This is a genomic window from Mammaliicoccus sp. D-M19 (assembly GCF_022386695.1).
In the GTDB taxonomy this organism is placed as follows: domain Bacteria; phylum Bacillota; class Bacilli; order Staphylococcales; family Staphylococcaceae; genus Mammaliicoccus; species Mammaliicoccus sciuri.
Window position 1 is genome coordinate 1 of record NZ_JAJNHW010000001.1, and the last position, 57,671, is coordinate 57,671.

The 57,671-nt window shown below is 31.2% G+C and carries 51 protein-coding genes, 3 pseudogenes and 1 riboswitch; of the genes and pseudogenes, 11 read left to right on the forward strand and 43 right to left on the reverse strand.

The window, feature by feature from the left end:
* Positions 1-213: 213 nt before the first annotated feature.
* From glnA to hflX, 4 genes and pseudogenes are all read right to left on the reverse strand, one after another.
* Positions 214-1,554, reverse strand: coding sequence for a type I glutamate--ammonia ligase (gene glnA, locus LQ675_RS00005; protein WP_048542707.1), 1,341 nt, complete (start codon positions 1,552-1,554; stop codon positions 214-216).
* 137 nt (positions 1,555-1,691) lie between these two features.
* Positions 1,692-1,929 (reverse strand): annotated as a pseudogene (locus LQ675_RS00010) (MerR family transcriptional regulator); the annotation flags it as partial.
* An 85-nt stretch (positions 1,930-2,014) separates the two neighbouring features.
* Positions 2,015-3,262, reverse strand: a complete 1,248-nt coding sequence (locus tag LQ675_RS00015) for a methionine gamma-lyase family protein (protein WP_239728097.1) — start codon at positions 3,260-3,262, stop codon at positions 2,015-2,017.
* An 11-nt stretch (positions 3,263-3,273) separates the two neighbouring features.
* Complete coding sequence (gene hflX / locus LQ675_RS00020; RefSeq protein WP_239728095.1) at positions 3,274-4,512, reverse strand: GTPase HflX; 1,239 nt, start codon at positions 4,510-4,512, stop codon at positions 3,274-3,276.
* A 108-nt stretch (positions 4,513-4,620) separates the two neighbouring features.
* Between hflX and LQ675_RS00025 the strand changes: the two genes are divergently transcribed.
* Positions 4,621-5,094, forward strand: a complete 474-nt coding sequence (locus tag LQ675_RS00025) for a glutathione peroxidase (protein ID WP_048542702.1) — start codon at positions 4,621-4,623, stop codon at positions 5,092-5,094.
* A 66-nt stretch (positions 5,095-5,160) separates the two neighbouring features.
* Here LQ675_RS00025 and hfq read toward each other — a convergent pair whose 3' ends face one another.
* The 19 genes from hfq to LQ675_RS00120 form a co-directional block, all read right to left on the reverse strand.
* Positions 5,161-5,391 carry an RNA chaperone Hfq gene (hfq, locus tag LQ675_RS00030; RefSeq protein WP_048542700.1) on the reverse strand — a complete coding sequence of 77 codons (231 nt, stop codon included), beginning with the start codon at positions 5,389-5,391 and terminating at the stop codon, positions 5,161-5,163.
* A gap of 13 nt (positions 5,392-5,404) precedes the next feature.
* Entirely contained in the window at positions 5,405-6,334 is a 930-nt protein-coding gene (gene miaA / locus LQ675_RS00035; RefSeq protein ID WP_048542697.1) for a tRNA (adenosine(37)-N6)-dimethylallyltransferase MiaA, read from the reverse strand.
* Positions 6,327-7,274 carry an alpha/beta fold hydrolase gene (locus tag LQ675_RS00040; protein WP_158258867.1) on the reverse strand — a complete coding sequence of 316 codons (948 nt, stop codon included), beginning with the start codon at positions 7,272-7,274 and terminating at the stop codon, positions 6,327-6,329. Before LQ675_RS00040 ends, miaA begins: the two co-directional genes overlap by 8 nt.
* 136 nt (positions 7,275-7,410) lie before the next feature.
* Positions 7,411-9,087, reverse strand: a complete 1,677-nt coding sequence (locus tag LQ675_RS00045; RefSeq protein WP_058591431.1) for a glycerol-3-phosphate dehydrogenase/oxidase — start codon at positions 9,085-9,087, stop codon at positions 7,411-7,413.
* A gap of 114 nt (positions 9,088-9,201) precedes the next feature.
* Positions 9,202-10,695: a glycerol kinase GlpK gene (gene glpK, locus LQ675_RS00050; protein ID WP_049318999.1), complete on the reverse strand. Its 1,494-nt coding sequence runs from the start codon at positions 10,693-10,695 to the stop codon at positions 9,202-9,204.
* A gap of 26 nt (positions 10,696-10,721) precedes the next feature.
* Positions 10,722-11,540 (reverse strand): MIP/aquaporin family protein, encoded by an 819-nt coding sequence (locus LQ675_RS00055; protein WP_048542691.1) that lies wholly within the window; start codon positions 11,538-11,540, stop codon positions 10,722-10,724.
* Positions 11,541-11,730: 190 nt separating this feature from the next.
* A complete protein-coding gene (locus LQ675_RS00060; RefSeq protein WP_048542689.1) occupies positions 11,731-12,264 on the reverse strand; it encodes a glycerol-3-phosphate responsive antiterminator in 534 nt (177 codons plus the stop codon).
* A 9-nt stretch (positions 12,265-12,273) separates the two neighbouring features.
* Complete coding sequence (gene mutL, locus LQ675_RS00065; RefSeq protein WP_107610399.1) at positions 12,274-14,244, reverse strand: DNA mismatch repair endonuclease MutL; 1,971 nt, start codon at positions 14,242-14,244, stop codon at positions 12,274-12,276.
* 14 nt (positions 14,245-14,258) lie between these two features.
* Positions 14,259-16,784: a DNA mismatch repair protein MutS gene (gene mutS, locus LQ675_RS00070; RefSeq protein ID WP_075577911.1), complete on the reverse strand. Its 2,526-nt coding sequence runs from the start codon at positions 16,782-16,784 to the stop codon at positions 14,259-14,261.
* Between the two features lie 140 nt (positions 16,785-16,924).
* Entirely contained in the window at positions 16,925-17,425 is a 501-nt protein-coding gene (gene thiW, locus LQ675_RS00075; protein WP_048542680.1) for an energy coupling factor transporter S component ThiW, read from the reverse strand.
* Positions 17,426-17,490: 65 nt separating this feature from the next.
* Positions 17,491-17,582: riboswitch (TPP riboswitch) on the reverse strand.
* 8 nt (positions 17,583-17,590) lie between these two features.
* Positions 17,591-18,022, reverse strand: coding sequence for a YlbF/YmcA family competence regulator (locus LQ675_RS00080; RefSeq protein WP_025905606.1), 432 nt, complete (start codon positions 18,020-18,022; stop codon positions 17,591-17,593).
* The gene (gene miaB / locus LQ675_RS00085) at positions 18,023-19,558 is read right to left on the reverse strand and encodes a tRNA (N6-isopentenyl adenosine(37)-C2)-methylthiotransferase MiaB (RefSeq protein ID WP_084754698.1); all 1,536 of its coding nucleotides are present in this window, start codon (positions 19,556-19,558) and stop codon (positions 18,023-18,025) included.
* Between the two features lie 117 nt (positions 19,559-19,675).
* Positions 19,676-20,185, reverse strand: a complete 510-nt coding sequence (locus LQ675_RS00090; protein ID WP_048542675.1) for a GNAT family N-acetyltransferase — start codon at positions 20,183-20,185, stop codon at positions 19,676-19,678.
* 14 nt (positions 20,186-20,199) lie between these two features.
* Positions 20,200-22,044 (reverse strand): ABC transporter ATP-binding protein, encoded by a 1,845-nt coding sequence (locus LQ675_RS00095; protein WP_107610400.1) that lies wholly within the window; start codon positions 22,042-22,044, stop codon positions 20,200-20,202.
* Positions 22,041-23,765 carry an ABC transporter ATP-binding protein gene (locus LQ675_RS00100; RefSeq protein ID WP_075577907.1) on the reverse strand — a complete coding sequence of 575 codons (1,725 nt, stop codon included), beginning with the start codon at positions 23,763-23,765 and terminating at the stop codon, positions 22,041-22,043. The genes LQ675_RS00095 and LQ675_RS00100 overlap by 4 nt, the downstream gene beginning before the upstream one ends.
* 67 nt (positions 23,766-23,832) lie before the next feature.
* Positions 23,833-24,123 carry a thiamine-binding protein gene (locus LQ675_RS00105; RefSeq protein WP_025905601.1) on the reverse strand — a complete coding sequence of 97 codons (291 nt, stop codon included), beginning with the start codon at positions 24,121-24,123 and terminating at the stop codon, positions 23,833-23,835.
* Positions 24,124-24,195: 72 nt separating this feature from the next.
* Entirely contained in the window at positions 24,196-25,062 is an 867-nt protein-coding gene (locus tag LQ675_RS00110; protein ID WP_239728084.1) for a 2-oxoacid:ferredoxin oxidoreductase subunit beta, read from the reverse strand.
* On the reverse strand, positions 25,063-26,820 hold the full coding sequence (locus tag LQ675_RS00115; protein WP_075577906.1) for a 2-oxoacid:acceptor oxidoreductase subunit alpha: 1,758 nt from the start codon (positions 26,818-26,820) through the stop codon (positions 25,063-25,065). It abuts the gene before it with no gap.
* A 105-nt stretch (positions 26,821-26,925) separates the two neighbouring features.
* The gene (locus tag LQ675_RS00120) at positions 26,926-27,717 is read right to left on the reverse strand and encodes a TIGR00282 family metallophosphoesterase (protein WP_037587854.1); all 792 of its coding nucleotides are present in this window, start codon (positions 27,715-27,717) and stop codon (positions 26,926-26,928) included.
* A gap of 159 nt (positions 27,718-27,876) precedes the next feature.
* On the opposite strand from LQ675_RS00120, the gene LQ675_RS00125 reads away from it, so the two are divergent.
* Entirely contained in the window at positions 27,877-28,095 is a 219-nt protein-coding gene (locus LQ675_RS00125; protein ID WP_048542667.1) for a hypothetical protein, read from the forward strand.
* A 178-nt stretch (positions 28,096-28,273) separates the two neighbouring features.
* On the opposite strand, the gene LQ675_RS00130 is transcribed toward LQ675_RS00125, so the two are convergent.
* Complete coding sequence (locus LQ675_RS00130; protein WP_048542665.1) at positions 28,274-30,580, reverse strand: CDP-glycerol glycerophosphotransferase family protein; 2,307 nt, start codon at positions 30,578-30,580, stop codon at positions 28,274-28,276.
* Positions 30,581-30,789: 209 nt separating this feature from the next.
* A complete protein-coding gene (locus tag LQ675_RS00135) occupies positions 30,790-31,302 on the reverse strand; it encodes a Rossmann-fold NAD(P)-binding domain-containing protein (protein WP_239728081.1) in 513 nt (170 codons plus the stop codon).
* Positions 31,303-31,461: 159 nt separating this feature from the next.
* Here LQ675_RS00135 and LQ675_RS00140 point away from each other — a divergent pair, with 159 nt between their 5' ends.
* From LQ675_RS00140 to LQ675_RS00150, 3 genes are read left to right on the forward strand one after another with little or no spacing between them, the layout of a single operon-like run.
* On the forward strand, positions 31,462-31,788 hold the full coding sequence (locus tag LQ675_RS00140; RefSeq protein WP_048542660.1) for a hypothetical protein: 327 nt from the start codon (positions 31,462-31,464) through the stop codon (positions 31,786-31,788).
* The gene (locus LQ675_RS00145; protein ID WP_119649545.1) at positions 31,775-32,185 is read left to right on the forward strand and encodes a YolD-like family protein; all 411 of its coding nucleotides are present in this window, start codon (positions 31,775-31,777) and stop codon (positions 32,183-32,185) included. Before LQ675_RS00140 ends, LQ675_RS00145 begins: the two co-directional genes overlap by 14 nt.
* A gap of 56 nt (positions 32,186-32,241) precedes the next feature.
* The gene (locus LQ675_RS00150; protein ID WP_075577904.1) at positions 32,242-32,769 is read left to right on the forward strand and encodes a GNAT family N-acetyltransferase; all 528 of its coding nucleotides are present in this window, start codon (positions 32,242-32,244) and stop codon (positions 32,767-32,769) included.
* 72 nt (positions 32,770-32,841) lie between these two features.
* On the opposite strand, the gene LQ675_RS00155 is transcribed toward LQ675_RS00150, so the two are convergent.
* The 3 genes from LQ675_RS00155 to LQ675_RS00165 all read right to left on the reverse strand — a co-directional run bounded on the left by LQ675_RS00155 (position 32,842) and on the right by LQ675_RS00165 (position 34,908).
* The gene (locus tag LQ675_RS00155) at positions 32,842-33,576 is read right to left on the reverse strand and encodes a class I SAM-dependent methyltransferase (RefSeq protein ID WP_239728079.1); all 735 of its coding nucleotides are present in this window, start codon (positions 33,574-33,576) and stop codon (positions 32,842-32,844) included.
* Positions 33,577-33,599: 23 nt separating this feature from the next.
* Positions 33,600-34,397, reverse strand: coding sequence for a Cof-type HAD-IIB family hydrolase (locus LQ675_RS00160; RefSeq protein ID WP_239728077.1), 798 nt, complete (start codon positions 34,395-34,397; stop codon positions 33,600-33,602).
* Between the two features lie 76 nt (positions 34,398-34,473).
* On the reverse strand, positions 34,474-34,908 hold the full coding sequence (locus LQ675_RS00165; protein WP_081359343.1) for a helix-turn-helix transcriptional regulator: 435 nt from the start codon (positions 34,906-34,908) through the stop codon (positions 34,474-34,476).
* Between LQ675_RS00165 and LQ675_RS00170 the strand changes: the two are divergent.
* Positions 34,854-35,534 (forward strand): annotated as a pseudogene (locus tag LQ675_RS00170) (DMT family transporter); the annotation flags it as partial. The gene LQ675_RS00165 and the pseudogene LQ675_RS00170 overlap by 55 nt on opposite strands.
* A gap of 56 nt (positions 35,535-35,590) precedes the next feature.
* Here LQ675_RS00170 and LQ675_RS00175 read toward each other — a convergent pair.
* Positions 35,591-36,076 (reverse strand): GNAT family N-acetyltransferase, encoded by a 486-nt coding sequence (locus LQ675_RS00175; RefSeq protein ID WP_048542650.1) that lies wholly within the window; start codon positions 36,074-36,076, stop codon positions 35,591-35,593.
* A gap of 90 nt (positions 36,077-36,166) precedes the next feature.
* Positions 36,167-36,583: pseudogene (locus LQ675_RS00180) on the reverse strand (NmrA family NAD(P)-binding protein); the annotation flags it as partial.
* A 40-nt stretch (positions 36,584-36,623) separates the two neighbouring features.
* Between LQ675_RS00180 and LQ675_RS00185 the strand changes: the two are divergent.
* The 4 genes from LQ675_RS00185 to LQ675_RS00200 are packed head-to-tail and all read left to right on the forward strand — an operon-like array spanning position 36,624 to position 39,521.
* On the forward strand, positions 36,624-36,920 hold the full coding sequence (locus LQ675_RS00185) for a hypothetical protein (protein WP_103354262.1): 297 nt from the start codon (positions 36,624-36,626) through the stop codon (positions 36,918-36,920).
* A gap of 2 nt (positions 36,921-36,922) precedes the next feature.
* Entirely contained in the window at positions 36,923-37,624 is a 702-nt protein-coding gene (locus LQ675_RS00190; RefSeq protein ID WP_048542647.1) for an SDR family NAD(P)-dependent oxidoreductase, read from the forward strand.
* Between the two features lie 45 nt (positions 37,625-37,669).
* Complete coding sequence (locus tag LQ675_RS00195) at positions 37,670-38,671, forward strand: amidohydrolase family protein (protein WP_239728074.1); 1,002 nt, start codon at positions 37,670-37,672, stop codon at positions 38,669-38,671.
* A 16-nt stretch (positions 38,672-38,687) separates the two neighbouring features.
* Positions 38,688-39,521, forward strand: coding sequence for an alpha/beta fold hydrolase (locus LQ675_RS00200; protein WP_048542644.1), 834 nt, complete (start codon positions 38,688-38,690; stop codon positions 39,519-39,521).
* An 83-nt stretch (positions 39,522-39,604) separates the two neighbouring features.
* On the opposite strand, the gene LQ675_RS00205 is transcribed toward LQ675_RS00200, so the two are convergent.
* Positions 39,605-41,914 (reverse strand): CDP-glycerol glycerophosphotransferase family protein, encoded by a 2,310-nt coding sequence (locus tag LQ675_RS00205; RefSeq protein WP_239728072.1) that lies wholly within the window; start codon positions 41,912-41,914, stop codon positions 39,605-39,607.
* Positions 41,915-42,271: 357 nt separating this feature from the next.
* Here LQ675_RS00205 and LQ675_RS00210 point away from each other — a divergent pair, with 357 nt between their 5' ends.
* Positions 42,272-43,600, forward strand: coding sequence for a glycosyltransferase family 2 protein (locus LQ675_RS00210; protein ID WP_239728070.1), 1,329 nt, complete (start codon positions 42,272-42,274; stop codon positions 43,598-43,600).
* 211 nt (positions 43,601-43,811) lie between these two features.
* On the opposite strand, the gene LQ675_RS00215 is transcribed toward LQ675_RS00210, so the two are convergent.
* The 12 genes from LQ675_RS00215 to LQ675_RS00270 form a co-directional block, all read right to left on the reverse strand.
* Positions 43,812-45,047 carry a Fic family protein gene (locus LQ675_RS00215; protein ID WP_239728068.1) on the reverse strand — a complete coding sequence of 412 codons (1,236 nt, stop codon included), beginning with the start codon at positions 45,045-45,047 and terminating at the stop codon, positions 43,812-43,814.
* A gap of 175 nt (positions 45,048-45,222) precedes the next feature.
* The gene (gene rny, locus LQ675_RS00220) at positions 45,223-46,782 is read right to left on the reverse strand and encodes a ribonuclease Y (RefSeq protein ID WP_048542634.1); all 1,560 of its coding nucleotides are present in this window, start codon (positions 46,780-46,782) and stop codon (positions 45,223-45,225) included.
* Positions 46,783-46,999: 217 nt separating this feature from the next.
* Positions 47,000-48,013 (reverse strand): recombinase RecA, encoded by a 1,014-nt coding sequence (gene recA / locus LQ675_RS00225; RefSeq protein WP_048542786.1) that lies wholly within the window; start codon positions 48,011-48,013, stop codon positions 47,000-47,002.
* A 210-nt stretch (positions 48,014-48,223) separates the two neighbouring features.
* A complete protein-coding gene (locus LQ675_RS00230) occupies positions 48,224-49,372 on the reverse strand; it encodes a CinA family nicotinamide mononucleotide deamidase-related protein (protein ID WP_107610277.1) in 1,149 nt (382 codons plus the stop codon).
* Between the two features lie 57 nt (positions 49,373-49,429).
* The gene (gene pgsA, locus LQ675_RS00235) at positions 49,430-50,011 is read right to left on the reverse strand and encodes a CDP-diacylglycerol--glycerol-3-phosphate 3-phosphatidyltransferase (RefSeq protein ID WP_107610278.1); all 582 of its coding nucleotides are present in this window, start codon (positions 50,009-50,011) and stop codon (positions 49,430-49,432) included.
* A 64-nt stretch (positions 50,012-50,075) separates the two neighbouring features.
* Positions 50,076-50,471, reverse strand: coding sequence for a helix-turn-helix domain-containing protein (locus tag LQ675_RS00240; RefSeq protein WP_048542627.1), 396 nt, complete (start codon positions 50,469-50,471; stop codon positions 50,076-50,078).
* 20 nt (positions 50,472-50,491) lie between these two features.
* Positions 50,492-51,307: a YmfK family protein gene (locus LQ675_RS00245; protein WP_025905363.1), complete on the reverse strand. Its 816-nt coding sequence runs from the start codon at positions 51,305-51,307 to the stop codon at positions 50,492-50,494.
* Positions 51,308-51,323: 16 nt separating this feature from the next.
* On the reverse strand, positions 51,324-52,028 hold the full coding sequence (gene ymfI / locus LQ675_RS00250) for an elongation factor P 5-aminopentanone reductase (RefSeq protein WP_048542624.1): 705 nt from the start codon (positions 52,026-52,028) through the stop codon (positions 51,324-51,326).
* Complete coding sequence (yfmH, locus tag LQ675_RS00255) at positions 52,021-53,310, reverse strand: EF-P 5-aminopentanol modification-associated protein YfmH (RefSeq protein ID WP_107610280.1); 1,290 nt, start codon at positions 53,308-53,310, stop codon at positions 52,021-52,023. Before yfmH ends, ymfI begins: the two co-directional genes overlap by 8 nt.
* Positions 53,303-54,577, reverse strand: a complete 1,275-nt coding sequence (gene yfmF, locus LQ675_RS00260) for an EF-P 5-aminopentanol modification-associated protein YfmF (RefSeq protein ID WP_107610281.1) — start codon at positions 54,575-54,577, stop codon at positions 53,303-53,305. The genes yfmH and yfmF overlap by 8 nt, the downstream gene beginning before the upstream one ends.
* A gap of 77 nt (positions 54,578-54,654) precedes the next feature.
* The gene (locus LQ675_RS00265; protein WP_048542619.1) at positions 54,655-55,368 is read right to left on the reverse strand and encodes a GntR family transcriptional regulator; all 714 of its coding nucleotides are present in this window, start codon (positions 55,366-55,368) and stop codon (positions 54,655-54,657) included.
* A gap of 9 nt (positions 55,369-55,377) precedes the next feature.
* Complete coding sequence (locus LQ675_RS00270; RefSeq protein WP_239728058.1) at positions 55,378-57,669, reverse strand: DNA translocase FtsK; 2,292 nt, start codon at positions 57,667-57,669, stop codon at positions 55,378-55,380.
* Between the last annotated feature and the right edge of the window lie 2 nt (positions 57,670-57,671).

The following is a 57,671-nucleotide window of genomic DNA, read 5'->3' on the forward strand; positions in this document are numbered from 1 at the left end:
TCCATTTTGTATGTGCTAAACTGTTTGTGTCTGATGACATTTAATGCATCTCCTCGTGTTGTTAATTTTGGTTGGCTGACCAAATATTATTCTAGCATGTAGAGATGCATTTTTTAATACAACGGTTAAACCATACTGTACCATACGCATAGCGTATGGTTTTAATTACACAAAAAAACCCCTCAAAGCGTATGCTTTGAGGGTTAATAGCAATTAGTATTGCTTCATATATTGATCTCTTTCCCATTCTGATACTTGTGTACGGTAATAATCCCACTCTAATGATTTAGATTGAATAAATTGGCGATAGATATGATTACCTAATGCTTTTTTGACAACTGTATTTTCTCTCATTGCTTTAACAGCTGTGTAAAGTGTTGATGGTAAGTCTTGTACACCTACCGCTTCACGTTCTTCTCTATCCATTTCATAGATATTTTGATCTACTGATTCTGGTGGCGTTAATTTATTTTTAATACCATCTAATCCAGCTTCAAGGATAGTAGCTAATGCTAAGTAAGGGTTAGCTGCTGGGTCTACTGAACGAATTTCAACACGAGTTGATAAACCGCGAGATACAGGTATTCTTACTAATGGTGAACGGTTTTGACCACTCCATGCAATATAACATGGTGCTTCGTAACCAGGCACTAAACGTTTGTATGAATTTACTAATGGGTTACATACTGCTGTAAATCCACGTGCATTTTTCAAGATACCAGCAATAAAGTGATAGGCATCATCCGTTAATTGCATTTCTCCATTTGGGTCGAAGAACGCATTTTCTTTACCTTTGAATAATGAAACGTTAAAGTGCATTCCGCTTCCGTTTACACCAAATAATGGTTTTGGCATGAATGTCGCATGCAAGTTATGTTTACGTGCAATTGTTTTTACAACTAGTTTGAATGTTTGAATGTTATCACATGCTGTTATAGCATCAGCATATTTAAAGTCGATTTCATGTTGACCAGGTGCTACTTCATGGTGACTTGCTTCAATGTCAAAGCCCATATCTTCTAATTCTAGAACGATATCACGACGACAGTTTTCACCTAAATCTGTAGGAGCTAAGTCGAAGTATCCACCATTATCATTTAATTCTAATGTTGGTTCTCCTTTTTCATCTAATTTGAATAAGAAGAATTCTGGTTCAGGTCCTAAGTTGAAATCTGTAAATCCTAACTCTTCCATCTCTTTTAATACACGTTTTAAGTTTGTACGTGGATCACCAGGGAATGGTTTGCCATCCGGATTGTAAATATCACAAATTAATCGTGCTACTTTACCTTTTCCTGCTGTCCAAGGGAAAATTACCCAAGTATCTAAGTCAGGACATAAATACATATCCGATTCTTCAATTCGCACGAATCCTTCAATTGAAGAACCGTCAAACATCATTTCATTGTTTAATACTTTTTCTAATTGTGCAATTGGTACTTCAACGTTTTTAATTGTACCTAAAATGTCAGTAAATTGTAATCTCAAATAACGTACGTTCTCTTCGTCAGCAAAACGAAAAATATCTTCTTTTGTAAAAGTTTGTTTAGCCATGTGATTATCCTCCAGTTTTTAATTAAAAAATCTTGATAAATCTCCACGGTTAAGTGGTCCCTCTGTTTTAGAAGTTCCTCTAATTACCCGCTCTCTCATCTTCAGTTCTTCATCAGAAAGGTCATTTTCTTCTTCCAAAAGAATTTGTTTAATGCCTTTCATATTAAATCCCTTTTCGATAAGATTTTTAATTTCCAGTAATCGTTCAAGGTCATTTAAAGAAAATAACCGTTGATTACCTTCAGTCCTTTTGGGCGAAACGAGCTCATTGCTTTCATAGTATCTGATTTGTCTAGCTGTTAGCTCTGTTAACTTGATTACGACACCAATCGGGAACACGGCCATGTTTCTTCTGATTATGTCTCTTGACAGCACGACCGCCTCCTTTAGTAAGAACTTGTTATAAATTTAGCACATAAATTTTCAGAAAACAAATGAATGTCAGGAAACCTTACATCTTTTATAATTCAACAAGATTTTGCTTGATTAAATGCTGTACAGCACGCGTTATCGCAATTTTAACATGCTCATAAGTTAAGCCACCTTGAATGTATGCTTCATATGGTGGTCTTATTGGACCATCTGCTGTTAACTCTATTGAAGATCCTTGAATAAATGTACCTGCAGCCATGATGACATCATCTTCATAACCTGGCATATAGCTAGGCATCGGACTAAAATGAGCATTAATTGGAGATGCGTGTTGTATCGACTGACAAAATGCAATCATTTGTTCTTTTGTTTCAAAAGTAACAGATTGAATAATATCTGTGCGTTTATCTTGGTAATGTGGTATCGTTGTCATATTTAATTTTTCTAACAAGCGAGAAGTAAATAAAGCACCTTTCAAACTTTGACTGACAACATGCGGTGCTAAGAAGAACCCTTGGTACATTTCTGGCAAACTCCCTAAAGATGCGCCCGCTTCTTTACCAATTCCTGGTGCCGTTAATCTGTATGCACAACGTTCTATCAGGTCAGCTTTTCCTGATATATACCCGCCAATTTTAGCTAAACCACCTCCTGGATTTTTAATTAAAGAACCTGCTATTAAATCTGCACCTATTTCAATTGGTTCTTTATCTTCAACAAATTCTCCGTAACAATTATCCACAAATATAATTTTATCTGGGTATACTTCTTTAATCGCTTTGATTGCTTGTTCAATTTGTTCAATTGTTAATGAAGGTCGTGAACTATAACCTTTTGATCTTTGTATCGCAATAACTTTAGTATTTTCATTAATATTTTCTAACACTGAATGAATATCTATTTTATTTTGTTTCAATGGTACTTCTCGATAAGCGATACCTTGTTCAATAAAACTTCCAATACCATTACCATTTATACCGATTACTTCTAATAACGTATCATAAGGTGTTCCTGTAATATATAATAATTCTTCCCCATATTTCAGTTGGCTGTTAAGCGCTAATGTTATTGCATGCGTTCCTGAAATAATTTGTGGTCTTACTAAACTGTCTTCAGCTTTAAATACTTTACTATAAACATCTTCTAAATGATCTCGACCTATATCATCGTATCCATAACCTGTTGTACCGATTAAGTCTGATTCAGTGATTTTCACTTCGTGAAATGCATCAAGTACATGTTCTTGAGCGATTAAAGCATTTTGTTCGATTTGATCAAAGTATGGTCTTAATTCTTTTTCTACATCAATAATTAATTCTTTTAATTTCTGTGCCATTTATTTACCTCTTATTTCTGTTTATAACCTTTTATGTGATATGTTTCTGTTTCTTCATCAAAATCCATTTTTTCAACTAAAGTATGTGTTTTTTGCCAATATAATTTGTCAGCATCACTTGATGATATATCCATTTCATAATAATCCATTGTCTCTTTAATCATATCGACTAATTTTTCTTTAAATATAGCTTTATCATTAGAATTTTTTGCTGAAACAAATATAGATTGTCCTGATATTGCCGAATGATTAGAAGGTGCTAAATCTTTTTTATTAAATACGACTAACATCGGAATATGGCCCATATCTAATTGATTGACTAAAGTCATAACCGTTTCATACTGTTCCATATAGTGTGGATGACTTGCATCTACAACATGAACGAGTAGTTGCGCATATTTCGCTTCTTCTAAAGTCGATTTAAATGCTGCAATCAATGTTGTAGGCAACTTCTGAATAAACCCAACTGTATCAGAAAGTATAACGTTAAACCCGTTATTTATCGTAATTGCACGAGATTTAGGATCTAAAGTCGCAAATAACAAATCTTGTTCAAATGTTTCATCATTTGATAACTGATTAAACCATGAAGATTTACCGGCATTTGTATAGCCAATTAATGCAACTTGGTAAGCTTGATTATGTTGACGTCGTTCTCTATATCGTGATCGATGAGAAACAATTGTCTCTAATTGATGTTTTATTTCATTCATTCTAGTACGAATATGTCTTCTATCTGTTTCTAATTTCGTTTCACCTGGACCTCTCGTACCAATACCGCCACCTAAACGAGATAAGCTTTTGCCGTGTCCAGATAATCTCGGCAATAAATAATCTAACTGTGCTAATTCAACTTGCAATTGACCTTCTCTACTTGAAGCTCTTTGAGCAAAAATCTCTAAAATCAATTGCGTGCGGTCTATAATTTTTGTATTAAATAATTCATCTAAATGTTTTGATTGCGCAGTTGTCAATTCATCATTTGCGATAACTGCATTCACTTTAATATCATTCAATTCGATATATTCAATGACTTCTTCTATTTTACCTTTACCAAAATAATATTGTTGATCAGGTCGTTCTCTTTTTTGATTAAAGACTTCCATTACTTCTAGTTGACTTGTGACAGCAAGAGATTCCAATTCTTGAACTGTTGATTTGAATGTTGCTTCATCATCTTTTTTATCATGAATTGCTAACAGGATTACTTTTTCTATTTCATGTTTTGTTGACTTCATATCGTTTTTCATTTTATCACGCTCACTTTAAATATATTTTAACATATAAACATGCATGCAAATTGATATGACTTTGATAAATTTTTGATTATAATAGAATTAAGAAAAGGAGTGATGGCAATGTCAATTTATGACTTCGTTGTTGCAAAAACGAACGGTGAAGAATATTCATTATCTGAGTATAAAGGAAAAGCAATTTTAATAGTTAATACAGCAAGTGAATGTGGATTCACACCTCAATTTGAAGGTTTAGAGGCTTTATACCAAGATTATAAAGATCAAGATTTCGTGGTATTAGGATTTCCATGTAATCAATTTGGTAATCAAGAACCCGGTGACTCTTATGAAGCATACCAAAATTGTAAATTAAATTATGGTGTAACTTTCCCAATGCATGAAAAAATAAAAGTTAAAGGTTCTGAACAACATCCTTTATATGAATATCTTACTTCTGCTAAAAAAGGTATTTTAAACGGATCAATTAAATGGAACTTTACTAAGTTCTTAGTGAATAAAGACGGAGAAGTTGTGAATCGATTTTCTCCACAAAAAAATCCTGAACAATTAAGAAGTTCAATAGAAGCAGTATTATAGTGAGATTCACATAAATAAACGGCTAAGACATAATAATGTCCTAGCCGCTTATTATTTCAAATATAATTATTGTTCGCTATCTTGATTTACATCATCTTGAGCGTCTACGAAAGTTGAGATAGCATGTTTGTAAATTAGATGTTCTTTCCCGAGAATATCTAATAATACAACTTTGTCGTCAAAGTCGACAATTTTCCCTTTCATTTGAAATCCATTTAGTAAGAATACTGTAAGTTCAGTTCCTTCTGACTTGAATTTCTTAAGTAAAACTTCTTGAATATTTTCTTTCTCTGCCATATGACTTTCCCCTTCACTTGGATAATTGGATTACGTTGTCTGCGATTTCTGTTAAAGACTGTTTATCCCGTTGAAACCAAGTCACATTCATTTTATTTTTAAACCAAGTCATTTGACGTTTGGCATATCTTCTTGAATTTTGCTTGATTTGTTCTGTAGAGGTTTCTATGTCTATTTCTCCTTTTACTACTGGTACCAATTCTTTATATCCAATTGCTTGCATACTTTGAGAATTTTGATATCCTTTCTCAACAAGATTAGACACTTCTCTTAATAATCCTCGCTCCAACATCATGTCAACGCGCATATTAATTCTTTGATATAATGTTTCGCGCGACATTTCTATCCCAATTAATATTGTACTATATTTTCCAGTAAATGTCTGGCTTTTCTTTCTTTCACTTAAAGTTTTTTTCGTATTTAAGTAATATTCAATTGCTCGTTCCACTCTTTTTCGGTTGTTTGGATGCACTGATGACGCGGTTTTCGGGTCAATTTCATGTAAATAATTGTGCAATTCAATATTTGATAATTTAGATAATTTATTTAATTTATTTTTTGTTATTTCCATTTTTTCAGAACTAATTATCTCTTCTTCAAGGTTATAATCATATAAAACCGACTGTACATATAAACCTGTACCACCGACAAGTATTGGCAATTTTCCTCTATCATGAATATCTTTAACAATTCTTTCGAAGTCTTGTTTAAATTGATATACTGAATAAGGTTCATCTGGTTCATAAACATCTATTAAATGATGAACAACGCCCTCTTTTTCTTCTTCAGTTACTTTTGCTGTTCCAATATCTAAACCTCTATAAATTTGAAAGGCATCACCATTAATAACTTCACCGTTTAAAGATTTGGCTAATTTAATGCTTAATTCTGTTTTACCTACTGCAGTAGGACCTACTATTGCAATTAATGGTTTTTCATTCATTGGATATTTCCTCTTTTTCTAATTGTTTAATTTGTATCGTCAACCAATTATATAAATGTTCATACACTACATAACGGTTTGTCTCAAATAACACTTCGTGACGTTTATTCTTATATAATTGTACTGTGACATGTTTGACTCCAGAACGTTTATAAATAGAAGCTAATTGTTTAATGCCGTTACCAAATCCACCAAAGTGATCTTCTTTACCTGACACTAATAGGATAGGCATATTTATATTTTGTTTTTTTATATAACTGATTTTCTTAGTTTGTACAGCTGCTTTAACTGTTTCTAGTAGTACTTTATGAGAAATTGGAAATCCTGAATACATATCTTTTTCATATTGCTCACGATTTTCATCACTTTGACTTAACCATTTATGATCTTTATTTAAATCTTTATGTTGTCTATTCATTGTCTTAAAAGCAATATTATTAATAAACTTTGATTTTGTGCGACTTCCTAAAAATAAATTCACAAACTTTAATGCATATAAATTTAAATTACCTTGAATTTTAGGATAAACAACCGTCCCAAATAGTATCAAAGCATCTACATCATTAGGATAGTCATGAACATATTGCCTCGCTACTAGCGAACCCATAGAATGTCCAAGTAATATAAATGGCAATTCTGGATTCAGTTCGTTTTTAAACGTATCCCTTACTTCTTTAACGTCGTCGACTAAATCTTGTAATGCATTAAAATGACCTCTTGAAGAAGCTTCTATGTCCATACCATGACCTCTGTGGTTATGACGTAAAACATGATAACCTCTTTTACATAAATATTCTGCTACTGCATCATATCTATCTTTATGTTCAGCCACACCATGCAGTATATGTATAATTCCAAACGGTTTTTCATCCGTTTTATCGATTGTAACTTCTAAAGTTTGTTCTGTAGATAATGTAATTCTATGATTAAATCGTCTCAAAGACATGCGCCTCCCTTATAAGACATTATAGCAAAATCTATAGCGCTTAAAAATATATTCACAAATCAATCATACAATATATAAAAAAACCTACCGACAAAAAATTGTCAGTAGGTATAAATAAATGATTTATAAATTATTTAACAATAGCTGGTTGATCATTTGGATTAACCGCTTCTTTAATAGCTTGTTCTAATTCATCTTTATAAACACGTTTAGTATCATTATCATAATTTAATACTTGTGCCATTACTTCAACAATTGCATCTTTATGATCTAATACATATTGAATATCAAAGTATAAACGTCCAGAACGACGTACTAAGAAGTCAGTTGGTTTATGAACCATTTCTTTTTGAATGCTGTATATAACTTCAGCATATACTTCGATTGGAAGATTAACGTCTGCAATTTGTGTAGCATGTGCAATAGCAAATACTTCATCTACATTAGATCCGTATTTTCTAGCTAAATAACGTGCTGCATCTTCTGATAAGTTGTAGTTTTTAGCTTCTTTAACTTTGCTTTCAACGAATGATTCATAATTTTTACTACCACCAACGTTACCGCCAGAAATGTAAGTTTCTTTTGTGCGACAAGGTTTGAATGATAATTTATATTCTTCTTTAAGGCGTTTACTTAATAAATCAACAATATCTTGAGCCATATGACGGTAACCTGTTAATTTACCACCAGCGATTGTAAGTAAGCCTGAATCGCCTTCCCAAATCTCATCTTTACGAGAAATTTCTGATGGATCTTTACCTTTTTCAAAGATTAATGGTCTAACACCAGCCCATGTTGATTCGATATCTTTATCTTCAACTTTAACAGTTGGGAACATATAGTGAATAGCATCTAATAAATATTGACGATCTTCTTCTGTAACTTTAGGAGAAGATTTATCATTATCATAAATTGTATCAGTAGTACCAACGTATGCTTTTCCATCTCTAGGAATCGCGAAGATCATTCTGCCATCGTTTTCTGTATCAAAGTATACAGCTTGACCTAATGGGAATACGCTTTGGTCAATAACAATATGAACACCTTTAGTTAATCTAAGTTGTTTATTGTTTGTTGAATAGTCTTTACCACGTACTTCATCAACCCATGGACCTGCCGCGTTGATAACTCTTTTACCTTTAATTTCGAAAATTTCATTTTGTAATAAATCAGTTACTTCGATACCTGATACTTTTTTCTTTTTGTTGTATAAGAATTTATTTGATTTAGCATAGTTAATGATATCTGCACCAAACTCACGTGCGCGTTTCATAACTTCAATTGTTAAACGAGCATCATCTGTACGGTACTCAACATAGTAACCACCAGCTTTTAAACCGTCTTGTTTTACAAGTGGTTCTTTCTTAATTGTTTCTTCTCTGTTTAACATTGTACGACGTTCAGCTTTTTTGACACCTGCTAAGAAATCATAAACTTTCAAACCGATTGATGTTGTAAATGGACCCATGCTACCGCCTTTGTGTAAAGGTAATAACATCCATTCCGGTGTTGTTACGTGAGGACCATTTTCATAAACGATTGCTCTTTCTTTACCAGTTTCAGCAACTACGCCAACTTGGAATTGTTTTAAGTAACGTAAACCACCATGAACTAATTTCGTACTTCTAGAACTTGTACCTTGTGCAAAGTCTTGCATTTCAACTAATGCTACTTTCATACCACGTTGCGCTGCATCTAAAGCGATACCTGCACCAGTGATTCCTCCACCGATAACGACTACGTCATATTCAGTATTTTTAAGTTGATCTTTAACTTGATTACGATTTAATGCTGATAATTGTTGCATAACCATTTCCTCCTATAAAATGTAAAAAATGAGAGACTTATCCCTACAAAAAATGTACGAACAAAGCCTCTCATGTCTCTACGAAATATTAACTTAACTATATGATAACACAACTTAATCTAATTTAAAAGCTTGAGTGGCTTTTACTGCAGTTTTCCAACCTTTATAAAGTTTTTCACGTTCTTCTTCTTCAAGTTCAGGTTTGAATTCTGTTTCTAATTTCCAACGTTGTTTTATCTCATCTTTAGATTTCCAGAAACCTACTGCTAATCCAGCTAAGTATGCTGCACCTAATGCAGTTGTTTCATTTACTTCCGGTCTTTCTACTGGCGTATTTACAATATCAGCTTGGAATTGCATTAAGAAATTATTCTTAACAGCGCCGCCATCAACTCTTAATGTTTCAACATTAATACCAGAATCTTTTTCCATTGCTTCTAACACATCTCTAGTTTGGTAACATAATGATTCTAAAGTTGCTCTAATGAAATGTTCTTTTTCAGTACCACGTGTTAAGCCGAAGATTGCACCTCTAGCATCTGCATCCCAATAAGGTGTACCTAAACCAACAAACGCTGGTACGACGTATACGCCTTCTGTAGATTTAACACGATTAGCATAATCTTCTGAAGCTGGTGCTGATTTGATCATTCTTAATCCATCTCTTAACCATTGAATAGCAGATCCTGATACGAAAATACTACCTTCAAGTGCGTAGTTTACTTTTCCATCTAGACCATAAGCTAATGTTGTTAATAAACCACTTTCAGATTTTACAGCTTTTTCACCAGTGTTCATTAACATAAATCCACCAGTACCGTATGTGTTCTTAACTTCTCCACTTTCAAAGCATGCTTGTCCAAATAATGCAGCTTGTTGGTCACCTGCTACACCAGCGATTGCTATTTTCTCACCGAAGAAGTGATGCTCTTGAGTATAACCATATACTTCACTAGAAGGTTTAACTTCTGGCAACATAGAAGCTGGTACATCAAGATATTCTAATAATTCTTCGTCCCATTTTAAGTCATAAATGTTATACATTAATGTTCTACTTGCGTTTGAGTAATCTGTAACATGAACGTCACCTGTAAATTTCCAGATTAACCATGTATCAATTGTTCCGAATAATAAATCGCCGTTTTCAGCTTTTTCTCTAGCACCTTCAACATTATCAAGAATCCATTTTACTTTTGTACCTGAGAAATATGGATCTAATAATAGACCTGTTTTTTCTTTGAAAATTGGTTCTAAATCTTTAGATTTTAATTCTGTACAAATGTCTTGAGTTTGTCGAGATTGCCAAACAATTGCATGATAAACTGGACGTCCTGTGTTTTTATCCCATACAACTGCAGTTTCCCTTTGGTTTGTAATACCAATACCTTCGATTTGCTTTGGACTAATGTTATTTTCATTAAGTACACTTGAAATAACTGCTAATACTGATGTCCAAATTTCATTAGCATCATGCTCAACCCAACCGCCTTTAGGGAAGTATTGTTTAAATTCTCTTTGACTCACAAATTTGATAGTACCTTCTTTATCAAAAAGTATTGCTCTTGAACTTGTTGTACCCTGGTCAATTGATAAAATGTATTTTTCCATATTAAACACTCCTATAAATTTGTATATTACAGAATTTCTGAAACTTCGTCTTTAAGTATTGATTTATTTAAGAAAATACCAGACAATACGACAATCACAGTAAAGATGATTGAGAAAATAACGAATCCGTTTACAACCCCGTTAAAGAAAATGTTAAATAATGCAGCACCTAACATACCGCCTGAAATAGGCCCTAATAGTGGTACAATCGCATATTTCCAATTTGAACTTCCTTTACCCGGAATTGGTAATAACATATGCATGATACGTGGCCCGATATCACGAGCTGGGTTAATGGCATAACCTGTCGCACCACCTAAACTTAAACCAATTGCTACAATTAATAAACCAACAATTAATGGGTTTAAGCCATCAGTAAATTTATTTGTTCCTATAAATAATAATCCCATAACTAAGATCATAGTTCCAATAATCTCACTCATAAAGTTTGCTACATAGTTTGGATAAGATGGACCAGTAGAAAATACACCTAATTTAGCACCTTGATCTTCAGTTTTTTTCCAATGTGGTAAATAAGTAGCCCATACTAAAGCAGCACCAATCATAGCACCAAGCATTTGTGCCACAATAAATGGAACAACTTTAGACCATGGGAATGATCCATCAATTGCAAAGCCTAGTGTAACAGCTGGGTTTAAATGCGCCCCGGATACATTTCCAACTGCATAAACGCCAAGCATAACAGCTAGTCCCCAACCTAATGATATAACAATCCAATCTGCACCTTTACCAAGTGTACCTTTTAGATTGACGTTAGCACACACACCACCACCAAACAATATTAAGATGGCTGTACCGATTAATTCTCCTAAAAATTCACTCATATTAAACACCCTCCTAAATAAAATATGCTAATACATAAAAAGCCCCCTACGTTGAACTACACATAATATTTATATAGTAATTTATACAAATTTAACGCATAGTTTCTTTTCGTAGAGGGTCTCATTTACTCATCTCATATATTAACTTAATTAGAAGTATAATACTTTATGAAAACGTTGTCAAATAGATTTACCAAATTGTAATATCACTAGACGTAACATATTGTGCACCGCTTTCAATTGCTAAATCAATTTCTTCTTTAGTATTAATTAAACCGCCCGCAATAATTCGCTTACCTGTTTTATCACTGATTTCTTTGATTACTTTAGTAGCAACACCTGGCAGAACCTCTACTAGATCAGGGTCTGATTGTTTAATAAGTTCAATACTTCTACTTAACGCAGTGCTATCAAGAATAAATACACGTAATATGGTTAACGTATTTAATTTTTTTGCACGCTTAATAATTTTTGATTTCGTTGATATGATGCCATGTGGTTTATATTGTTGTATAACATATTCAACAGCTGCTTCATCATTTGATAAACCTTTTATTAAATCAATATGAAGCATCACTTCTTTTTGATGCTTTTTCATTTGCTCTAAAATACCTTGCAAATGTCCGATATGTGTATCTAATAAAACGCATCTCTCGTAATCCATCTTAAAGAATTTTTCCATATCTTTCATAGAGCGAATAGCTGGTAATATATGATTATTCATTTTATCCTCCTACATAACGCGTTTAAATAATTTCTCTAATTCATACGTCGTTAATTCAATAATAATTGGTCTTCCGTGCGGACAAGTAAATGGGTCGGTTGTTTCTCGTAACTCATCTATCAAATGACTCATTTCATGGTTTCTTAAATAATGATTAGCTTTAATAGATTTCTTACAACTCATCATAATTGCTGCATCTTCTCTTAATTTTTTAATATCAACTTTTTCATGATTTAACACGTAATCGATCATATCTTTTATAATTTCTTCTGCATCAACATTAGGTAACCAAACCGGATATTCACTGACCATATAATCATGATGACCAATTGGTTCTAAAAATACGCCCGCTTCAGCAAGTGATTGTAAATGCTTTTCAATAATCATGTGCTCGTCTTTAGAAAAATTAAATGTTAATGGCAACAATAAACTTTGTGTTTCATTTGTGACTTCACCAATTTTTTCTTTGAAAAATTCATATTTAATTCGTTCTTGCGCTGCATGTTGATCAATCATAAACATGCCCGTATCATTTTGTGCCACAATATATGTTCCGTGAACTTGACCTACAACTTCCATATACGGTACACGTGGCCCTTCAGATACTTGCTCTTCTTCAATTGGTGTTTGATATGGTGTATCAACATGTTCTACTGTATCTTGAACTTCATAAGTTTCTTCATTATTCTCTACCTGCTCGGGTTCATCATGTGGAACTTCTATATCTCTATTAGCTTCTTGACTGATAGTATCTTCTTGAATAACCGAATGATGTTCAGTTTTATCTTTAAATTGCCAAGAAGATGAAGGTTCTCTACTAGTAGATTCATTTGTTTTTTCAGTTTCTTCGACACTTTCAGTTTTATCAGATATGTGCTGATATTGAGTTGTATTTTGATTTCTTTTGGCTTCAAAATCTATTCTTTGTTGCTCAAAAATTTCTTTTTGTGATTTTTTAGGTTTTTGCTTTTCTAAAGATGTATCTGGAATTAATGACATACCTCTAAATGCTTCTTTAATTTTTTGATTAATCAAATCATAAAGTAGTTGTTCTTTAGAAAGTCTTACTTCTAGTTTCGTCGGGTGAACGTTAACATCTACTAAAATCGGATCCATTTCAATATTTAAATAAACGATTGGATACCTGCCAATTGGTAATAGTGTATGATAACCTTCTATAATCGCTTTGTTAAGTACAAAATTCTTAATATATCGACCATTTATAAATATAGAAATATAATGTCTATTACTTCTCGTGTGCTCAGGTTTACAAATAAAACCATTTACGACGTAATCATCTGTTTCTCCATTAATTGGTACAAGGTCTTTCGCAATTTTCATGCCATAAATTTCAGCCATTACTTCATTTGTTCTACCTGAACCATTTGTTGAAATAACTGTTTTATCATCTGATACGAGATTAAATGCGATATTTGGATGACTCATTGCCATTCTGTTCACTATATCCGTTATTTTACCCAGTTCAGTATACAAACTTTTAACATATTTTAATCTTGCTGGCGTATTATAGAATAAATCTTCAACAAGAATATCTGTACCTTTTTTAGCTTTAGCAGGTTGTTTTTTTGTAATTTCACCATTTTCAACGCGTACTTCATGACCAAGCATACCATCTGTACAAGTCTTCATCGTCACTCTACTCACTGATGAAATACTCGCCAAAGCTTCTCCTCTAAAACCAAGCGTACGAATATGAAACAAATCATAATCGTTATTAATTTTACTTGTCGCATGTCTACCAAAAGCTTTGGATATATCGTCTGCTTCAATGCCTGTTCCATTATCTACGACTCTAATAGATTGAATACCTGATTCTTTAATCGTAATATCAATTTGAGTAGCTTGAGCATCAATTGCATTTTCCAACAATTCTTTCACAACAGAAGCTGGTCTTTCTACCACTTCACCTGCAGCTATTTTGTTGGCTAAAGATAATTCGAGCTCTTTAATTTTTCCCAATGCACTCACACTTTCTATTTAAGTTGTTTTTGTAATTCATGCAGTTTTGATAATGCTTCAATAGGTGTTATGTTCATTAAATCAATTGATTTCAGTTTCTTTTCAATTTCAGATTGCCCTTGTTCTTCAAATAATTGGAATGACGGTTGTTCATACTTATCTGCTTCTTTTTCTACTTTAGTATGAGATTCAAGTTCTTGCAAAATAGTATGTGCTCTTTCAATAATTTCATCAGGTAAATCTGTTAATTTCGCTACATGAATACCATAACTTTGATCAACCGCGCCTTCTTTTACTTTATGCAAGAAAATCAATTCTCCTTGGTACTCCTGTGCAGCAACGTGAATATTTTTAAGTCCAGATAATGTTTCATCTAAATGTGTTAACTCATGATAATGTGTAGAGAATAATGTTTTTGCTTTTGTATAATGATGTACATATTCAATCATAGACTGTGCAAGCGCTAGACCATCAAATGTAGATGTTCCTCTTCCGATTTCATCAAATATAATTAAGCTATCTTCAGTTGCACCAACCATAGCTTTTTCAGCTTCTAACATTTCGACCATAAATGTACTTTTACCTGATACTAAATCATCTGCAGCACCAATTCTCGTAAAGATTTGATCAAATATTGGCAATTGCGCATAATCTGCAGGCACGTATGCCCCCATTTGAGCCATAATACTAATAATAGCTATTTGACGCATATACGTACTCTTACCAGACATATTTGGTCCTGTTATTAAATAAATAAAGCCCTCTTTATCTAAATAACAGTCATTTGGGACATAATCATTATGATCCATTACGCGCTCAACAACAGGATGTCGCGATGATTTAAGTGATAATGTTTTATCTTCACTAAAAATTGGACGTGTATAATGATATTTTTGAGCAATTTCGGCAAAGCTTTGTAAACAGTCTATTTCTGATAGTAATTTAGCTTGTGCTTGTAACTTTTCAGTATAAGCTTTCACTTCTTGTCTTAAATCCAGGAATAGTTGATATTCTAGTTCGATTGCTTTATCTTCTGCACCTAAAATGATAGATTCTTTTTCTTTCAATTCTTCAGTAATAAATCGTTCAGCATTTGATAATGTTTGCTTACGTTGATATCCTAAAGCATCCGTGTCTATATGATTTAAATTAGCTTTTGTAATTTCAATATAATACCCAAAAACTTTGTTAAAGCTTACCTTTAATGATTTAACACCTGTTCGTTCACGTTCTTTTAATTGTAATTCTGCAATCCATTGTTTACCATTTGTTGAAGCTTCTTTATATTGATCTAGTGTTTCGTTATAGCCTTTTTTAAATATGCCACCTTCTTTAACAGATATCGGTGGATCTTCTACTAAACTTTCATCTAATAATCGTTCTAAATCATTTAATGGCTCTAAATCTTTAAATCGATCTATAGACTTTGAGTCTAATCTTTCAATAATTTCTTTAACATATGGAATTTGCTTTATTGAATAATTCAACTGTACTAAATCTTTAGCATTCACATTGCCATAGCTAACTCTTCCGACTAATCTTTCAATATCATATACCATATTTAAATAGCTTCGAAGTTCATCACGCTCAATAAACCCATTCACTAATTGTTCAACAGCATCTAATCTTTGTTCGATATCTCTTTGATTAATAAGTGGTCTATCTATCCATTGCTTTAATCTTCTTGCGCCCATAGGTGTCTTCGTATCATCCATCAACCATAATAATGTACCTTTCTTAGATTTAAGTCTGATACTTTCTGTTAATTCAAGATTTCGTTTCGCATAAAAGTCCATTTTCATATAATCTAAAGCTCTATATACGACAACTTCTTCTAAATGTGGCATATCGCGTTTACCGTTATCATGAATATAATTTAATAAATAATTTAATGACCTTTTTTGATCGTGAGATGTGCCTGTGACAACTTCATAGTCTCGTTCTTCATAGCTATCAATAACTGTGATGGTTTCAGTTATGAGTTGAATTTGTTTATATAAATTATCTGGTAACACTTTATTAACAATAATTTCATTAGGGTGAATCGTTGTAATTTCATTAATTAAAGTTGTTTCATCTACAAATGATGTTACTTTTAATTCTCCTGTTGTGACATCACAGTAACTTAAATGAAACTCTCCGTCTTCTTTTATAAATCCTAATATATAATTATTTGTTTTTTCGTCCATACCTTTTTGATCCATAACCGTACCTGGCGTTATGACTTGCACTACTTCTCTACGAACCATTCCTTTAGTTTGTGTCGGATCTTCCATTTGTTCACAAATCGCGACTTTATAACCTTTTGAAATAAGTTTTTCGATATATCCAGAAGCAGAATGATACGGTACCCCACACATTGGAATTGGATCTTTCTTAGCATCTCTTCTTGTCAGTGTTATTTCTAATACTCTTGATGCTTCAATTGCATCATCGTAGAACATTTCATAAAAATCACCTAATCTGAAAAATAATAATGTATCTTGATATTGAGATTTTATCTTTAAATATTGAGCCATCATCGGCGTTGGTTTAGACATCTTTATTCACGTTCCTTTTTTTAACTTTCGATTTATCTATTTTATCAAAATTTCTACTATTAAACGAGTATGTTTATTTATTAAGAAAAGAGCGTGATATAGCAATATATGCTTCACGCCCTTTAATTCATGATATAACTTTAAGTATCATTTTTTAATTTCTTTAATATGCCTCTTTTTTCAAAAGCTTTTAATAATATATAACTCGCGATAGCGCCTATTAGACTACTAAAGAAAAATGATAAAAATAACGGCCAAAATGCAATTTTCCCTAATCCTAGTAACCAACCTAACGGAATACAAACGAAGCTACCTATCATACCAGTGCCTAGGACTTCTCCTAAAGATGCAATTGATAATTGTTTACGATATTTATAGAGTAAACTTGCTAATAATACGCCTATCATACTGCCTGGAAAAGCAAAAATCGTGCCTAAACCTAATAAGTTTCTAATAAACGAAGATAACAAAGCTTGTGCTAAGCCATACCATGGTCCAAGAAATACAGCTGATATGACATTAATGAAATGTTGCATTGGTAATGCTTTTATTGGGCCTATAGGTATTGTAATAAAAGTACTAAACACAACATTTATCGTTGTTAATATTGCAGTTAAAGTCATTAATTTTGTCTTCTTCATTATATTTCCTCCAAATAAAAAATCATTAGTCTACGTATTGGCAGACTAATGATTAAAAGCATATATAATCTTTAGTTGCACAATCTCTACGCCAGTATTACCTGGATCAAATCTACACGTATCTTCTCAGCCTTTTTAGGCACCGTGTGTGCAATATATTAAATCTTAATTTGAACAGCTACTTGTATTTGGTGCATTTCTAACTGCTGCACCTGTTTCACCAGTAAGTTGATTACCACCTGTTGATTCAATAATTTCATTTGTAACTGTATGGCTAATTGAATGAGATACCATTTGTAAAAGTTCATTAACTTCAACTTGCGCTTCTTTAAATTCACTTACAATTGGCATTTCATCTAATTCTTTTTCAATGTTTTTTATTTTTTCTTCAACCATAGCTAAAGCTTTATCTTTACCATAGTTTTGGAAATTAACTGCTTGTTTTTGTAAAGATTTCAAGCTTGCCATTTTTTCTCTGACTGTTTGATTCTCATGAATTTGCGCTTCTGCACGTTTAAAGAAATCTACTTCTTCTGTTTCTGACATCATTTTTCCGAGTTTACGCGCTTGTTCCAAAATATCATCTTTTGTATACATTTAATGTACCACCTTTTCTTTAGATACAACATCTATAAATTCACCATTTAATGAATATTGTTTTGCTTCAGTAATTTTTACTTTTACGATTTTGCCGATTACATCTTTTGGTGCTTTAAAATTAACTAATTTATTCTTTTCAGTATAGCCTGCTAGTACTGCTTCATCTCTCTTACTTGAACCTTCGCATAAAACAAATACTTCTTGTCCTTCATATGGTTTCAATGATTCTGCAGCATATTCGCCAACTACTTTATTTAATCTTTGAAGTCTTGCTTTTTTCTCTTTATCAGGCACATTATCTTTCATCTTAGCTGCTGGCGTACCTTCTCTCGGAGAATATACATACGTGTAAGCATGTTCGAAACCAACTTCATGATACAACTTTATTGTTTCTAAAAATTGTTCTTCTGTTTCATTAGGATAGCCAACAATGATATCCGTTGTCAATGCTACATCTGGAATTGCTGCTTTTATTTTTTGAACTAATTCTAAATAGCTTTCACGTGTATATTTTCTACCCATAATTTTTAACACTTGGTTATTACCAGACTGTACTGGTAAATGTATATGAGGTACGATATTACCACCATTAGCAATCACTTCAATTAAACGATCATCAAAGTCCCAAGGGTGACTTGTCGTAAAACGTACGCGCGGTATATCGATTTTAGTGATGTCATTTAACAAATCGCCTAAACCATAATTTAAACCGTCAATATCTTTACCGTATGCATTTACATTTTGACCTAATAAACATATTTCTTGGTAGCCTTGTCTTGCTAAATCTCTTACTTCAGCAATAATTTCTTCAGGCATACGACTTCTCTCTTTACCACGTGTGAACGGTACAATACAATACGTACAGAATTTGTCACAACCGTACATAATATTTACCCACGCTTTAATTCTACCATTTCTTACTTTAGGTAGATTTTCGATGACGTCGCCTTCTTTTGACCATACTTCAACAACCATCGCTTTAGACATATATGCTTCTTCTAAAATTTCAGGCAATCTATGGATGTTATGCGTACCGAAAATCATATCAACATTCTGGTATGATTTAAGAATCTTATTAACGACAGATTCCTCTTGTGACATACATCCACATACACCAATTAAACAATCTGGTCGCGCTTGTTTAAGATGCTTTAAATTCCCAATTTCACTAAACACTTTATTTTCAGCATTCTCTCTTATTGCACATGTATTAAGTAATATCACATCTGCATCTTCTACTGAGTTAGTCGGTCCAAAACCTAACGCCTGTAAGATACCAGCCATTACTTCTGTATCATGTTCATTCATTTGGCAACCATATGTTCTAATATAGAATTTACGACCTTTCCCCATACCTCTATGTCGTTCGTCTATTTTAAAATCATCATGATATTCAATTTGTGATTTCCCTCTTTGTTTAGCGTCCTTTAAATTTGGAGGTTGATAAACATGTTCGAAGTACTTGCTATAATCCTTCTCTAAATTAGGTTCTGTCTTCGCTGTAGCCCCATGTTTTCTTTGCTCTTCATTCAATTTCAAAACCCTTTCTGCCCATATATTTATACCTATATATTATATTAGAGTTCAACATAAAGTGCAAAAATGTTCCGACATTTTTGCACTTTCATTTCATGTAGTCATTATTTAATTTTAAAGATGATTAATCCAAAATCTTCTCGTATTTTCTTGTTCATCTGATTTATAGGGTTCATCTTCTACACCATTATTATTTATAATGACTTTCGCACTTGCATCATTCGATTCATCACAAGTTACAAGAACAGAATTTACACCCTCATTATTCAAATTCTTAACTGCATAATTTAACAACTTTGTCGCGTAACCTTTACCACGTTCGCTTTTTCTAACACCGTAACCAACATGACCACCCTTTTTATTTAAATAGTCATTTAAGGCATACCTAATATTTACAGCGCCAACAATTTTGTCATCGTCAATGAGTACATATGTTTTTGCTTTTACAAAGTTTGCGTCAACTGGGTCTTTTGCTTCTTCTAACATGATCAACATCTTGTCAAATCCACCATGTTGACGGACATCAGTCGCCCATGGAACAACCGGTTCTTCGTTTTCATACCATTCATTTATATATTCTGTGAATAACGATTCAATATCTTTATCTAATTCTCTAAATTCCATAAACGTATCCCCTTTTAGTTTAATTCTTTTATTTGTTCATCATCATTTGTATTTAACATGTGATAATAAATACTTTGTTGTTCAATTAATGCATCTTGTGAGCCAGATTCAATCAATTCACCGTGGGATAATACAAAGACTAAGTCTGCTTTTTTAACTGTATTTAAACGGTGCGCAATAATAACACTCGTTCTACCTTGCATTAATGTATCCAACGCTTCTTGAATTTTAATTTCGGTTACTGTGTCGATACTACTTGTTGCTTCATCCAATAAAAGTATTTTAGGATCTTGAAGTAAACATCTTGCGATAGAAATAAGTTGTTTTTCACCTTGAGATAATGAACCAGATTCACCTTTCAACACTGTATCATAACCATTTTCTAAAGCTTCTATAAAGTCATGTGCATTTGCTTTTTTAGCAGCTTCTACAACTTCTTCATATGTAGCATTTGGCGTTCCATACATTATATTGTCTTTAATCGTTCCATCAAATAAATAGGAGTCTTGTAACACAACACCAATAGAACTTCTTAAAGATTCACGTGTTATTTTGTTAATTGGTATGCCATCTATTAGAATACGTCCTTTATTCACTTCATAATAATGTAGAATAAGTTGCACGATTGTCGTTTTACCTGCACCAGTGGCACCAACTAATGCAACAGATTCACCGTTATGAATTTTAAAGGATAAATCTTTTATAGTCGGTACTTTTTGGTTAGGATCATATTTGAATTCAACATGTTCAAATTCAATTTCACCGTTAATATTTTGATAATCTTGCGCCTCTTTATCATCTTTTTCACCCGGCTCATCCATAATATCAAAGACACGTTCAGCACCTGCAATTGCAGATAATACTGTATTAAATTGGTTTGCTAAATCAGATAACGGTCTTGTAAACTGTCTCGCATATTCTGCGAAAATCACAATCACCCCTACTGTAACACCAGCAGTTTGATTAAGTGCTAATATACCACCAATGCCTGCTACAATTGCAAAGCTTAAATTATTTAAATAGTTCATTACTTTTGGTATTAAACCACCAAATGTGATAGACCAAAAACTATATTCTCTCACGTCTTTAGCTTTTTCATTGAATGTATCTATAACATGTTTTTCTTGAGAAAAAGCTTTAACAACTGTTTGTCCATTTACAATTTCCTCGATATATCCATTCATAATACCAAACTGCTTTTGGCGTAAAGCATATAACACACTTGTTCGTGCTGTAATCCATCTTAAACTTATAAACATGATTGGAATAATAATTATCGTCAATAGTGTGAGTAAAGGACTCAAATAAAGCATGATTGAAAGTGTACCAATGAGTGTAACGACACTAGAAGTAAACTGTATAAATGATGAATTTAATACTTGAGATACATTTTCAATATCATTTTGCATTCGACTCATCAGTTCACCATGTTGCTTTTTATCATAATAAGCGACAGGCAAAGTTTGAAAATGTTCAAAAAGTTGATTTCTTAATAAATATACCGTGCGCTGGGCAATACTGACCATCATAAATGATCCTATATATGATGTAACTGAAAGCATTATATATACAATAGCAAGCAGTAAAATATATTGAGGTAGTCCATTTAATTCTTTCGGTATAATTTTCGTATCAATGATATGTCCGATTAAAAACGGTCCAACTAAACTTAATATGGATGAACATATAATCATTAGAATCACGACAATTAATTGAATTCGTTTTTCGTCTATTAATTTCCATATATTTAATAATGTACCTTTCGTATCTCTTGCTCTTTTTTTCTTTTTAGTTGGATGTTGAGTACGTTTTTTATCTTCAAATACTGATTTATGACCATAAGGGTTTCTTAGACTCATGATGAACTCACCGCGCTTTCTTGACTACTTGCAATTTCTTTATACAATGGTGATGTTTCTAATAGTGTTTCATGTGTCCCAATCGCTTCAATTCGTCCATCGACTAGTAACATAATTCGATCTGCTGTTTGAGCAGTTGAAATTTTTTGTGTCACAATTAATTTAGTCGTTTCTTCATCTTCTAATGCATCCCATAAAGCAGATTCTGTCTTAATATCTAATGCTGATGTTGAATCATCTAAAATTAATAAACCTGGTTTCCTAACAAGTGCTCTAGCAATAGACAATCTTTGCTTTTGACCGCCTGATAACGTCACACCTTGTTGGCCAATCATCGTATCATATTGATGATCAAAACGTTCGATAGATTGATGTATTTGGGCTTTTTCTGAAGATAATTCTAACATTTCACTTTCAGCTGATGGATCTCCAAATTGTAAATTCTCATAAATTGTTCCTGAAAATAACAATGCTTTTTGAGGTACGTATCCAATCGCATCTCTTAAAGATTCAATTTCCCAATCGTTTACGTTTTTATTGTTAAGCAATATTTCTCCTGATGTCGCTTTATACATTTTAGGTATCAAACTGAGTAATGTAGATTTACCAGAACCAGTTGACCCCATAATGGCAAAAGTTTCTCTCGGTTTCACTTCAAATGATATATGTTCTAAAACAGGCTTATGACTATTTGGATACGTGAAAGAAACATCTTTAAATTGAATAGGATATGCATAATTGGGCTTATGTTCAATTTCATTATTAAACACTTTTTCATCTGATGGCGTAATTAATACTTCTTCAATTCGTTCACTTGATGCTTTCATTCTACTGAGTGTCATGATTAAGAAAGCAAGCATCCCAAATCCACCTTGCATTCTCATACCATAATTTAATATCGCAACTAATTTACCAACTTCTAAAGTAGAATGATCAACCATATCTGAACCAAACCATACAACAGCTAATATACTGCCATTTATAATCAATAATAATGAAGGATTGATAAATTCCATGAGGCGTAATGCGTATGTATAATTGCTTCTAATATCTTTGATTTTTTCATTAAATTGATTGATTTCTTGTTTGCTCGTTTGGCTCGCTTTGATTAATCTGACCGCTTCTAAATTCTGTTGGAAAAATCTATTCATTTCATCAAATTTTCTTTGAATTTTTGTGAATAGTTTAGATCCTTTTCGAGCAATTACAAATATAATAATAAAAATAATCGGAGAACCTATTACTAAATAAATCGCTAATTTCGGTTCGACTGCAAAACTTAAAATAATGCTCCCAATAATCATTAAAGGTGCTCGTAACATGATTCTAATTGACATATATACTGCTTGATCACAATTGGTTACATCACTTGTTAACCTCGTAATTAAACTTGAAGTCTTAAACCTCTCTAATGTTGCTAAAGAAAAAGACTGGATTTTCTTAAATTGTTCAGTTCTTAAATCATAAGCAAATGCTTGAGATACATGCCCCGCAACAAAACTATTCCATATTCCTGATAAAAGGGCTACTAATCCTGTTACTAGCATAATAACTAAGTACAAATATACGTGATTCAAATCATTCTTTAAAATTCCGTTATCAATGATTTCTGATATAAAAATGGGCTGAATAAGTTCAACCGCTAATTCTACTAACATTAATATTAAACCGAGTATAAACAACCATTTATACGGCCTAATAAATTTAAGTACTGTTTTCAATTTACATATCCCCTTTAATATATTTTTCTATAACATTCTCCTTTTCTTATATCTTATTATTTTGAAATTATGATTTATACTTATCCGTTAATGTATCCATTGTTATACCTTCAGGCACATGATAGAACTTAATCTGAGAAATAATGCTGTCACATTCAAGTTCAACCATACGTTCATTTATTTGTTCAATAAGAATAAGACATGCATTTAAATCTCCTTCTATCGTTGTTTCTAAAGGATGTACTTCATATTTAAGACCCGATTGATCGATGATACTAATTGCCTCATCAACTAGAGGAATAACACCTGTCTGTTGATGTTCTGGAATAATTTGAATACTCATTAATGTATTTGTCATTTCGAATCCCCCTTTTCTATGTATAAAAGCTCATAGATAAATCTATGAGCTTAAAGTGGTATTATTATATAATTATTTAAACTGAGAAACAAGTTCATCAAATTGATTTTGTTCAAGTTTAAGGGACTTTTTAACAAGTGGTTGTTCATCAAACTGTTCAATTTGTGATTCATATGATGGTGTATCTTTATCTTGATAAATAATTCCTGTAATCATTGATTCATTATCTAATACAGTTTGCATTGCTTGAGATTTGTTTGTATTATCATAACCTTCAATATCTGCAAGTTTTGTTAAATTTTCTTTAAACCAGTCATACGTATTAATTTTATTATACGTTACACATGGTGAAAATACATTTACAAATGAAAATCCTTTATGATTAATCGCTTCTTCAATAATACTTGTTAATTCTTTAATATCACTAGAGAAACTTTGAGCAACAAATGTTGCACCAGATGATATAGCCAATTCTAAAGGTGCAATATTTTGTTCGATGTTACCTTTTGGAGTTGATTTCGTTACAAATCCTTTAGCAGAACTTGGTGATGTTTGTCCTTTTGTTAAACCATAAATTTGGTTATCCATAACGATATAAGTCATATCCATATTTCTTCTTAATGCATGAACAGTATGGCCCATACCAATCGCAAATCCATCACCGTCACCACCTGAAGCGATAACAGTTAAATCTTTATTAGCCATTTTAACGCCTTGTGCTAATGGTAAAGAACGTCCATGTATAGAATGAACGCCATATGAATTTACATAACCGCTTAAACGTCCTGAACATCCAATCCCTGTAATAATGGCAACTTCTTCTGGCTCTAGTCCAACATTAGCTGCTGCTTTTTGAATTGCAGCTTGTACTGAGAAATCTCCACAACCTGGACACCAGTTTGGTTTAACATTATTTCTAAAATCTTTAAATGTTGCCAATTAAATCAACTCCTTCATATTACTTACGATTTCTAAAGCTTTATCTTCTATTTCATGTGGTAAGAACGGCGTACCGTCATATTTAGTTTGGTTAATAATTTTATTTTGATGATTAATATTCATCTTAATAATATTAGATAGTTGTCCTTGATAGTTATGCTCAGCTACAACAACTTTTTTAGCTTTATTAAATGCTTCTTGCACAACATCTGAAGGGAACGGATGAAGTTGTCTAATTTGAATGTGATTGACTTTCACATTTTGTTGATCCAATCTTGAAATAGCTTCTTCGATTGCACCAGCTGTTGAAATAAAGCCAACATATAATATATCCGCTTCTTCATATTTTTCATTAGATTCTACTGGATCATTGATCAATAATTGAGCTGTTTTACGCATACGTTTATCCATTTGTTTTTGTCTGTTTTCAGCACTTTCAGAAGGTTTTCCTTCTTCATCATGTTCAACACCTGTAACGTGATGGATTCCGCCTATTGTACCTGGTAAGATACGTGGTGATACACCTGAATCTGTTAAAGCATAACGTTTAAAGTACGCTTTATCTTCTTGTTTTTCTAAATCACCTTCAACCAATGCACCTCTACGAATTTCAACTTTGCTATAATCTAATGATTCTACAGTTTGTTTACCTAATGATAATTGTAAATCTGATAATAGAATAACTGGACATTGATATTCTTCAGCTAAGTTAAACGCTTCTACAGTTAAATAGAATGCATCACTTGCACTAGTTGGTGCCAATACGATTTTAGGAATGTCACCGTGTGTACCATAAATCATTTGCATTAAATCTGATTGTTCTTGTTTCGTTGGCAGACCAGTAGAAGGGCCCCCACGTTGTGTATTTACAATAACAAGTGGTGTTTCAGTCATACCTGATAAACCTATTGATTCCATCATTAATGATAAACCTGGACCTGCTGAAGATGTGAATGAACGTACACCAGCATAGTTTGAACCTATAGCCATTGTACATGCTGCAATTTCATCTTCTGTTTGAATAACTGTTCCACCTAATGCTGGTAAACGATCAATCATATACTCCATAATTTCAGATGCTGGTGTGATTGGATATGCTGCCATAAATCTAACACCTGCTGCAACAGCACCTAAACCAATTGCATCATTTCCTATCATAAATAAATGACCTTCAGAGTCAGTTTGTTCTATGGTATGTTCACTTTGTAAATCGTCCATTTGTTCAGACATTAAGCGATATCCTTCATTTAAAGCTTGAATGTTTAAATCTACAACACTTTCACCTTTTTTACCGAATAGATCTTTTATTAATGATTCAAATACTTTCGTATCTAAATCCATTACGGCACAAGTTGCACCAACTGCGACCATATTTTTCATAAGTGCAGTGCCCAATTCTTTTGCTACACCTGTGAATGGTAAACTAACTAATTGTGCTTTACTATCTTCTGGATTTTGAGGTTTCGCTTTTTCATCTGCAATAATAATACTTCCTTCAAGCATTTCATGATAGTTAACTTCTATCGTCTCTTGATCAAATGCAATTAATATATCTAAATCGTCACTAATAGCTCTTACTGGTTTTGACGATACTCTAATTTTATTATTTGTATGACCGCCTTTAATTCTACTTGAAAAATGGCGATATCCGTATAAATAATATCCTTGACGGTTCATAGCAGTTGCAAAAATTTCACCTGTTGATTCAATTCCTTCGCCTTGCTGTCCGCCCACTTTCCATGAAATTTGTGATTTCATTTTATGGCCTCCCCATGTAATATCTCATGTTATATCATAACAAAAAAACCCTTTTAATCCTATGAAATTAAAGGGTTTTAATAAAAATCAGTCTAATGGACGATACTATTCAAATGGATGATCGTCATTAATTAATATACGTTGTATTTTTTTAGCTTTACCTGCACTATCAAGGTCAATAATAACACCTGACAATACTTTTCTACCTTCATCAGGTAAATTATGACGTTGCGGTAAACTTGTTATAAATCTTTCAATAACTTCATCTTTATTAATACCTAGTATGCCGTCATAATAACCCGTCATACCTACGTCAGTAATATATGCAGTACCTTCATTTAACACACGCTCATCAGATGTTTGAATATGAGTATGTGTACCAACCATTGCACTTACTCTACCATTCAAATACCATCCCATTGCGTTTTTCTCTGAAGTTGTTTCAGCATGAAAATCCACAAATATATACGGTGTTATTTTTGAAGCTTGTTCTATAAGTTCATCTGCTTTTTTGAATGGGCAGTCAATTGCTGGCATAAATGAACGACCTTGTAAATTAATGATTGCGATATCTTTATCATTAACTCTAATAATTCTCATACCAAGACCTGGTGCTTCTTCTGGGAAATTCGCTGGACGAACCATTCTATTCGCTTGTCCAATAAAATCATATATTTCTCTTTGACCATAAGTGTGATTACCCATCGTTAAAAAGTCGGCACCCATTCTTAAAATATCTTTATAAATTTTCTCTGTTAAACCTTTACCATGTGCAGCATTTTCTGCATTCACAATCGTAAACGTTGGTTTGTAACTTGCTTTAATTTTTGGTAAATATGTTTCTAACTGCTCTCTTCCTAGTTTGCCTACAATATCACCTATAAATAAAATTCTCAATATTGACATCCTCTCTATTCACTCTATATTCTAATTCAAAATAAAAAATTTTAAAAGAGATGATTATTAATTTTTTATTAGGGTATACATAATACGAGCGTTATTCAAACACATTAGTTTAGTAACGTTACAAAATCTAATAGGAGTGTTTATTTAAACATGGGAATTGAAATCCAACCAGAAAAATTTGCAGAATTAGTGGTTAGAGCAAATCCATCCGTAGAAGAAAATGCAGAAGATATCGCGAAAGACAGTTTAGAACTATACGTTACAGCATTCAAACTCGCTGAAAAATATGGCAGTTGTGGTGTAAATTCACAAGAAACATCCAACATTTTAAAAGAAGCATTAGATTTAGAACTGAACTTAACACGTTAAATTTATTATAAAATACTAATATCAAAAACCATCGCTATAGATTGTAGCGATGGTTTTTGATTTGTAGAATACTTACTTAAAGATAAAATTTACGAGGTACCCAATCTTGTGTGTTAATGTCTTCATTAACTCACAAGTTCTAAGATAACTATATAAAAATCAACACTTTGTACAAATCTTACTTAAATATATAATTCACGATATTTTCAGTGGTACCTATTTTATCATCTTGTAATAGTTGGTCTGTTATATTTTGATAATCTGGTTGTTTATTTTCTAGTAATTGTCTGGCCAGTATGCGTTCATCATTACTCGCAATTTCTATCGTGACAAGTTCGAATATATCAAAATAAAAGCCTATTTGTTCTGAGTAAACTTCTGTATCTTCTTGCAATAAGAAAATGGGTTTATTTAAATGTGCATAATCAAATATCGTAGATGAATAATCTGTAATCATGGCATCTGAAATTAAATATAGTTCTTGAATGTCTACAAGTTCATTATAAAAACAATGAATTCGATCACTTAATTCACTATATGTTACTCTCAAATGTGATTCATTAGGATGTAGTTTAACAATAATTTCATATTCTTCAGGTAATTGTTCTAATAAGATGTTTAAATTGATTTTTGACATTAGTGCTCTTTTTTCTTTTCTCCATGTCGGACAGAACAAAATATATTTTTTATCATTACTTTTAGTAAAGAAATATTTCGTAAGCACACGTTCTTTCTCTGTTTCATCATGCTTCATTAAATATTCATTTCTCGGTGCACCGAGTTGAAGTATTTGTAAGTCTTGCTCTGGTTGAATATTAAATGATGACTCTAGTAACATTGTATTTACTGCTGAAGAAGTTAATAAGTAATCCCACTTCTTCATTCTTGGTTTAAACGCTGCTACTTGAGCATTCCTTTCAGTTTTGTCTTCTAAATCATTCAACATTCTTTTAAGCGGAAAGCCATGCCATGTTTGTACAAATATTTGATCTTTATGTTTAAACACCCTATCTAAAGTATTGCCGTTCACCACAATATATTTGCACGACCTAAATGTTTGATTATAAATATTACTACCAAACCTTACAGGAATTAAATTGTGATTTCTAATTTCCATATCTACTAATGCATTTCTAGAACTTACATACACTTCTTTTTCAGGAAAGTGTTCTTTAATATATAGTGCGATATATTTCGGATCTCCATTAAAATTGTTCCCATGAAACGACTCTATGAACACTTTATTTTCCGAAGGTGTAATAGCGTCGTATTGCTGTTTAAGCTTATCCATTTTCCTTTTTTCGTATTTCTTTTTTGCAAAATTAAAGACTCTCTCATTATTTAACACTGTTCTAATAACTGGTTTAGTCTTATATTGTTCATACAAATCTCTGCCATATTCTAGCTTTGATTTTTTGCGGACTTTTTGTGTAACTTTCGCCTTACTTCCTGATCCTATTTTTAAACCATCCATACATCCTTTAGATGCTTCAATAAAATCAGAAGCATAGTCTCTATCAATAAATGTTGCATTCAATAATGCTACATCTTCAGCTCTTTCTTCCTTTGTATATTTGTCATCAATAAACTCAATTAAACGATCACTATCTTCATGGATATCTTTCTCTAAAAATTGTACTGCATGATACGGTTCATATATACGTTTGAGTACGCCATCTTCTCCAGCATAAATAAACGTTTTATTACCTTCAGCTATAGATTCTAATATAGAATAGCCTAATGTTTCATATGGAGAAGATGATATATAAATATAGTTTTTAGGTTCTCGTTCATTCATATGAACATGTTCCTCTAGTTGATAATAATGAATTAAATTTTTATATAAAATTTCAGATGGTCCATACCCCTTGATATATAAATGTATATCATCATAGCCCTTAACATTGATGATACGATTCATCATTTTTATAACATATGAAATATCCTTTATATTATCTTCAAATCTTGCTTTAATTAATAAATTTCTTCGTGTCACACTAGGTTCTTCATTCGCGATAATATGTGACGCATCGACATATTGATTAAAGACATTTTCTTTTCCATAACGTTCGATGAAATCACGCTTAATATCAATAGAACTCACTCTATAAGCATCAATCGCATCAAAAGCTAAATCTTGATTATCATCAATATATGCTAATGGTCCATGAATCTCCCCTACGACCATTGCATTTGGATTGATTGATTTTATTTCTCTTGCTAAATAAAAGAAGGTTTCTCTCGTTAGTATAACGAGATCTGCATTTACAAAATCTTCACTTGTTCTAAATTCTTCGAAACTTAAATGCTTATCAAATAATTGTTCATTAATCATAGTATTAAATTTCGCTGTCTTATCAAAAGTTTTAAAATTATAATAAACAACTTCATGATTAGCTTTAATAAACGATTTAATTAAATTGATATTACTTCTTGATGTTCCACCTTTAGCAAAAAGATTGAACCCTAAAATTTTAATTTTCATTCAATCTCGCCCCTTTGTAATTGTTTTTATCTTATAATTAAATTTTCATTTATATTAACACTCCTTATATACTTATTCCACAATTTTTAATTATTTTACACAGAATTATTTATTAGAAATAATTAATTGTATTGAATCTAAAAATAGAAGATAATCTATTTTTAGATTATCTTCTATATTACAATATTAAATTCACGCTCTTTTACTCATCAATCACTTATTAATATATCTTTTTTGAATTGTATAGCTTGAATTACACCCTTTGAAATTTCTTCATTATTAAGCCAACGTTTAGTTCCATCATCATTTATTCGATGACCCAATTTTACTGTGAATACATTAAAGCCTTTATTCTTAAGCTTATTAATAAACTCAGCATCATCAAATTTATTTGTACCGACGACGTGAACATAAATTGGTTCAGCATGCTTATCCACACTTATATATTTCTCAATGAACTTGAGATGATTAAAATAGCCATTACTATGCACCCAATTCACCATAATATTAACATCTCGTATATTCTCATCAATCAGCGCATTATCATTTTCATAATCATATTGTTTAAAATGTATATTTTTCGAATGAAGTAAGTCCTCTGAGTATTTATTTTGATTTCTAGAAAGCAACCAAATATCATCATCAAAATGTTCTTTAATCCATTTCGTTGCATCCATCAACATACCCGATCCACCAACAATCACAATTGTCACTTTATTCACCTACTTTATTTTAAGAATTTTTCTTAAGTATGCTTAATATAATACAAGCTTTCAATAGATTTTCATTTATCTAGTCAAATTTATCTCTCACATTTCACTTTACAAACACGAACACTTGTTCGTATAATATGAGAAAAGATTCTACGGGAGGTGTTTTTGATGAATAAGTATATTAACTTAATGATTCATAAATTTGAAACTTACATTTACATGTTAGATAGCGTTGAACCAACTAATGATACGGCGATATTTTTAAATGGTGAAGCCATTTATAAAGAAATAAACAAAGTTGAACGCTACCTTCAATCATTTGATTATCGAACTGAGAAGTTCATTTTATTTACGGGATATTTAAAGATTTTACGCGTCATTTATCGTGATGTTTATACATCTTCAACACAACGAAATACGATGATCGTTTCTTTGAATAACGCGATTCATTGCTTAAATAAAATGAATAAGGAGCTTGTATATGAAAATCATTAATCCTGACTTACCAGAACCTTATAAATATGAGACAGATTATCGCAAAATTCCTAATCATTATCTACAACGTAATATTCCTAAAGGAAGAGGTATGATTAAATGGGCACCATTTGCAACAATGCCCGAGCAATATGAAATGATTAAACAGTTTATAGCCGATCAATCAAAAGTAGAGAAACCTATATTAGAAGAAACTGCATTAAATGATTTGAATAACGTATTAGCAGAGAAAATATTTTATAATCCACAAGCACTTATTAAATATTGGGAAGATGGTTATTTTAAAGAAATAGCATGTGAAATTCATAAATTTGATAGTGAACATAAGAAGTTAGAAGTCATTGCAGAGGATAAGAAAGTACGATTAAGCATGGATTGTATTGTTAGTATTGAATAGTCTAAAACCATTTTCTTCGCTTATGCTATGATGTGTAAATGGGGGTGGCATCATTTATGATAACGATTGAACGTATTACTAAAAATAATGAGCATGCACTTAAATTACCTAATGAAGCATTTGAACTGTTCGGTAAACTTGTCGTTACGAGAACTGCTGATGTATGGCAATATCATGAAGTGTTAACGGATTCTGATACGATGATTTTTCCTGATGAAGATTATCAGCTTGATTCAATTGATCAGAAAGGTTTTGCAATAGGTGCGTTTGATGATAACAAATGTATTGGTTTAGGTATTTTTGAAAAGTATTGGAATAAATATTTGTATTTAAGTGATTTAAAAGTCTCTTCTTCTTACCGCGGTCAAAATGTTGCATCAACATTGTTAAATGCAGCGATAGAATTAGCAAAAGATGAAGGAATGAAAGGGATTTATACAATTGCTCAAGACAATAATTTAAATGCTAATCGCTTTTATTTAAAATATGGCTTTGAAATTGGAGGATTAAATACCAAATCATATCAATTCACACAACAAAAAGGTAAATTTGATATTTATTATTATTTGGATTTTGATGCATGACTAAAAAGCGGGACAGAAATCTTTTTAAATAAATTAGATTTCTATCCCACTCTTATTATTACTATATTACATTTAGTTTATCTTCTTCGCTTTAAATATGATCATCATAGGTCTTCTTAATTCATCTTTCATACCATCTATATTCATCATATGTTGAGGTGGTATTGGCTCAACAATATTTTCAATCATAAATTGATTATTTTTAAGCGCTGCAAAATATGAAGTTAATGTATGATGATATTTTTTTATTTCGCTACCTAAGAAATGTGTATTTCTTTCCCCTTCAACAAAATAATGATCAACAGGAAAATGCTCAATTTCTCCATCTTTATAAATCCAGTCTTGAGAACCATGTGCCGTAAATATAGGATGCTCTACTGAAAATATAAATTCGCCATTATGTGTTAATGCTTTTGATACTTTTTTAAACAGTGACTCAATATCTTCTATATAATGAATCACTAATGAACTTAATATTACGTCATAAGTATTAGGTTCCATAGAATACTCATCAATGAGATCAACCAAGTAGGTTATTTTAGAATCGTGATTGACCGCTTCTGCCTTCTCTATCATTTTTTTAGAAGCATCGATGCCTACCACTTCTTTAGCGCCTTGCTGAACAGCATATTTACAATGCCAACCATAACCACAACCTAAATCCAATACTTTTTTATTTTTAAAGTCAGGTAAATTGCTTTGTAATGTTTCCCATTCTCCTGCACCTTCCAAGCCGTGCTGACTTCTCGCCATTTTAGCATATTGATCAAAAAATGCTTGATCATCATATTGATTCTCCGGTTTCATCTTATCACCTCATACTCATGATATCAGAATGAAAGCAATAAATTTAATGTTTTAATAACGCCACTATCGTTATGATTGATCGCGATGAGGTTTGCCTCTTTTTTCAATTCTGGATATGCGTTATCCATTGCTACTTTATATTTAGCTGATTTGTATAAATCTATATCATTAAGTCCGTCTCCAAAAGCAATTGTTTCAGCAGGATCAATGTTTAATATGCTTTGTATTTTATGAATAGTCGTTCCTTTATTCACACCTAACTTCGTAATATCAATCCAGTAATCTTCAGATACAATAATATACACTTCGTTATTAAAGTAATCAATTTGTTGTGCTGTTTGTTTACATTTACCTGAAGCGTCATGAACCGTAATTTTCAAGAAATCACTTTTAATTTCTGTGAAATCTTTAATGTATGTAACGTTTTGATATGAACCGTGTACAAATTTTCTTTCTTCTTCAGAAACAGTATCTAGAACATATGCTACATCTTCCGTACATGCAATAATTGTTTGCTCTGGATCTATTTTTGTTAAAGCATCAATAATATTTAATCCTAGTTCATTTTGTATCGTTGCTGTGTAAAGAAATTCACCGTTATATTTTATACGTGTTGCACTATCTCCAATGATAAATGTATCTTTCGTTAAATCACCTACAATATTTTCAACTCTTTCACATTGTTTCCCCGTACAGAACACAAATCTAATATTGTGTGAATCTAAATTTTCTTTTAATATGCCAAACGCTTCTCTATCAAACTCGCTATTTTCATCTAAAAAAGTACCATCCATATCTGTGACGACTAATTTTATATCCATCTAATTATCCCCTTTACTTTATAACTGTTTAATCATATTGTATCGGTATAATTATAGTTTTTTCAATAGGAAGCGTTTACTTTTTTATTTGTTTAAGAAATTGTTTTGGTGTTTGGCCATACCTTTCTTTAAACTTTTGTATAAAATAACTCGTTGTTGAAAAGCCACATGCGTATGAAATATCTGTAATCGACTTATCTGTATGTTTATTTAATAAACTCACACTTTTTTCTAATCTATAGTTTAAGATATATTGAAATGGCGTTTGATGAACATATTTACTAAACAGTCGAACAGTCTCAGATTTACTCATATGGATATTGTCACTTAAATCATTCAACGTTATTTTAGACTGATAATGAACTTGTATATAGTTAATCAATGTTTTGATACGTTGATCGAAATAGTAATGTGCATCTGTTTCAATTTGCGACATGATATTTATCAAATGTTTCGTTGTTACTATTTTCAATTTTTGGCATGTTTCTCGTTCAATACTCATACATGGCATCCATCAATTATGGTAATGCAGCAGTAGCAACACTTTTACAATATAAAGCACCAGTCTATATCATCATTTGGTATGTGTTAAGAAAGAAAGACACTTTTAAAGCATTTGATTTAATAGCTATTATTCTAACAATCACCGGTTCTTTTTTATTATTAACAAATGGGAGTATTCACAACTTAATGGTTGCTAAAAGCAGTATTATTTGGGGCATTATATCTGGTTTATCATTAGCTTTTTATACGATTTATGTTGGTAATTTATTAAAAAAATATCCGTCAGTTCTCGTCGTTGGTTGGTCAATGCTCATATCTGGCATATTTATCAATTTTAAAGCGCCTATTTGGGATATTGATATTCAACTATTAAATGGCCAAACTTTTTTTTATCTCTTATTTGGCATTATTGCAGGTACAACAATCGCATTCTTTTTCTTTATTTCTAGTTTGAATTATTTAAGTGCTAAAGAAACCGCATTTTTCGGAACAATTGAACCTGTAATCGCAATATTAAGCAGTGCTATTTGGTTAAATGTCGCATTTTTACCATTTCAAATATTAGGGATATTGTTAATATTAGTATTAATACTCACAATATCATTAAAAAAGGGAAATACTTCTGAAGTTTAAAAATTAAAAAACCATACTGAAACAATATTTAATGTCTCAGTATGGTTGTATATCATTTATAAGAATATTTGATAAAAATCTAAATCTAACCACTTATCAAATTTATATCCTACTTTTTCAATTTTACCACTATATTTAAATCCTAATTTTTTATGTAAATCAATACTACCTTGATTATCACCATCAATTCCTGCAACAATCGTTTTATAGCCATTTTTCTTTGCTAAATCAATAATTTCTAATAATAATTTTGAAGCAATACCTTGTCTCCTGAAATCTGGATTTACATAAATAGAATGTTCAATTGTATATTGATATGCTGGCCAATCTCTGAAAGATCCGTATGTTGCAAAACCAGCAACTTGGCCATCCACTTCATACACAATAACAGGTTGGTTATTTTCCACTTTAGTATTAAACCATTTATGACGTTCTTCTAATGTTGTTTCATCATATGTGTATACAGCTGTTGTATTCTTAATTGCATCATTATAAATATATAAGATTTCTTTTAAATCTTCTTCTTTAGCTAATCTAATCAACTTTCCATCCTCCTCATTTATATTTAGTATACATAAGGAATACAATGACACAAATTTATGTGAATATAACTGACACGACTGTACAATTATTTAACAACATGAGTTTGTTAACATAATATTATTATTTGAATTTTTTGATATCCATTTATTCAAACGTAATCTATTTGGATTTATATGATCCATTTGTTCAAAATCTACAACGTATCCTTTTTCTTCTAGCCAACTTTTTTCAGCAGTTTGACTAGAAAATTGACCTTTTATTTCAGTTTTTATGCCAGTCACAGATGTAAATGTATCTACAACTTCATTTAAAGTTAATTCATCAGAAGCAATTTCAATAGATTGATGATTGTATTCATCTACATTTTTAAATATTTGAGCTGTTATTTTTGCGATATCATCAGAAGGAATCATCGCAAATTTTATATCAGGTGAAATAAATTCTGGAATATATATGTTATCCGCTTCTACTTTGGCAATGCGCAGAAAATTATCCATGAAAAATGAATGAATAAAATCCATTATCTATTTCTCATTAATCCATTTGGTGCTTCCATATTTAACGCTTAAAGAACATCAAGCATTACTGAAATGTGTTGAAAATAGTACAAGTAAAAAAGATTTCAAACAAACTGAATTCTATCAGTTGTTACATGATTATTATTCAAACCTATTTAATTATGAAGAAAACGAATACTTCATTACATTCAAAGTAGATATCCTATTAAATGCACTTACGACTAAAAATTATGAATTTTTAACAGAAAATAGGGAAATGTCTAATGAAGAACTTCGTAATGCACTTGTCCAATTATTTTATAACAATTATCAAGGAGACGATTAACAATGAGAAATGTACTTATTACAGGTGGAAACAAAGGGTTAGGATTTGAAACAGCGCGTGTATTGAAAGATCAAGGTTATAAAGTATATATAGGTTCTCGCGCTGAATCACGTGGTAAAAAAGCAGCAGAGGATATTGGCGTTGATTACGTTCAATTAGATGTAACAGACGATCAATCAGTTAAACCTGCTGCAGAAACAATTCTTAATCAAGAAGGACATTTAGATATTCTCATTAATAATGCAGGTATCTCTGGTGGTTTTACTAAAGTTAGAGATATTAAACCTGAAGATATGGAAAATGTTTATCAAACAAATGTATTTGGTATTGTACGTGTGACAAATCAGTTCATTCCATTATTAGAGAAATCTGAGCAACCTGTCATTGTGAATGTTAGCAGTGGTTTAGGTTCATTTGGAATGGTTACAAATGAAGAAACGATGGAATCCAAAGTTAACTCACTCGCTTATTGCTCCTCAAAATCTGCTGTCACAATGTTAACGGTACAATATGCAAAAGGATTACCACATATTCAAATAAATGCAGCAGACCCAGGTTCAACAAATACAGATTTAGTTGGAGATGCAAGTAACCAATCAAAACCTGTTTCTGAAGGCGCTAAAGCAATCATTGAACTTGCAACAATTGATCAAAACGGTCCTACAGGTACATTTATAGATTCTAATGGAACAATGCCTTGGTAAGATAAACAAATTATATTTCAATCAATTTTAAAAGGAGTTCTAACAATGAAAAGTATTAATTTCGAAGAACATTTTGTATTAAAAGAAGTTCAAGAACAAATGAGTCAAATTATTCAACCATCAGAAAACGGTGTGCCATTAAAAGCAATGTTAGAAGCACTTGAACACCAAACTGGCTTTACGAATGAAGATGAAATTAATCAACATGAACAACGCATTAAATTTATGGATGAACAAAATGTTCAAATGCAAGTGTTGTCTTATGGTAATGGTTCACCTTCCCTACTTTCTGGTGATAAAGCAATCGAATTATGTCGTTATACAAATGACACTTTAAAAAAATATATTGATCAATATCCTGATCGTTTTCTAGGATTTGCTACATTACCTATTAACGAGCCACAAGCAGCTACTGAAGAATTTAAAAGATGTGTGAATGAACTCAACTTTAAAGGTGCGCTCATCTTTGGTCGTCCAAATGGTAAGTTCTTAGATAGTCCTGAATTCCATACTATCTTTGAAACTGCAGAAGCTTTAGATGTACCTATTTATTTACATCCAGCACCAATAAGTGACGAAGCATATCAAGCTTATTATCAAAGTGATCAATATTCAGACGCTACTGCTGGATCATTTGCTTGTTTTGGTTATGGTTGGCATGTTGATGTCGGTGTCCATGCAATGCGTATTATTTTAAGTGGTATTATGGACAAATATCCAAACTTAAAAATGATTATCGGACACTGGGGAGAATTGACACCATTCTTCTATGAAAGAATGGATGAAACAATTTATGCACCAAACTTAAAACATAAACCAAGTCACTACTTCAAAAATAATTTCTTTATTACACCAAGTGGTATGTTAACTAAACCTCAATTTGAAATGGTTAAAAATGCTGTTGGTGTTGATCATATATTATATTCTGCAGATTATCCTTATATACAACCTGAAGAATTAGGTACATTCTTAGATGAATTAGATTTAACAACTGAAGAAAAAGAAAAAATTAGTTTTAAAAATGCACAAAAATTATTAAAACTTTAAAAATGGAGGAAATATAATGAATAAATTAAAATTACAAGGCGCAAATTTAAATTACTATAAAGTTGGAGAAGGACCTGTCTTAATACTTGTCCCAGGTGCTAATGGTACTGGCGATATATTCTTACCTTTAGCTGAACAATTAAAAGATTTATTTACAGTTGTAGCTGTTGATAGAAGAGATTATGGACAAAGTGAATTAACAGAGTCACTTCCAGAACGTGCACAAAATCCAGACGATGACTATCGTGTTAAACGAGACGCACAAGACGTCGCAGAACTTGCGAAACATTTAAGTGATGAGCCAGTATATATTTTAGGTTCAAGTTCAGGTTCAATCGTTACAATGCACGTATTAAAAGATTATCCAGAAGTTGTTAAACAAATTGCATTCCATGAACCACCAATCAATACTTTCCTTCCAGATAGTCAATATTGGAAAGAAAAAAATGATCAAATCGTAGAACAAATTGCATCTGAAGGATTACAAAAAGGCATGCAAACATTTGGAGAAACATTAAACATCTCAGCAATTGATGCTAAAGACATGTCTAAACCAGTTTCAGAAGACGACGAAGCACAAAAAGCACAATACGAACGTATGATTTTCTGGGCAAATTATGAAATCAGACAATATACACATTCTGATATTACATTAGAAGATTTATCAAAACATAAAGATATTATCACATTATTAAACGGTACAGATTCAGTAGGTTCATTCCCACAAGACGTAAACTTCTATATAGAAGAACAAACAGGTATAAAAATCGTCGACATACCTGGTGGACACTTAGGTTATGTTCAAAAACCAGAAGGATTTGCAGACACTTTAACAAAAATGTGGTTATAAAAATTAATATATAATATCACAAAACATCGCATGTCACTCATTAACGAATGGCATGCGATGTTTTTAATAACCAATGTTTAATTTTATAAAACTTTATCTTCAATCAACTTTTCAATAACTCTTTTAGTATTTTGATTATCTTTAAATTCGTTAATTTCTTCATACTTATGATTATGTTCTTCATTTAGAATATAATTTCCATCAATTGCTTTGTTTATAACGTCAATTAATTCCTCTTCATTGTATGCAATTGGTCCTGGTGCATTTGATTCATTTAGGGGTGGCGTTGCTTTATAATTTTTGATTAAGTAATCTTTTTCTTTCCAATAAAATATTGGATATGCACCTCTATAAATAGCATCATATATAATCGACGAATAATCAGTAATAAAAATAATAGAATTTTTTAATGCTTCTGTTGGATTAGTATCAATAATATGAGCGTACTTTTTAAAGTTTTCTTTAAAGTACTGGGCAAATTTATTATGAGGTACGATCAATAATCTATCGAGTAAACCTGCTTTTTCAAATGCATCGATTACTTCAATAATTGACTGATAGTATGAAGTTTTTTCTACCTCATTATTTACAACATACATTTCTTCCCAATATCTCCAAGTTGGCATAAATGCTATTTTGTTTGCATTTTTATTAAGATATGCATGATCTAATTTAGGCAATCCTGTTTTCATAAGATCCTCTTTATCATATCCCATTTTATAAAATTCTAAAGCTTCTAGTTCAGAACTAATAACACTCTTTACTAAATTATTATTTTGATTTTCTTTATAAAAACTCCTACCTTGTGGATTTTCTACAGGTTTGGCAAACATAATACCATGTTGTAAAAAGTACAATGGTGTCTTTTTTATTTTATTAGAAAGTAAATTATCAAAAGTTTTGGTTGCTATAACATGATTGCTAAGTTCACTTGAAATAAAATGATCAGCCATAAACACATAATAATAATGTTTGAATGAGAAACGTTTTAAAATATCATGTTTATATTTCTTTCGTAAAATTTCATAACTACTAGATTTATTATCGATAACAAATTTATTCACTGAGTTTAAATGCTCTAATTTTTTAATCGCTTCAAATGTCACAAATCCTGATTCAGAAGCACTTGAGGCATCTTTTTCAAAATACAAATTTACATTTTTCTTTTTAAATTTCAAAACAGAATCAGCAATCATTTTCGATAAGCGAATTTTAAATTGATTGAATTGATTATAAATAGGTAATTTAGGTATTGCCGTAATAACTGCTTTATCAACTGCACTTATTCTCGAAATATATGATGTTTTTTTATGATTTTTTGTACATAATACTGTATTCTTTAAATCATCTGGTTTATCTACAATAAGCGAATGTATCATGATTTCGTTATAAGCAAAGTATAAATTATTATGAACTTCTTTTAATTCCTTTAGTTTATATTTGGAAACTTCAAATTCAAAATCCCCGTTATCTTCCCATTGAATTTTGGCTAAGATAAGTCCGTCACTTGTCACTACGTTATTAAAAAGAATATTAAAATGATACTTATAATCTATATGTCCTCTAAATTTAATTCCATGCCTTGTATTACTCGAATTAATATGTGAAACATTGAAAGTCGGTTGTTCAACAAGATCTTGTTCTATATTTATTAAATCTGGACTATTGTACGAAATAGTAAATAGTCTATTATTTAATTTAACAATAACAGGATTAAAATTTTGCAAAGCAGTTTTTGATTTTATTTTTAAATGTTTTTCTTTAATAAGTTCGCTTATCTTTATGACTTCATTTGATAAATTAGAAAGTTCAAAGGTGTTGTTAGATATCAAATTAAAACCTGAGCGCCCTTCCAAATCTATCATCTGAACATATGACGTTTTTATCGCAAATTCCTTTCTAGCAATCGTATATTCTAATAAACTCACAATGTGATGATATCTAATCTTTAAATAAATATAAGGTTCATTAGAACGAATTCTTTCTAATGAATCGATTTTTGAATACCCCTTTAAAAAAATTGATTCATTTAATTCATATTTATTATTATTCTCATCTAATACTTCATAAGCATATTTTGTCTTTTGAATTTTGAATTTGTCATAATATGATTCAATGCTAATATCTAAACTTTTTTCCGTGTTACCATTTAAATAAGGTGAAATATAAATCATGCCATTCTTAATATGAACATACAAAGCCTTTTGATCGATTTCTAATATCATTAAAATATTATCTTCAAAATTAGTCTTCTTAATGGCATGTTCACGCAAATCTAAATATTTTGAAGTGATATAGAAAAATTCCTTGCTATCAAACATTTTAATTTTTAAAAAATCATTTGTATTTTTTTCTATTAAACAAACTTCATTAAAAACCTTTTTTATATTCATTACATATCTTCCCCATTGTTTTGATTTGTACAAATTATAATTTCAACTTAATTATTATATTAACATACATACAATTTTAACTTTATGACTTAAGAATTAATACCTACTTCTAAAAGTTTACTTTTTAAATTTGTCACATTTTAGACACAACGAATATAAATTCATTTTTCAAACTCACCCTCTTGTATTAACAATAAATACATGTTTATTTATTCATCATTAAGTGACTTTATAATATTCATAAAATTTTAATGTGAGCATATATTCAATAAACCACAATTTATTAATTTATTTATCTTGCCCAGTTCATATCTCCAAATGTATACTACTAAAGTTATTATTTTAAGGAGACAAATTATGAAAAAATTAAATTATGTATTTTGGTTATGCTTTTTAGCTTTAATAGTGATTATACCAGTGCTTTGTAGAGGGCAAGGTTTATTAGTTATTATATTTACAGGATTAATGCTTCTATCATTTTATTTCACAATTGTATATTCATATAATATGATTGTTTCATTTTTTGGATTTAAAAACATAAAAAGAGATTATCTCATTAAACAAGATAGAACAAAGTTTTTAATTTTAGTTGCAGCTCATAATGAAGAAAGTGTGATTCGGGAAACGATTAGAAATCTTAAACAAATTAATTACGATAAAAATTTATATGATATATGCATCGTTAGTGATAACTCTACTGATCTTACAACACAAATTGCTTTGAATGAAAATGTACTTGTTGTAGATACTATTAAAAATGAATTTGAACGAGAAGGTGTTGGTAAACCAGCAAGTATTCAATACGCACTTAGAAAATTAGGTTTTGAAAATGTTAAACGTCAATATGACATGATTATGGTTTTAGATGCTGATAATTTTGTTAGTAAAAATATTTTAAAAGAAGTCAATTCACAATTTATTACTAAAGGTAGACCAACAGCTATTCAAACTTATCTTGATAGTAAAAACTACTCTAAATTTATGAGTTTAGCCTACTCAGTTGTATTTTGGACAAACAATCGGTTTATGCAATTAGCAAAATATAAATTAAACTTACCTAATTCAATTGGTGGTACAGGGTTTTTTGTGAAAACAGATTGGCTAATTGATAAAGGCGGATTCAAATTTGATTCACTTACAGAAGATTTAGAAATGGAAATTGAGATTATCAATGATGGCGGACGTATATTATGGAACGACCATGCGTCTATTTATGATGAAAAACCAGAAGAAACAAAAGTGAGTATGATACAAAGACATAGATGGATAAAAGGACATTGGTACGTTGCTTTCAAACAAATTTTACCTCTAACTAAGAAATTTATTATGACTTTAAATATTAAATACTTAGACAAAATATTTTTCTTAATGAGTATGGGTAAAGCATTTCATATACTCTTAATATTTATAGTGCTCATCATTAATATTATACTATTAACCCATCATCACATGTTGGTATCAACTTTAGCAGCTTTGAATATATTAGGCGCATTGCATTTATTGAATGATTATATGTTCTATATTACAGGGCTAAATGCATTACTTATTATTTATAGTTTCATCATTTTACCGATGTATAGTGTATATGCAAAACTTAGAAATATTAATCCAATCAAAATTGTACTATCTTTACAATGGTTTATGATAACTGATTTTATCGTACAATTATTCGGTTTATTTACATAGCCAAATCAACAAACTTGGATTAGAACACCCCACTCGAAAGTTAGTATAGAAACAAGTGAAGAAGCTTACCAAACACCAGGAACATATGAACACGATAACCAACCTGCAATACAAGTCCCTGAAGTTGGTTTAAATACAAGTAATCATATTGTAGAGCAACATAAATAAAATCCCTTATGACTAATTGAAACATCAATCATAAGGGATTTTTTTACTTACTTATATTCTCAGATAATAAACTATACATAAATTGATCACTAATTTCATATATAACAGGTTTACTTTTAATTTTTATTAATTTTTCTTCATGGCTAGAAATAACATTATTAATCTTTCCTCTTGAATAACCTGAAGCTTTTTGTAGTTCTTTCAAAGTAATTCTTGAATATTTACTGCCAAATACTTTATCTTGTAGCAAAATATATAATATTTTATATTCATACTTATCATAATGTTTGTTGTGTAATGCTAGTTGTATTTTATTGATAATATTAATATTCTCTTCAAAATTGTCGATTATATTTTCTTGTCCTTCTATTAAAATACTCAACATATCATCAATAAAATTAGTTAATTCGCCTTTATTGAAATAATTCGAAGTATCAACAAAAGCTTTATAATATTTAGACTTGTTATTATTTACAGAATACGAAAATGAAAGTGCTGTATATGGGTCTAATAAATCGTTTAATTTTCTAGCTATTATATATCTACCAATACGCCCATTCCCATCATAAAATGGATGTATATATTCAAAAATATAATGACTTGCTAAAATTTTAATAAGTTCAGGTGATTCATGACTTTTTATATAATCAATAAGCTTTGTTAATAATTCTATTACTTTCGATTCACTATATTCATTTCTATGAACACATTTATTTTTAGAATGATCAAATACACCTATACTACTAGCTCTAAACATTTTACCATCCGGATATTCATCCTTTTTGATTTCATCAGATACAATTTCATCGTATATTTTTCTAAAATCCACAATAGAATTTAGATCAAGTTCTCCAAATTCCATCATTAAATACTGAGTGACTAATCCAGTAAACCTTTTATCTTTCTTACTTGTATTATTTAATGCTTCAGCTATTTCTTTTTTAGTACTTTTAATATTTTCAGTTTCGTTCGTACTTTGTAATTCGTTAATTAATAACTTATTAATATATGCATGTGTTGCTATTCTTGGGAGATTAGCAGATAATTGTTTGATTTTAGATGAATTTAATAGAATTCTTTCGTACTGCTTAAACAGACTTTTATTTATCGAATAAAATAATGGATATTGTATATCGAGTAATTGTTTTTCATCTTGCATGGGACTAATGTTTATATCTAATAAGTAACTTGAATAATGTCTGATTCTCATATCATATTCTTCTTGCATAACATCTGTTCCAAACATATGAAAAATCGTTTTAAGTGATTTATACTTCATTAACTTCACTCCTATTTAACATATATGCCCAATATGTTCATTAGATATATTCATTATATACTCAAAATAGCTAAAATCATAGAATTAGTTCAATAGCTATAATACAAAAGTCATTTTGATAACAATAAAAAACCCTAACCGCTTTCGGTTAGGGTTTTAAAATTTGAGAACTATTCTACTTAGCGTATTCAGTAGCTCTCATTTCCCGGACAACTGTCACCTTAATATGCCCTGGATATTGTAATTCGCCTTCTATTTGATCTTTAATATCTCTAGCTATTCTATGTGCTTTCAAGTCGTCAATATCTTCAGGAGAAACAATTACTCTAATTTCTCTACCTGCTTGTATTGCGAATGCTTTTTCAACACCTTGATAACCTTCTGATATTTCTTCTAATCTTTCTAAACGTTTCACATAATTTTCTAAAGTTTCTCGTCTAGCTCCAGGTCTTGCAGCACTTAACGCATCTGCTGCTGCTACCAATATAGAAATAACTGATGTTGGTTCTACATCCCCATGATGTGAGTGTATTGCATTTATGACTGTATCATGTTCATGATATTTCTTTGCAAGTTCTACCCCTATTTCAACATGGCTACCTTCAACTTCGTGATCAATAGCTTTACCAATATCATGTAATAAACCTGCACGTTTTGCTAAAGTAACATCTTCACCTAGTTCAGCTGCTAACATTCCTGAAAGTTGCGCAACTTCTACTGAATGTTTCAGTACACTTTGGCCATAACTTGTACGATATTTCATACGTCCTAAAATTTTAACCAATTCTGGGTGTAAGTTATGAATACCTAATTCAAATGTCGCTTGTTCACCTGATTCTCTCATTAGGTCATCCACTTCTCTTCTCGCTTTTTCAACCATATCTTCAATTCTACCTGGATGTATACGTCCATCAGATACTAAATTAGTTAAGGCTGTCTTAGCGATTTCTCTTCGAATTGGATCAAATCCAGATAATATAACCGCTTCTGGTGTATCGTCTATAATTAAATCTACACCTGTTAATGTTTCTAAAGTACGAATATTACGACCTTCACGACCGATAATACGCCCTTTCATCTCATCATTTGGTAAATTCACAACGGATACAGTCGATTCTGAAGTATGATCTGCTGCTAACCTTTGTACAGTAATAGACAACAGTTCTTTAGCTTTTTTATCGACATTTGTTTTTAGTTCTCTTTCTTTTTCTTTTACAAGTACAGCAATATCATGTGACAGTTCTTCTTCTACTTGTGAGAATTGCTCTTTACGAGCTTCTTCACGTGTGAGTCCGGAGATGCGTTCTAGTTCTTGTTCATGTTTCATTATTATTTCTTGAACATTACTCTCTTTTGCATCTACCTGTTGTTGTCGCTCTTCAATTTTAGCTTCTTTGTTTTCTAGAATTTCATCTTTTTTGTCTAAAAGATCAGATTTGCGCTCTAAATTTTCTTCTTTTTGAAGTAATCTTGCTTCTTGCTTTTGTAGGTCACTTCTTCTCTCTCTAATTTCACTATCAAGATGATCTCTAATTTGTTGATTTTCTTCTTTTGCTTCAATCAACTTTTCTTTCTTAAGACTCTCAGCTTCTTTGTTAGCTTCACTTATAATATAGTGAGCAGACTGACGAGCTTGATCTTGCTTTTTCGTTAAGCTATTATGTGCGAAAAAGTATCCTACAACAACACCTAGAATAACTCCTAGCAAAATGAGTAAGAGGGTTAATAAGTCCACATAAACACCTCCTTCTATCTAGGTTCTACGTCTTATATATACAAAAATATGATTAAATGAAACTATGGAATCATACAACTCAATTGTACGTTTAAATTTGTACAAGTGTCAAGGACATGGACTTTAATTTTTAATTCTATTTTTATAAAAAAACATTCTATAGATTACACAATGAAACGTAATCTATAGAATGTTTAATTTAATGACAAAATACTATTTAGTCTAGTAAAGTTTCTTGTTCAGGTTCATTAGGTTTATCTTCTTTTTTAGCTTCTTCTTTCTTCTTACCGTTAAAGCCTAATTGATCTCTTAAGATTCCATCAATTTCTTCAATAATAGCTGGATTTTCTTTTAAGTAAGTCTTAACGTTTTCTTTACCTTGACCCATACGTTCTCCGTTATATGAATACCAAGCACCTGATTTATCTACAATATCAAATTCAACTGCTAAGTCGATTAATTCACCTTCACGTGAAATACCTTCACCGTACATAATATCAACTTCAGCTACTCTGAATGGAGGCGCAACTTTGTTTTTAACAACTTTAATTTTAGTTCGGTTACCAACTACTTCTTGACCTTGTTTCAATTGTTCAGCACGACGTACTTCTAAACGAACAGAACTATAGAACTTCAACGCACGTCCACCTGGTGTTACTTCAGGATTACCGAACATAACGCCAACTTTTTCACGAATTTGGTTGATAAAGATAGCTGTTGTATTTGATTTAGAAATAGCACCTGATAATTTACGTAAAGCTTGACTCATTAATCTTGCTTGTAAACCAACGTGTGTATCTCCCATTTCACCTTCAATTTCAGCTTTAGGTGTTAATGCAGCTACTGAGTCGACAATAACAATATCAACTGCACCACTACGAACAAATGCTTCTGCAATCTCTAAACCTTGTTCACCGTGGTCAGGTTGTGATAAATATAGGTTATCAATATCTACGCCTAAGTTTTTAGCATAAACAGGATCTAGTGCGTGCTCAGCATCAATAAAAGCAGCTACGCCACCTTGTCTTTGCGCTTCAGCGATAGCGTGTAAAGCTACTGTTGTTTTACCAGAACTTTCTGGACCATATATTTCAATGATACGTCCTTTAGGGTAACCACCAACACCTAATGCTTTATCAAGTGTGATTGAACCACTAGAAACTGCTGATACTTCTCTGCTTGTATTATCCCCTAGCTTCATTACTGCCCCTTTACCAAAGGATTTTTCCATATTCTTAATTACTGTATCGAGTGCTTTTTGACGTTCGTTCACGCGATAACCTCCTATATATATAAAATGAATTTACTTGTTTAATTAGCTATTATTACTATAAATGCTTTTGTTCTAAAATGCAAGTATAAAGCGAATATTTGTTCGTGTTTTTGTACGCATTTTTAAAATTAAGCGAACATAAGTACCGATTTTATAAATTATCGCAAGTTATCTTAATAGGTTCAAAAACTTTATAAGTGCTATATTGCTTATTCTATCACGTCTTCCAGCATATGATTGACTTAATGACGAAATAAATTTTTCGTTTTTTTGCATATGTGAAATATATACTGTTGATTCTTTATGATCTTGTTTTAAAACAATAACACTTTCTACGTTAAATGTTGATTTTAACTTGTTAGCAATTTGTTCAACTGATTCATCTTGACTAATATTCAACATTTCATCTGTCCATGAATTTTGTAAAATATATGATTTTAAATATTGTTCGCTATCTTTAGATAGTTTAAGTCGAGCATTTAATACACCATCTGTAATTTCATCATATATAACAAATGGTTGATCTAATTCATTAAATACAGTATCTTCAACTGTTAAATCATCGCTACCATAATAAAATTCGCCTATTCTATTTAATATTTCTGTTTTAACAGGCTGGATTAAATCTATCGCTTGTTGTTTAGTATTCGCATTAGCCGTAATGCGGAGTGATACTTCATGTTGACCAGCAAGTGGTGCAATTGTAGGATTGGATTGATTATCTATTAAGTCAATCAGCTCTGTTTCCAAGCTAGATTCACCAATACCCATAAATTTCAATGACTCAGAAAAGATGACACGTTCTTCATTTAAGAAAAATGGTACAAGATATTGATTGACCATTGGTTGAAGTTCTTTCGGGGGACCAGGTAATAATACGACTTTTTTATCATCCACTTCTAAATACATGCCTGGTGCCATACCAAAGTCATTCTTCAGTACTTCACTACCTTCAATAACAAGTGCTTGTTGTCTATTATTAGGCGTCATCGTACGGTTTTCATTTTTGAAATATTGTTCAATCTGATCCATAGCTTGTTTATTTGTTTCTAGTGATTTACCTAATACTTTACCAACAGTTTGTTTTGTTAAATCATCTTTCGTTGGTCCTAAACCACCTGTTAAAATTACAACGTCATGATGCGCTAATTCTTCTTTAAAAGTACGTTCTAACCTTCCAGGATTATCGCCTACAGCAACGTGTCTCATAACACTTGCACCGAGTTCATTGAGTACTTTTGATATAAACTGTGCATTTGTGTTAGCAATTTGTCCTAATAAAATTTCAGTACCTACGCTTAAAATACTAACTTTCATATTTTTGCCTCCTACAGAAAAACCTACAAACGAAATGTTGTAGGTTAAATGTTGTTATTATTTTGATCCTTTAAATACATCTCTACCATGATAAAAATACTCTATACCAGATAGAATTGTAAAGAAAGTAGCAATATACATGAGCCATTGCCCAAGATTAATTTGCCATAAAGTAGAGAATGGTTCTTGTAATAGGATAAATACAATTGCGACCATCGTTACAGCCGTTTTAATTTTACCTAATTGACCAGCTGCACTTACAAAGCCTTGTTCAATTTGAACTAATCTTAGTCCTGTTACAGCAAATTCTCTAGCAATGATGATAATAGCAATAACTGATGATACTTTATCAAGTTCTACTAATGCAATTAATGCACTCGCTACTAATAATTTATCAGCTAGAGGGTCTAAAAATTTCCCCATGTTTGTAACAAGTTCCCATTTTCTCGCTAAATAGCCATCAAACCAATCTGTAACAGAAGCTAAAATAAATATAATACCAGCTATAAATTGTTCTATTCTCATTTCTTGTCCAAATAAGAAATGCATGTCACCCATATTAAAATCTACAAGTAAAAATAAAACAAATACAGGTATTAAAATAACACGTAATACTGTTAATTGATTAGGAATATTCATATTCGTTCTCCTTCTTTTCTTACAACTGCATAATAATACTATTATAAATCAATACTATATATAATTAAATGATAATTATTAATAATATCCAACCGATTAAGCATACACCAAAGAATGTAATCATTTGTGTTATGAGTTTAGCTACCATTTTATTCTCTGATATTTCAGTTTGACTTCTTTTTTCTTGCGTAAGCTGTCTAAAAGCTTCTTTAGCAGAAGGTGCTGTTTTAGGCAACTCACTTTGATGTTTATCAATTAATTCTGGTGCACTCATATTGATTGCAGAAGCATATTTCGTTATGAAACCTCTTGTATAATCGGGATTTGGTAGATTTTCAAATTCATTCTTTTCAATCATCATTAAAAATGGTCTTTGTATCTTTGTTTTTTCTTCAAGTTCAACTAAAGTCATCCCTAATTGTTCTCTTTTACTTCTTAACGTTTCTCCAATATATTTCAAATATATTCACCTCAAACAATTTATTCAAAAAATCCAAATCCATCTCCAAATGCCATATTGTCATTTGTAAATAAATCATTTTTATTTAATTGCTCATATGTAATTTCTTGGTCTTCTGTTTCTCTTAGTTCAATAATATAATCAAAATCTTCAAGGCTATATTCAGAGCGTTGTACAAATAGATCAGGATGTTCTACTACTTTAATTGTTGGTAAACTCATAACTTCTCTAACGAGTTGTTTATGCTTTTCATCAGTTTGCTTAGATGTTACAGCACCATCAATAATATAAACATTTTCATCACTATATTCACCTTTTAATAAAGAGCTTCTTACTGTTTGCTTAATAAGCGTCGAACTAATAAACAACCATTTTTTATGGGCACACACACTAGCGGCAACAACAGATTCTGTTTTACCTACTCTTGGCATACCTCTCACACCAATCAGTTTATGACGGTTCTCTTTAAAAAGTTCTGCCATAAAATCAACTAATAAACCTAAATCTTTTCTTTCGAATCTAAAGGTCTTTTTGTCATCAACATCTCGTTTAATATATCTACCGTGTCTTACCGCTAATCGATCTCTTAAGCCTGGTGTACGTAACTTTTTAATGGTAATATCATCAATTTCTTTAACAATATTTTCAAAGCGTTTAACTTTATTCATATCATCTGTCTTAATGAGTAACCCTCTTCGACCTTGATCGACACCATTTATCGTAATGATATTAATACCTAAAATACCAAGCAAACTAGAGATATCCCCTAATAAACCTGCTCTATTTACTTGTATATCGTATTCTAAGTACCATTCTTTTTTAATGACCTCTTCCATAATATCCACCCCAATATTAAATATACCATCCTCCGTTTACACGTAGGACTTGACCGGTCACACTTTGAGATAACGGATTTAATAAATATCCCACCGTTGCCGCAACTTCTTTAGTTTGAACAAACCGACCTTGTGGTATTTCATCTTTTAATTGTGTTTGTGTAATTTCATCAAGTTCATCTGTCATTTTACCATGAACGACACCTGGACATATAGCATTTACTGTAATAGATGTTAAAGCAAGTTCTTTTGCTAAAGATTTAACAAAACCAAGTTGAGCAGCTTTCATTGTTGAATAGATTGTTTCGTAACTTGCACCAGTCTCTCCCCAAATAGATGATATAACGATTATTCTGCCATTTTCACTCTTTCTAATATCATCAACAAATAATTGAACAATTTTTATGAGCGCATATACATTCAAGTTATATTGAACATCAATTTCATCATCTGTAAAATCTTGAATCGCACCAAATGACGATTGCCCAGCTGCATATATTAATTGATCAATATGTCCGATTGATGTTAAGAATTGTAAATTATCTTTGTTTGTTAAATCGAATTGTAGAAAAGTAACAGGTTGTCCGGCATATCTTTGTTTGAGTTCATTAATATTAGATCGATTATAATGCAGTATCACTTCATGCCCTAGTGATAAACATTCATCAACAATTGATAATCCAATGTCACCACTACCACCAACAATAAATGTTCTAGCCATTTTGTTTCACCAAACGACTTTCTACAACATGATCGAAGTCTATTAATGAAGCCAATGTTTCTTGTACACTTTCTACTGTTATAGATTCTAAAATGTTTACAAGTTCAAATAGTTCTACACCTTCAAAATAGAATTTAGTATATTGATTTGCAATATATTCTGGAGAATTTAAGCTTGATACAATTTCGCCTAAAGTTTGTTTTCTCACTCTCTCTAACTCTTCTAAAACAAAACCATTTTCTATATATTTTTTAAGTTCTGCTTTAACCGATTCTTTAAATTCATTATGATAATCAGTTGTCACAGCTAGAATTAAATAACTATATGTCATTTCGTTAGCAAATTGATAACCAAACGTATCATCAATCACTTCTTTTTCTAAATTTGATTGATAAAATTCAGTTTGTTCACCGAATATTAAATCTAAAGCAATCATCATTTCCATATCATTTTTTACGCGTACTTTATCAGAAATAGTATTAGGCTTGAACTTATATGCCAACATTGATTTTTCTTGAACAATGTCCATTTTCGTTTCGACATACGGTGTATGGACAGATGCCGGTTCGTCTATTACTTTTCTCGTAATTGGTGGCATTTCGTGCATATTTCTTTTGTCTTCATGTTCGCGAACTAATTGTATAGTCTCTTCAGGATCGACGTCTCCAACAATGATTAACACCATATTTGCTGGATGGTAAAAGGTTTCATATGATAAATATAAATCTTCAGCTGTAATATCATAAATACTTTCAACAGAACCTGCTATATCCACTTGTACAGGATGATTATGATAGAGTGCGCCTAAAGTTTGGAACATTAATTTATAATTAGGCTGTTCTTGGTACATCTTAATTTCTTCAGCGATTATACCTTTTTCTTTTTCTACTGTTTTCTCAGTAAAATACGGACTTTCAATCATTTTTAATAAACGAATAATATTATCGTGCACATTTCCAGTCGCACTAAATAAATAACTTGTTCTATCAAATGTCGTAAATGCATTAACTTGTGCATCATTTTCAGCAAAACTTGTAAAGACATCGCCATCTTCTTTTTCGAACAATTTATGTTCTAAGAAATGTGCTACCCCGTCCGGAACAGTCACAAAATCATCTTTGCCATGTGGCTTAAATGTATGATCAAGAGAACCGAAATGTGTTGTGTATGTCACAAAAGTCTTTGAAAATCCTGCTTTTGGAATGACAACTACTTTTAAACCATTTTCTAAAGTATCTTCGAATACAGTTTCATCAATCTGTTTATAATATTGATTACGCATTGTTATCACCTTCAGTCAGTATATATATTGTATCTAATTGTCCAAGTTGTGCGGTCTTTTTAATATCTTCAATTGTGATAGATTCAATTTCTTTAATCCAATCATCATAGTTATAAACGGATTGATATCTCGCATGTGTATGCAATAAGTCAATCATTTGTCGTTGTTTATCAAACATTTCTCGTGCGTGTGAAATTAAGACTTTCTTCGCTAACGTCAGTCTCTCTGTTTCAATTTCACCTTGTTGAATATCTTTAAAAATATTTAAAATTGTTTCTTTAGCGACATGTACTTTATCTTTAGAGATGCCACCAACTATATATAAGAATCCATTTCTTGCATCGATTTGAGAATGTATTGAATAGGCTAAACTTTGTTTTTCACGTACTTCACTAAATAAAATTGAAGAAGCATCTCCACCTAGCAACATATTTAACACTAAGAACGAATAATATTCTTTAGAATGGAATGTTATTGGGAATCTATATCCCATATTTAATTTTGCTTGATCAATCTTTGTATAATCTACTATTTCTTTTACTTCTTTAATATCTTTTAATAATGTCGTTTCGATTTCTAATTGACTATTATGATCAAAATTAAAATATTCATGACACAATGATTTAACTTCATCTAATTCAACATTTCCAATAATATATGTAGATATCGCATTCTCGAGTAACAAATCATGGTATGTATTGACTAAAGATTCAGGTGTTACGTTATCAATGTCTTCTAGTCGACCAGATGCTAAATATTTATATGGCTCATCTTCAAACATATGATTCATAAATTGAATAAATGCACGTTGAGATTTGTTGTCTTCAATTGCAGTTAATTTTTTATGTAATAAAGATTTTTCTTGCTTCGTGTATTTTTCGTTAAATTTACCATTTTCAATCAGTGGATTAAAAATCACTTCATGCAATAATTTAACGGCTTGTTCGAATAGTGGAAGCTCACTATTTAAATATTTTTCATTTACGATTTCAATACCAATTGTCATGATATGATTATTAGCTTGTTTATTGACATAGCTAAATAAATGCGCACCATATAAGTCCGCAAGCAAATTATTCATTTCTTTATCAGTTTGGTATTGTTTTGTAACACGTGTAATTAATTTACTTAAAATTGACCTAGATGTAATCGTCTCACTGTTTAAAGGTGCTACAAATTTAAAAACGATAGTCGTTATTTTAAATTTTTCAGTTGGTATCACATAAACGTCATTTGAAGATAATTGTATATGTTCTGTTGTTATCATAATAGATACCTCTCTTATATGTATGTATATAGAGAAACAAAGCAACAATTGTTACTTTGTTTCTCTCAATATATTTATTATATCCTATTTCTTGTAATTCGAAACTTTACAAGACTGCTTTTAAAATAATTTAGTGAATAAAGTACAGGTGTGCCATGTTCGTTATAATGAACTTGTGTTAATAACATCATTGCATCGTCTGGCTCAGAGTTCAATATTTCACTAATATACGGCTCATAACTAATGGATTCTATAGATGTATTAGCATGTGTAATTTTAAATTCTACTTTACTTTCAATTGCGGATAAAATAGATGAATTGGATCTATAGTCACTGCATGCAAATAAATCAGTAGCAATTTTATCTAGACAATACACGACTGGTTCACCATTTGCTGTACGTACTCTTTCTATTACCGAAATAGATGCATCTTTTTCTAAGTTTAATACTTCTATATCTTTTAAAGTTGCAACTTCTTCATCTAAACTAATAAATTCTGTTCCAGCAACTTCACCATTTTTTTCAATCATTTTTGTAATACTTACTAATTCGTCTAATGGATAATAATATGGTTGTGTAGGTTTCACCACTGTTACGTCGCCTGTTTTTTGAGATAAAATTTGTTCCGTGACAAGTTCATGTATGGCTTTTTCGATTTCATCATAATTTATATTTAACAACTTTTTAATTTCAAACTCATTCGGAATAGCATCTCCCGGTTTAAGTTCAGCTGTTTGAATTTTTTCTAATATCCAATTTTTAACGAAATTTGTACTTGCATTTGTAGACATAATATCCCCCTATTCGTCTTGATAAATATCAACCAATACTTGTCTAGGTTTACTACCTGATTGAGGACCAATAACACCATTACTTTCCAAATCATCCATTAACCTAGATGCCCTATTATAACCTATTCTAAATCTTCTTTGTAATAAACTCGCACTTGCTTTTTGTTCTTCTAAAACAAATAAATATGCTTCTTTGTATAAAGCATCTTCACTTTCCATTTCATTTGCCTCTGTCGGTTCGTCAGGTTCCATCTCTTTAACATAGTTCGCTGTTTGTTCTCCAACAACATGTTGAACAACTGATTCAACTTCACCATCAGAAAGAAATGCACCTTGTATTCTTGTTGGTTTTGAAGAGTCTCTAGATAAGAATAGCATATCACCTCTACCTAGTAATTTTTCAGCACCACCACTATCTAAAATTGTTCTAGAATCAGTTGCAGAGCTTACTGCAAACGCAATTCTAGAAGGTATATTAGCTTTAATACTACCTGTTATAACATCAACGGATGGTCTTTGTGTCGCAATAATTAAGTGTATACCTGCTGCACGTGCAAGTTGTGCGATTCTCATAATGGATGATTCAACATCTTTACCAGCAACCATCATTAAGTCAGCAAGTTCATCAACAATGACGACAATATAAGGTAATTGCGCTTGTTTTTCTTCCATTTCTTGATTTGTACGTTCAATAAATTGATTATATCCTTCAATATTTCTTGCACCAACGTGTTGGAACAAGTCATATCTTTTTTCCATTTCGGATACAATTTTTTGTAATGCTTGATTTGCCTTTTGAGGATTTGTAACAACAGGTGTTAACAAATGTGGTATCCCGTTATACACATTTAATTCAACCATCTTAGGGTCAATAAGCATTAATTTTACTTCATGTGGTTTAGAATTCATTAATATACTTGTGATAATACCATTAATACAAACAGATTTACCACTCCCTGTAGCACCTGCTACGAGTAAGTGAGGTAATTTGTTTAATTCTGCTGTAATTGGTTCACCTGAAATATCTCTTCCTAATGCAACTTCAAGTTTATTTGATGTTGGTTTTGCCTCATTCAGTACTTCTTTCAGCGTTACCATTGAAATATGTTCATTAGGCACTTCAATTCCAACTGCCGACTTACCTGGAATAGGCGCTTCAATTCTAATATCTTTTGCTGCTAAATTCAGTGCAATATCATTACTTAAATTAACGATTTTGTTTACTTTCACACCTTGAGCTGGCTGTACTTCGTATTGAGTAACAGCTGGTCCAATCCTAATTTGAGTCACTTTCGCATCGACATTAAAGTTTCTTAATGTAGCTTCAAGTAGTTTTCCTTTTTCTTGAACTGTCTTTTTAGACACTGATTGAGATTTAGGTGGATCATTTAAAATTGTAATCGGTGGTAATTTATAATTTAAATTCTCAGTCTCATCTATAGTTGATTCATTCATTTCAGATTCATGATTATCATGATCTTGTTGAACGGGTTGTTTAGGTTGTTGTGTTCTTTTGGATGCTAACTTTTCTTGCGATTCAAAGATTGGAATTTCTTCATTAGTTTGTTGTTTGTCAATTTTAGAAATTTCTTGAACTGGTTCAACTTCTTCTAAATGTGAAACGTCTTTAGGCTGCTCTTTTTGACGCTTTTCTTTTTCTAGTTGTTTAGCTTTCGCTTTTTCTTCTCTTTTTTGTTCAAGATTTGTCATTTTTGATTTAGTTTTACTTTGCGCCATATCAAATGCTGATTTAGTAATATCACGATGTCTTTTCTTCATGATTAAAATAACACTAGATAGTAAAACGAGTATCGTTAATAAACTATATCCAAAGACGGAAATAAGCTTGCTTATGACATTAAATGCATAATAACCAATATAACCACCACCGTTAAAGTAAAATGCATTTCGTTCTAAACTTGAATATGTTTCACTCAAGGTTGTCTTAAACGTATTAAACGATGGATCTTTGAAATATAATACTAACTGCATAATGAATAGCAATGCTACTTGAAAGACGAGCAATCCGTTTACTCTTCTTGTGAATTTTAATTTGCCGTTCACTGTTATTAATAGTGAAATAATCGCTATCAGTATATAGGTGAAATATTTTGAGAATCCAAATAAGAAATGAAAGAAGCTATCAATCATTAAACCTATAAATCCTAATTGAAAAATACCTAACACGAGTAAAAACAACACAATCATCTGTATGACATATTTTAATGTATTATCTTTTTGCTTTTTCTTGCCACGTGTTGTTTTTCTTTTACGTGTTGCTGGCTTCTTCTTTTGTACCATTT

Excerpts from the sequence above, each read along its gene's own strand:
- glnA (WP_048542707.1), bottom strand. The coding sequence starts at position 1,554 with ATGGCTAAACAAACTTTTACAAAAGAAGATATTTTTCGTTTTGCTGAC.
- LQ675_RS00015 (WP_239728097.1), bottom strand. The coding sequence starts at position 3,262 with ATGGCACAGAAATTAAAAGAATTAATTATTGATGTAGAAAAAGAATTA.
- hflX (WP_239728095.1), bottom strand. The coding sequence starts at position 4,512 with ATGAAAAACGATATGAAGTCAACAAAACATGAAATAGAAAAAGTAATC.
- LQ675_RS00025 (WP_048542702.1), top strand. The coding sequence starts at position 4,621 with ATGTCAATTTATGACTTCGTTGTTGCAAAAACGAACGGTGAAGAATAT.
- hfq (WP_048542700.1), bottom strand. The coding sequence starts at position 5,391 with ATGGCAGAGAAAGAAAATATTCAAGAAGTTTTACTTAAGAAATTCAAG.
- miaA (WP_048542697.1), bottom strand. The coding sequence starts at position 6,334 with ATGAATGAAAAACCATTAATTGCAATAGTAGGTCCTACTGCAGTAGGT.
- LQ675_RS00045 (WP_058591431.1), bottom strand. The coding sequence starts at position 9,087 with ATGCAACAATTATCAGCATTAAATCGTAATCAAGTTAAAGATCAACTT.
- glpK (WP_049318999.1), bottom strand. The coding sequence starts at position 10,695 with ATGGAAAAATACATTTTATCAATTGACCAGGGTACAACAAGTTCAAGA.
- LQ675_RS00055 (WP_048542691.1), bottom strand. The coding sequence starts at position 11,540 with ATGAGTGAATTTTTAGGAGAATTAATCGGTACAGCCATCTTAATATTG.
- LQ675_RS00060 (WP_048542689.1), bottom strand. The coding sequence starts at position 12,264 with ATGAATAATCATATATTACCAGCTATTCGCTCTATGAAAGATATGGAA.
- mutS (WP_075577911.1), bottom strand. The coding sequence starts at position 16,784 with ATGTCTAAACCAACGCCGATGATGGCTCAATATTTAAAGATAAAATCT.
- thiW (WP_048542680.1), bottom strand. The coding sequence starts at position 17,425 with ATGAAGAAGACAAAATTAATGACTTTAACTGCAATATTAACAACGATA.
- LQ675_RS00080 (WP_025905606.1), bottom strand. The coding sequence starts at position 18,022 with ATGTATACAAAAGATGATATTTTGGAACAAGCGCGTAAACTCGGAAAA.
- LQ675_RS00090 (WP_048542675.1), bottom strand. The coding sequence starts at position 20,185 with ATGGAATTTAGAGAATTAGATAAAGATATTGAATCGTTATTCACAGAA.
- LQ675_RS00095 (WP_107610400.1), bottom strand. The coding sequence starts at position 22,044 with ATGAGTCTAAGAAACCCTTATGGTCATAAATCAGTATTTGAAGATAAA.
- LQ675_RS00105 (WP_025905601.1), bottom strand. The coding sequence starts at position 24,123 with ATGACAAATACATTAATGAGTATTCAAATTATTCCAGAACATCAACAG.
- LQ675_RS00115 (WP_075577906.1), bottom strand. The coding sequence starts at position 26,820 with ATGAAATCACAAATTTCATGGAAAGTGGGCGGACAGCAAGGCGAAGGA.
- LQ675_RS00125 (WP_048542667.1), top strand. The coding sequence starts at position 27,877 with ATGGGAATTGAAATCCAACCAGAAAAATTTGCAGAATTAGTGGTTAGA.
- LQ675_RS00130 (WP_048542665.1), bottom strand. The coding sequence starts at position 30,580 with ATGAAAATTAAAATTTTAGGGTTCAATCTTTTTGCTAAAGGTGGAACA.
- LQ675_RS00140 (WP_048542660.1), top strand. The coding sequence starts at position 31,462 with ATGAATAAGTATATTAACTTAATGATTCATAAATTTGAAACTTACATT.
- LQ675_RS00145 (WP_119649545.1), top strand. The coding sequence starts at position 31,775 with ATGAAAATCATTAATCCTGACTTACCAGAACCTTATAAATATGAGACA.
- LQ675_RS00150 (WP_075577904.1), top strand. The coding sequence starts at position 32,242 with ATGATAACGATTGAACGTATTACTAAAAATAATGAGCATGCACTTAAA.
- LQ675_RS00155 (WP_239728079.1), bottom strand. The coding sequence starts at position 33,576 with ATGAAACCGGAGAATCAATATGATGATCAAGCATTTTTTGATCAATAT.
- LQ675_RS00160 (WP_239728077.1), bottom strand. The coding sequence starts at position 34,397 with ATGGATATAAAATTAGTCGTCACAGATATGGATGGTACTTTTTTAGAT.
- LQ675_RS00165 (WP_081359343.1), bottom strand. The coding sequence starts at position 34,908 with ATGCCATGTATGAGTATTGAACGAGAAACATGCCAAAAATTGAAAATA.
- LQ675_RS00190 (WP_048542647.1), top strand. The coding sequence starts at position 36,923 with ATGAGAAATGTACTTATTACAGGTGGAAACAAAGGGTTAGGATTTGAA.
- LQ675_RS00195 (WP_239728074.1), top strand. The coding sequence starts at position 37,670 with ATGAAAAGTATTAATTTCGAAGAACATTTTGTATTAAAAGAAGTTCAA.
- LQ675_RS00200 (WP_048542644.1), top strand. The coding sequence starts at position 38,688 with ATGAATAAATTAAAATTACAAGGCGCAAATTTAAATTACTATAAAGTT.
- LQ675_RS00205 (WP_239728072.1), bottom strand. The coding sequence starts at position 41,914 with ATGAATATAAAAAAGGTTTTTAATGAAGTTTGTTTAATAGAAAAAAAT.
- LQ675_RS00210 (WP_239728070.1), top strand. The coding sequence starts at position 42,272 with ATGAAAAAATTAAATTATGTATTTTGGTTATGCTTTTTAGCTTTAATA.
- LQ675_RS00215 (WP_239728068.1), bottom strand. The coding sequence starts at position 45,047 with ATGAAGTATAAATCACTTAAAACGATTTTTCATATGTTTGGAACAGAT.
- recA (WP_048542786.1), bottom strand. The coding sequence starts at position 48,013 with ATGGAAAAATCCTTTGGTAAAGGGGCAGTAATGAAGCTAGGGGATAAT.
- LQ675_RS00230 (WP_107610277.1), bottom strand. The coding sequence starts at position 49,372 with ATGAAAGTTAGTATTTTAAGCGTAGGTACTGAAATTTTATTAGGACAA.
- pgsA (WP_107610278.1), bottom strand. The coding sequence starts at position 50,011 with ATGAATATTCCTAATCAATTAACAGTATTACGTGTTATTTTAATACCT.
- LQ675_RS00245 (WP_025905363.1), bottom strand. The coding sequence starts at position 51,307 with ATGGAAGAGGTCATTAAAAAAGAATGGTACTTAGAATACGATATACAA.
- ymfI (WP_048542624.1), bottom strand. The coding sequence starts at position 52,028 with ATGGCTAGAACATTTATTGTTGGTGGTAGTGGTGACATTGGATTATCA.
- yfmH (WP_107610280.1), bottom strand. The coding sequence starts at position 53,310 with ATGCGTAATCAATATTATAAACAGATTGATGAAACTGTATTCGAAGAT.
- yfmF (WP_107610281.1), bottom strand. The coding sequence starts at position 54,577 with ATGATAACAACAGAACATATACAATTATCTTCAAATGACGTTTATGTG.
- LQ675_RS00265 (WP_048542619.1), bottom strand. The coding sequence starts at position 55,368 with ATGTCTACAAATGCAAGTACAAATTTCGTTAAAAATTGGATATTAGAA.
- LQ675_RS00270 (WP_239728058.1), bottom strand. The coding sequence starts at position 57,669 with ATGGTACAAAAGAAGAAGCCAGCAACACGTAAAAGAAAAACAACACGT.